This window comes from Kribbella jiaozuonensis (assembly GCF_005233875.1).
Classification (GTDB): domain Bacteria; phylum Actinomycetota; class Actinomycetes; order Propionibacteriales; family Kribbellaceae; genus Kribbella; species Kribbella jiaozuonensis.
This window is the reverse complement of the sequence record NZ_SZPZ01000005.1, coordinates 446,037-501,522: the sequence shown is the minus strand read 5'-3', so window position 1 is coordinate 501,522 and position 55,486 is coordinate 446,037. Positions and strand designations below refer to the sequence as shown.

Annotated in this window: 57 protein-coding genes and 1 pseudogene (2 of these 58 only partly in view); 33 read left to right on the top strand and 25 right to left on the bottom strand. The window is 67.9% G+C overall.

Annotated elements, in window-relative coordinates; translation table 11 throughout:
• The 3 genes in view from FDA38_RS34495 to FDA38_RS34485 are tightly spaced (at most 34 nt apart) and all read right to left on the bottom strand, a layout consistent with a single transcriptional unit that may run on beyond the window.
• On the bottom strand, positions 1–555 hold the 5' portion of the coding sequence (locus FDA38_RS34495; RefSeq protein WP_170989979.1) for an aminoglycoside phosphotransferase family protein. It extends 333 nt beyond the left edge of the window; only the first 555 of its 888 coding nucleotides appear in the window; it begins with the start codon at positions 553–555; its stop codon lies beyond the left edge, outside the window.
• Positions 556–588: 33 nt separating this feature from the next.
• Positions 589–1,266: a hypothetical protein gene (locus tag FDA38_RS34490; RefSeq protein ID WP_137258358.1), complete on the bottom strand. Its 678-nt coding sequence runs from the start codon at positions 1,264–1,266 to the stop codon at positions 589–591.
• 34 nt (positions 1,267–1,300) lie between these two features.
• Entirely contained in the window at positions 1,301–1,951 is a 651-nt protein-coding gene (locus FDA38_RS34485; protein ID WP_202877974.1) for a LysE family translocator, read from the bottom strand.
• 159 nt (positions 1,952–2,110) lie between these two features.
• On the opposite strand from FDA38_RS34485, the gene FDA38_RS42455 reads away from it, so the two are divergent.
• The 8 genes from FDA38_RS42455 to FDA38_RS34450 all read left to right on the top strand — a co-directional run bounded on the left by FDA38_RS42455 (position 2,111) and on the right by FDA38_RS34450 (position 8,612).
• Complete coding sequence (locus FDA38_RS42455) at positions 2,111–2,287, top strand: DUF5302 domain-containing protein (RefSeq protein WP_165546335.1); 177 nt, start codon at positions 2,111–2,113, stop codon at positions 2,285–2,287.
• 115 nt (positions 2,288–2,402) lie between these two features.
• The gene (locus tag FDA38_RS34480; protein ID WP_137258357.1) at positions 2,403–3,104 is read left to right on the top strand and encodes a GntR family transcriptional regulator; all 702 of its coding nucleotides are present in this window, start codon (positions 2,403–2,405) and stop codon (positions 3,102–3,104) included.
• Between the two features lie 96 nt (positions 3,105–3,200).
• Entirely contained in the window at positions 3,201–4,286 is a 1,086-nt protein-coding gene (locus FDA38_RS34475) for a TIGR03364 family FAD-dependent oxidoreductase (protein ID WP_137258356.1), read from the top strand.
• Positions 4,283–4,960, top strand: coding sequence for a phosphonatase-like hydrolase (locus FDA38_RS34470; protein ID WP_137258355.1), 678 nt, complete (start codon positions 4,283–4,285; stop codon positions 4,958–4,960). Before FDA38_RS34475 ends, FDA38_RS34470 begins: the two co-directional genes overlap by 4 nt.
• Positions 4,957–5,982, top strand: a complete 1,026-nt coding sequence (locus FDA38_RS34465) for a 2-aminoethylphosphonate ABC transporter substrate-binding protein (RefSeq protein ID WP_137258354.1) — start codon at positions 4,957–4,959, stop codon at positions 5,980–5,982. Before FDA38_RS34470 ends, FDA38_RS34465 begins: the two co-directional genes overlap by 4 nt.
• Positions 5,979–7,022 (top strand): ABC transporter ATP-binding protein, encoded by a 1,044-nt coding sequence (locus FDA38_RS34460; RefSeq protein ID WP_137258353.1) that lies wholly within the window; start codon positions 5,979–5,981, stop codon positions 7,020–7,022. Before FDA38_RS34465 ends, FDA38_RS34460 begins: the two co-directional genes overlap by 4 nt.
• Positions 7,022–7,837 carry a 2-aminoethylphosphonate ABC transporter permease subunit gene (locus tag FDA38_RS34455; RefSeq protein ID WP_137258352.1) on the top strand — a complete coding sequence of 272 codons (816 nt, stop codon included), beginning with the start codon at positions 7,022–7,024 and terminating at the stop codon, positions 7,835–7,837. The genes FDA38_RS34460 and FDA38_RS34455 overlap by 1 nt, the downstream gene beginning before the upstream one ends.
• On the top strand, positions 7,821–8,612 hold the full coding sequence (locus FDA38_RS34450; protein WP_137258351.1) for an ABC transporter permease: 792 nt from the start codon (positions 7,821–7,823) through the stop codon (positions 8,610–8,612). The genes FDA38_RS34455 and FDA38_RS34450 overlap by 17 nt, the downstream gene beginning before the upstream one ends.
• On the opposite strand, the gene FDA38_RS34445 is transcribed toward FDA38_RS34450, so the two are convergent.
• The 3 genes from FDA38_RS34445 to FDA38_RS34435 are packed head-to-tail and all read right to left on the bottom strand — an operon-like array spanning position 8,572 to position 10,426.
• Positions 8,572–9,021 carry an SRPBCC family protein gene (locus FDA38_RS34445; protein ID WP_137258350.1) on the bottom strand — a complete coding sequence of 150 codons (450 nt, stop codon included), beginning with the start codon at positions 9,019–9,021 and terminating at the stop codon, positions 8,572–8,574. The genes FDA38_RS34450 and FDA38_RS34445 overlap by 41 nt on opposite strands.
• Positions 9,011–9,328, bottom strand: a complete 318-nt coding sequence (locus FDA38_RS34440) for an ArsR/SmtB family transcription factor (protein ID WP_137258349.1) — start codon at positions 9,326–9,328, stop codon at positions 9,011–9,013. Before FDA38_RS34440 ends, FDA38_RS34445 begins: the two co-directional genes overlap by 11 nt.
• A 33-nt stretch (positions 9,329–9,361) precedes the next feature.
• On the bottom strand, positions 9,362–10,426 hold the full coding sequence (locus tag FDA38_RS34435) for a class I SAM-dependent methyltransferase (protein ID WP_137258348.1): 1,065 nt from the start codon (positions 10,424–10,426) through the stop codon (positions 9,362–9,364).
• Between the two features lie 94 nt (positions 10,427–10,520).
• Here FDA38_RS34435 and FDA38_RS34430 point away from each other — a divergent pair, with 94 nt between their 5' ends.
• From FDA38_RS34430 to FDA38_RS43510, 4 genes are all read left to right on the top strand, one after another.
• Complete coding sequence (locus FDA38_RS34430; RefSeq protein WP_137258347.1) at positions 10,521–13,205, top strand: helix-turn-helix transcriptional regulator; 2,685 nt, start codon at positions 10,521–10,523, stop codon at positions 13,203–13,205.
• Positions 13,206–13,215: 10 nt separating this feature from the next.
• Positions 13,216–14,394, top strand: a complete 1,179-nt coding sequence (locus FDA38_RS34425; protein WP_137258346.1) for a cytochrome P450 family protein — start codon at positions 13,216–13,218, stop codon at positions 14,392–14,394.
• A gap of 89 nt (positions 14,395–14,483) precedes the next feature.
• The gene (locus FDA38_RS34420; protein ID WP_137258345.1) at positions 14,484–15,113 is read left to right on the top strand and encodes a DedA family protein; all 630 of its coding nucleotides are present in this window, start codon (positions 14,484–14,486) and stop codon (positions 15,111–15,113) included.
• A gap of 90 nt (positions 15,114–15,203) precedes the next feature.
• Positions 15,204–16,367, top strand: a complete 1,164-nt coding sequence (locus tag FDA38_RS43510) for a polysaccharide deacetylase family protein (protein ID WP_137258344.1) — start codon at positions 15,204–15,206, stop codon at positions 16,365–16,367.
• Here the strand turns inward: FDA38_RS43510 and FDA38_RS34410 are convergent.
• The gene (locus FDA38_RS34410) at positions 16,362–17,186 is read right to left on the bottom strand and encodes an acyltransferase domain-containing protein (RefSeq protein WP_137258343.1); all 825 of its coding nucleotides are present in this window, start codon (positions 17,184–17,186) and stop codon (positions 16,362–16,364) included. The genes FDA38_RS43510 and FDA38_RS34410 overlap by 6 nt on opposite strands.
• A 49-nt stretch (positions 17,187–17,235) precedes the next feature.
• Here FDA38_RS34410 and FDA38_RS34405 point away from each other — a divergent pair, with 49 nt between their 5' ends.
• Complete coding sequence (locus tag FDA38_RS34405; RefSeq protein WP_137258342.1) at positions 17,236–18,054, top strand: helix-turn-helix domain-containing protein; 819 nt, start codon at positions 17,236–17,238, stop codon at positions 18,052–18,054.
• A gap of 25 nt (positions 18,055–18,079) precedes the next feature.
• Entirely contained in the window at positions 18,080–18,445 is a 366-nt protein-coding gene (locus FDA38_RS34400) for a VOC family protein (protein ID WP_137258341.1), read from the top strand.
• Here FDA38_RS34400 and FDA38_RS34395 read toward each other — a convergent pair.
• The 10 genes from FDA38_RS34395 to FDA38_RS34350 form a co-directional block, all read right to left on the bottom strand.
• Positions 18,418–19,467 carry a VPS10 domain-containing protein gene (locus FDA38_RS34395; protein ID WP_137258340.1) on the bottom strand — a complete coding sequence of 350 codons (1,050 nt, stop codon included), beginning with the start codon at positions 19,465–19,467 and terminating at the stop codon, positions 18,418–18,420. The two genes, FDA38_RS34400 and FDA38_RS34395, sit on opposite strands and share 28 nt — an antisense overlap.
• Before the next feature lie 76 nt (positions 19,468–19,543).
• On the bottom strand, positions 19,544–19,831 hold the full coding sequence (locus FDA38_RS34390; RefSeq protein WP_130440185.1) for a 4a-hydroxytetrahydrobiopterin dehydratase: 288 nt from the start codon (positions 19,829–19,831) through the stop codon (positions 19,544–19,546).
• Between the two features lie 36 nt (positions 19,832–19,867).
• Positions 19,868–21,208, bottom strand: coding sequence for a helix-turn-helix domain-containing protein (locus FDA38_RS34385; protein ID WP_137258339.1), 1,341 nt, complete (start codon positions 21,206–21,208; stop codon positions 19,868–19,870).
• A gap of 30 nt (positions 21,209–21,238) precedes the next feature.
• The gene (locus FDA38_RS34380; protein WP_137258338.1) at positions 21,239–22,624 is read right to left on the bottom strand and encodes an MFS transporter; all 1,386 of its coding nucleotides are present in this window, start codon (positions 22,622–22,624) and stop codon (positions 21,239–21,241) included.
• A 29-nt stretch (positions 22,625–22,653) separates the two neighbouring features.
• On the bottom strand, positions 22,654–24,627 hold the full coding sequence (locus FDA38_RS34375) for an ABC1 kinase family protein (protein ID WP_137258337.1): 1,974 nt from the start codon (positions 24,625–24,627) through the stop codon (positions 22,654–22,656).
• A 105-nt stretch (positions 24,628–24,732) separates the two neighbouring features.
• Positions 24,733–25,485 (bottom strand): succinate dehydrogenase/fumarate reductase iron-sulfur subunit, encoded by a 753-nt coding sequence (locus FDA38_RS34370; RefSeq protein WP_137258336.1) that lies wholly within the window; start codon positions 25,483–25,485, stop codon positions 24,733–24,735.
• On the bottom strand, positions 25,475–27,355 hold the full coding sequence (locus tag FDA38_RS34365; protein WP_137258335.1) for a fumarate reductase/succinate dehydrogenase flavoprotein subunit: 1,881 nt from the start codon (positions 27,353–27,355) through the stop codon (positions 25,475–25,477). Before FDA38_RS34365 ends, FDA38_RS34370 begins: the two co-directional genes overlap by 11 nt.
• Before the next feature lie 22 nt (positions 27,356–27,377).
• Complete coding sequence (locus FDA38_RS34360; protein WP_137258334.1) at positions 27,378–28,178, bottom strand: hypothetical protein; 801 nt, start codon at positions 28,176–28,178, stop codon at positions 27,378–27,380.
• Positions 28,178–28,471, bottom strand: a complete 294-nt coding sequence (locus FDA38_RS34355) for a hypothetical protein (RefSeq protein ID WP_137258333.1) — start codon at positions 28,469–28,471, stop codon at positions 28,178–28,180. The genes FDA38_RS34360 and FDA38_RS34355 overlap by 1 nt, the downstream gene beginning before the upstream one ends.
• A gap of 102 nt (positions 28,472–28,573) precedes the next feature.
• Positions 28,574–29,200, bottom strand: coding sequence for a hypothetical protein (locus FDA38_RS34350; RefSeq protein ID WP_137258332.1), 627 nt, complete (start codon positions 29,198–29,200; stop codon positions 28,574–28,576).
• A gap of 49 nt (positions 29,201–29,249) precedes the next feature.
• Between FDA38_RS34350 and FDA38_RS34345 the strand changes: the two genes are divergently transcribed.
• The 5 genes from FDA38_RS34345 to FDA38_RS34325 all read left to right on the top strand — a co-directional run bounded on the left by FDA38_RS34345 (position 29,250) and on the right by FDA38_RS34325 (position 33,495).
• Entirely contained in the window at positions 29,250–29,612 is a 363-nt protein-coding gene (locus FDA38_RS34345) for a (deoxy)nucleoside triphosphate pyrophosphohydrolase (RefSeq protein WP_137258331.1), read from the top strand.
• 140 nt (positions 29,613–29,752) lie between these two features.
• Positions 29,753–30,049, top strand: a complete 297-nt coding sequence (locus FDA38_RS34340) for a LuxR C-terminal-related transcriptional regulator (protein ID WP_137258330.1) — start codon at positions 29,753–29,755, stop codon at positions 30,047–30,049.
• 46 nt (positions 30,050–30,095) lie between these two features.
• A complete protein-coding gene (gene mshB / locus FDA38_RS34335) occupies positions 30,096–31,007 on the top strand; it encodes an N-acetyl-1-D-myo-inositol-2-amino-2-deoxy-alpha-D-glucopyranoside deacetylase (RefSeq protein WP_137258329.1) in 912 nt (303 codons plus the stop codon).
• Positions 31,008–31,092: 85 nt separating this feature from the next.
• Positions 31,093–31,611: a flavin reductase family protein gene (locus FDA38_RS34330; RefSeq protein ID WP_233715102.1), complete on the top strand. Its 519-nt coding sequence runs from the start codon at positions 31,093–31,095 to the stop codon at positions 31,609–31,611.
• A 111-nt stretch (positions 31,612–31,722) separates the two neighbouring features.
• Complete coding sequence (locus tag FDA38_RS34325; protein ID WP_137258328.1) at positions 31,723–33,495, top strand: VanW family protein; 1,773 nt, start codon at positions 31,723–31,725, stop codon at positions 33,493–33,495.
• Positions 33,496–33,514: 19 nt separating this feature from the next.
• Here the strand turns inward: FDA38_RS34325 and FDA38_RS34320 are convergent, their stop codons facing one another.
• Positions 33,515–33,952 carry a type II toxin-antitoxin system PemK/MazF family toxin gene (locus FDA38_RS34320; protein ID WP_137258327.1) on the bottom strand — a complete coding sequence of 146 codons (438 nt, stop codon included), beginning with the start codon at positions 33,950–33,952 and terminating at the stop codon, positions 33,515–33,517.
• 55 nt (positions 33,953–34,007) lie between these two features.
• On the opposite strand from FDA38_RS34320, the gene FDA38_RS34315 reads away from it, so the two are divergent.
• A complete protein-coding gene (locus tag FDA38_RS34315; RefSeq protein ID WP_233715101.1) occupies positions 34,008–35,378 on the top strand; it encodes an MFS transporter in 1,371 nt (456 codons plus the stop codon).
• On the opposite strand, the gene FDA38_RS34310 is transcribed toward FDA38_RS34315, so the two are convergent.
• The gene (locus FDA38_RS34310; RefSeq protein WP_137258325.1) at positions 35,360–36,286 is read right to left on the bottom strand and encodes a GNAT family N-acetyltransferase; all 927 of its coding nucleotides are present in this window, start codon (positions 36,284–36,286) and stop codon (positions 35,360–35,362) included. The two genes, FDA38_RS34315 and FDA38_RS34310, sit on opposite strands and share 19 nt — an antisense overlap.
• Positions 36,287–36,403: 117 nt before the next feature.
• On the opposite strand from FDA38_RS34310, the gene fdxA reads away from it, so the two are divergent.
• Positions 36,404–36,730, top strand: coding sequence for a ferredoxin (gene fdxA / locus FDA38_RS34305; protein ID WP_012923087.1), 327 nt, complete (start codon positions 36,404–36,406; stop codon positions 36,728–36,730).
• A gap of 45 nt (positions 36,731–36,775) precedes the next feature.
• Here the strand turns inward: fdxA and FDA38_RS34300 are convergent, their stop codons facing one another.
• Complete coding sequence (locus tag FDA38_RS34300; RefSeq protein ID WP_233715100.1) at positions 36,776–37,723, bottom strand: hypothetical protein; 948 nt, start codon at positions 37,721–37,723, stop codon at positions 36,776–36,778.
• Positions 37,724–37,860: 137 nt separating this feature from the next.
• Positions 37,861–38,799, bottom strand: coding sequence for a 2,3,4,5-tetrahydropyridine-2,6-dicarboxylate N-succinyltransferase (gene dapD, locus FDA38_RS34295; RefSeq protein ID WP_137258323.1), 939 nt, complete (start codon positions 38,797–38,799; stop codon positions 37,861–37,863).
• 77 nt (positions 38,800–38,876) lie between these two features.
• Here dapD and FDA38_RS34290 point away from each other — a divergent pair, with 77 nt between their 5' ends.
• The 8 genes and pseudogenes from FDA38_RS34290 to FDA38_RS34255 all read left to right on the top strand — a co-directional run bounded on the left by FDA38_RS34290 (position 38,877) and on the right by FDA38_RS34255 (position 46,647).
• Complete coding sequence (locus FDA38_RS34290; protein ID WP_233715099.1) at positions 38,877–39,701, top strand: phosphotransferase family protein; 825 nt, start codon at positions 38,877–38,879, stop codon at positions 39,699–39,701.
• Positions 39,698–40,591, top strand: coding sequence for a Rossmann-fold NAD(P)-binding domain-containing protein (locus FDA38_RS34285; RefSeq protein ID WP_137258321.1), 894 nt, complete (start codon positions 39,698–39,700; stop codon positions 40,589–40,591). Before FDA38_RS34290 ends, FDA38_RS34285 begins: the two co-directional genes overlap by 4 nt.
• A 91-nt stretch (positions 40,592–40,682) precedes the next feature.
• Positions 40,683–41,420, top strand: coding sequence for a DUF3800 domain-containing protein (locus tag FDA38_RS34280; RefSeq protein WP_137258320.1), 738 nt, complete (start codon positions 40,683–40,685; stop codon positions 41,418–41,420).
• A gap of 365 nt (positions 41,421–41,785) precedes the next feature.
• A pseudogene (locus tag FDA38_RS43725) lies at positions 41,786–44,666 on the top strand (GH92 family glycosyl hydrolase).
• Positions 44,667–44,926: 260 nt separating this feature from the next.
• A complete protein-coding gene (locus FDA38_RS43505; RefSeq protein ID WP_267901775.1) occupies positions 44,927–45,130 on the top strand; it encodes a CGNR zinc finger domain-containing protein in 204 nt (67 codons plus the stop codon).
• A gap of 78 nt (positions 45,131–45,208) precedes the next feature.
• The gene (locus tag FDA38_RS34265; RefSeq protein WP_137258319.1) at positions 45,209–45,508 is read left to right on the top strand and encodes a hypothetical protein; all 300 of its coding nucleotides are present in this window, start codon (positions 45,209–45,211) and stop codon (positions 45,506–45,508) included.
• Between the two features lie 37 nt (positions 45,509–45,545).
• Complete coding sequence (locus FDA38_RS34260) at positions 45,546–46,070, top strand: barstar family protein (RefSeq protein ID WP_325053129.1); 525 nt, start codon at positions 45,546–45,548, stop codon at positions 46,068–46,070.
• A gap of 85 nt (positions 46,071–46,155) precedes the next feature.
• Entirely contained in the window at positions 46,156–46,647 is a 492-nt protein-coding gene (locus tag FDA38_RS34255; RefSeq protein WP_137258317.1) for a DUF4265 domain-containing protein, read from the top strand.
• A 520-nt stretch (positions 46,648–47,167) separates the two neighbouring features.
• On the opposite strand, the gene FDA38_RS34250 is transcribed toward FDA38_RS34255, so the two are convergent.
• The 3 genes from FDA38_RS34250 to FDA38_RS34240 form a co-directional block, all read right to left on the bottom strand.
• Positions 47,168–48,166 carry a LacI family DNA-binding transcriptional regulator gene (locus FDA38_RS34250; RefSeq protein WP_137258316.1) on the bottom strand — a complete coding sequence of 333 codons (999 nt, stop codon included), beginning with the start codon at positions 48,164–48,166 and terminating at the stop codon, positions 47,168–47,170.
• Between the two features lie 69 nt (positions 48,167–48,235).
• Positions 48,236–49,165 (bottom strand): ribokinase, encoded by a 930-nt coding sequence (locus FDA38_RS34245; protein WP_137258315.1) that lies wholly within the window; start codon positions 49,163–49,165, stop codon positions 48,236–48,238.
• Complete coding sequence (locus FDA38_RS34240; RefSeq protein ID WP_233715097.1) at positions 49,162–49,824, bottom strand: KpsF/GutQ family sugar-phosphate isomerase; 663 nt, start codon at positions 49,822–49,824, stop codon at positions 49,162–49,164. Before FDA38_RS34240 ends, FDA38_RS34245 begins: the two co-directional genes overlap by 4 nt.
• A 249-nt stretch (positions 49,825–50,073) precedes the next feature.
• Between FDA38_RS34240 and FDA38_RS34235 the strand changes: the two genes are divergently transcribed.
• The 4 genes from FDA38_RS34235 (at position 50,074) to FDA38_RS34215 (ending at position 55,215) form a co-directional block, all read left to right on the top strand.
• Complete coding sequence (locus FDA38_RS34235) at positions 50,074–51,435, top strand: ABC transporter substrate-binding protein (RefSeq protein ID WP_137258314.1); 1,362 nt, start codon at positions 50,074–50,076, stop codon at positions 51,433–51,435.
• Between the two features lie 65 nt (positions 51,436–51,500).
• The gene (locus FDA38_RS34230; protein WP_137258313.1) at positions 51,501–52,388 is read left to right on the top strand and encodes a carbohydrate ABC transporter permease; all 888 of its coding nucleotides are present in this window, start codon (positions 51,501–51,503) and stop codon (positions 52,386–52,388) included.
• Complete coding sequence (locus tag FDA38_RS34225) at positions 52,378–53,175, top strand: carbohydrate ABC transporter permease (protein ID WP_137258312.1); 798 nt, start codon at positions 52,378–52,380, stop codon at positions 53,173–53,175. Before FDA38_RS34230 ends, FDA38_RS34225 begins: the two co-directional genes overlap by 11 nt.
• A gap of 630 nt (positions 53,176–53,805) precedes the next feature.
• Positions 53,806–55,215 (top strand): hypothetical protein, encoded by a 1,410-nt coding sequence (locus FDA38_RS34215; RefSeq protein WP_170989967.1) that lies wholly within the window; start codon positions 53,806–53,808, stop codon positions 55,213–55,215.
• Between the two features lies 1 nt (position 55,216).
• Here the strand turns inward: FDA38_RS34215 and FDA38_RS34210 are convergent, their stop codons facing one another.
• Positions 55,217–55,486, bottom strand: the final stretch of a protein-coding gene (locus tag FDA38_RS34210) for a maleylpyruvate isomerase family mycothiol-dependent enzyme (RefSeq protein WP_202877971.1). The gene runs 396 nt beyond the window's last position; 270 of the gene's 666 nt are visible here — the last part of the coding sequence; the start codon falls outside the window, past its right edge — the gene reads right to left on this strand; its stop codon occupies positions 55,217–55,219.

Here is a 55,486-nt window from a genome sequence, read left to right as displayed (position 1 = left end):
CGTACGGAGGTCGGCCCACAGCCGGGCGAGTCCGTCGACGTCGATCATGCCGCGGCTGCGCTCCAGCCCGTCCGCGACGGACTCGTCCTGCGAGGTGAGTACGCCGCCGCGCCAGGTGCCGGTGAACACTCGCCCTTCGGTCGGCTCAGCGCGCAACGCCAGCACGAATCGCGCCAGGTCCTCGGCGAATGCGGTCGATCCGGCGACGTCCGCGTCGTACGCGATCGTGCCGTCGATCCAGCTGTAAACGCTCCAGGGCTGTGGATAGTCGAGGCCGGGCGCACCGATCGCGATCGGCTCCGGTGTCGGGTACGGCGAGATGCGCCGCAACCGTCGGGCTGCATCGGCCTCGTCCTCGAGCTCAGCCCGCACCGCTGCGGCATCACCGGGCAGGATCGGGAATCGCGCCACGAGCTCGTCGCCGATCCGGAACAGCGCGTTGACCGTTCCGTGCGACGGCACCGGGCGGACCGCGAGCCCGCCCCACTCCGGGAACTGCGAGCGGATCAGTCCCTCGACCAGCTCGACCGTCACGTCCAGTTGACCCGCATGCATCACCACGGGCAGCAGTATCCGGGAGCCATCCGGCTACTGCACATCAATTAACAAAGCCGGGGCGACGCGCGCCGACCCGATGCCGCGGTTGGGTTTGCCCAGCCGGAACCGAACCTTGCCCTTCAACACGGTCCCGGACTCGGCCTGCCCGTCGACCAGTTCCTCGCCGGGGAACAGCGTGAACGTCCAGCGCTCGTTGTGCTCACAGTCCGGCGGCGTCGCCCCGCACTGCAACACACGAGCACCCCACACCTGTCGAGTCATCCACTGCCGCGTGTCCTGTCCGAGTACGACGAAGTCGTCGGACGCGGTCACCTCGTTGTAGCTGCCGAGCGAAGGACCGTAGGAACCGATGACACTCACGACCAGCTGCCACGGCCGGGTCGCTGGCAGCGCGACCCCGGCGGGCAGACGCTCATCGACGACATCACCGCCCCGCAGTTCGGTGGGGAGCGCCCGGCGGGTGTCGAGGAAGTGCGGGTCGGGCACGAGCAGTACGCCGTACTCGACCTCGTCGGCGAAGCGGGCGCCGGCGAAGTGCTTTGCGAGCGCATGTGTCGCGTCCTCGGCCCGCTCCCAGGTCTCCGGCGAGAACTCCGCCAGCAGATACTCGCGAGTGATCGCGGGCAGACCACGTGAGCGGACGAGCGCGGCGATCGGCTCGCACGTACTCCAGCCGGACGTGGTCAGACGATCGATCTGCGTGGTCATCCCGGCAGACGCTAGATGCCCCTACCGACAGTTCTCAGTGGGAGGCGAGCGGACGGGCGCGGTCGGTGGCCAGGCGGACGGCGAAGACTGCGAGCGCGGTGCCCATGACGTACCGGTGGATGCGCATCCAGGTCGGGCGACGGGAGAGGAACACCGCGACCGAGCCGGCCGTGATCACGAAGACAGCGTTCATGACGACACCGACCGTTAGCTGCGTGAGGCCGAGGATCAGGCTCTGCAGACCGAGATGGCCGCGGGACGGGTCGAGGAACTGAGGGAGCAGCGAGATGTAGAGGATCGCGATCTTCGGGTTGAGCAGGCAGGTGAGCAGGCCCATGCCGAACAGTTTGCGTGGGCGGTCGGGCGCGAGCTCCTGCGTGGCGAAGACCGACGTACCGCCGGGGCGGAGTGCGTTCCAGGCGAGCCAGAGCAGGTACGCCGCGCCGGCGAGCTTCAGCGTCAGGTAGATCTCGGGGACGAGCGCGAACAGGGTCGCGAGGCCGGCGCTGGCCGCGAGCAGGTACACGAGGAAGCCGATACCGACGCCGGCCAGCGAGATCAGCCCGGCGCGACGGCCCTGGGCGATCGAGCGGGACACCAGGTAGATCATGTTCGGCCCCGGCACGATCACCAGACCGAGCTCGACCAGCGCGATCCCGAGCAGTGCCTCGTTGCTCACCAGCATTGTGTCTCCCTCCGACGGCGTACCAGGGAACTTAACAGCGCGGCCCGGATCGCAGCCGGGGTTCTCCACAGGTGAGATTGGTGGTATTCCAGTCGCGGTTCTCGTTCACCCTCGGTTAGCGTGGGGTGCGTACGCCTGACGGTTTGTGAAGGAGACGGTATGAGCGACAAGTCCAGCGAGCCGGCGGACGATCTGCAGAAGAAGTTCCGGGAAGCGCTCGAGAAGAAGAACGCCGGGAAGCACACGCATCCGGGATCCGGGGTGCGCGGGCAGGGCGTCGGCGACGCGCACAACGACAAGCAGAAGCGCCAGTTCAGGCGCAAGTCCGGCAGCTGAAGACCGCCACTGTCCATCCATCCGCATGAGCCCCGGGTTACCGCCCGGGGCTCGACCTTTCTCGGGCCTTTCGCGTCAGGGGGAGTGGAGCCTGGGCTCGACTAGAGTCGGTTGGGTGAGCGTTCCGCTGCATTTCGTGGTGAAGACCCGGCTGGTCGAGGTGGTCGAGGGTCTGGGCGAGGGTGCGGCGTTGCCGCCGGAGCGGGTGCTTGCGAAGGAGTTCGGGGTCTCCCGCTGGACGATGCGGCAGGCGATCCGCGAGCTGATCGCGGACGGGCGGCTGCGGGCGCGCCAGGGACAGGGCACGTTCGTCGCGACGCCGAAGCTGGTGCAGCCGCTCGCGCTGGTGAGCTACACCGAGGCGCTCCGCGCGCAGGGGCATACGCCGGGGCGTGAGGTTGTCGCTTTCGACGAGCTGGCCGCGGATGCAGAACTAGCTGAGAAGCTCGACATCGCCGAGGGTGAGCCGGTGCATCGGCTGGAGCGGGTGCTGTTCGCGGACGGGCAGCCGATCGGGCTCGAGACGACGTACCTCGCGGTTGCGCGTTTCCCGACGCTCAAAGAGGTACTAGACCCGACCGGCTCGCTGTACCGGTGCCTGACCGATCAGCTCGGGGTGCAGTTCGGCGAAGGCGAGGAGCTGGTCGAGACCGTCATCGCGACCCCTCGCGAAGCTGAGCTGCTGAAGGCCACTCAGTCGCTCCCGATGCTCCTCCTGCACCGCACCAGCCGAGACACCACTGGCCGCCCCATCGAAGCCGTCCGTTCCCTCTACCGAGGCGACCGGGTCGGATTCCGCGCCACCCTCCGCCCCTGATCCAGCTGTTCGCCGCGGGTTCATCCTGCGGTCGATCCGTTCGCACGTCCTCTTCATTGGTCCGGACCAATCTCTGATGGGACGAGAGGAGCGGGTGTGCGGGTGGTTGTGGTGGGTGGAGGTGTCCTGGGCACGTTCCACGCCTGGGAGGCGGTACGGCGGGGCCACGAGGTGGTCCAGGTCGAGCGGGAGCTGGAGGCCCGTGGAGCCAGCGTCCGGAATTTCGGTCTGGTGTGGGTCAGCGGGCGTGCTGACGGCGCTGAGGTCGAGCTGGCGCAGCGGGCGCGGGACCTGTGGGCGGAGCTGCCGGGGATCGGCGTACGGACGGTCGGTTCGCTGACGGTTTGCCGGAGCGACGCCGAGTTGGCGGTTGCCAAGGAGGCGGCGGCGCGGCCGGACGCGGCGGCGCGTGGGTTTCAGGTGCTCGACGCTGAGCAGACCCGGGACCGCAACCCGGCGTTGAAGGGCGACCTGCAAGGTGCGCTGTGGTGCGCGCGGGATGCGATCGTCGAGCCGCGTGAGGTGTTGCCGGCGCTGCGTACCGAGCTGACGAAATCGAACCGCTACCAGTTCCTCGGCGGACGGGAAGTGCGCAACGTGCAGGACGGCCGGATCGTCGACGACCACGGCGACACCCACTCGGGCGACCTCGTATTCCTCTGCACAGGCGCCTGGCACAGCGGGCTGATCCGCGAGCTCACCGACGACCTTCCGGTACGCCGGGTGCGCCTGCAGATGATGCAGACCGCGCCACTCGACGACACGCTCACCACCGCCGTCGCGGACGGGGACAGCTTCCGGTACTACCCGGCGTACAGGGCCGATGACCTGCCGGCGCGGACTCCCATCGCCGAGGAGCACAAGATGCAGCTGCTGATGGTGCAACGCAACCACGGCGGTCTGACGATTGGCGACACCCACGAGTACGACGAGCCGTTCTCGTTCGACGTACGGAGTGAGCCGTACGACTACCTGCGGGACACGGTCGAGAGCATTCTCGGACGCGAGCTGCCCGCGATCACCCAGCGATGGGCCGGCGTGTATTCGCAGGCGACCAGCGACGAGGTCGTCGTACGGCGGGAAGTTGCCGAGGGCGTGCATCTGGTGACCGGACCGGGTGGTCGCGGGATGACCATGTCGCCGGCGATCGCCGAGGCAACGTTTGAGGGGATCGGCGCATGATCCAGCTCGCAGTGCTCGACATGGCCGGTACGACGGTTGCCGACGACGGGCTCGTGGAGCAGGCGTTCACCGCGGCGATCGGTGCCCAGGGCATCGAGCCGGGCACACCGCAGTACGAGCGGATGATCGCGCATGTCCGCGCGACCATGGGCGAATCGAAGATCACCGTCTTCCGCGCGCTGCTCGAGCGCGAGGAAGCGGCGCAGGAGGCGAACCAGGCGTTCGAGGAGGCCTACAACCGCCTCATCGACGGGCTGAAGCCGATCGACGGCGCCGAGGACGCGATCCGGCAACTCAAGGACGCCGGCATCAAGGTCTGCCTGACCACCGGCTTCTCCGAGACCACCCAACACCGAATCCTGACCGCACTCGGCTGGCAGACGCTGGCCGATCTCACTCTCTGTCCGGCCCAGGCGGGCCGGGGCAGACCGTACCCGGACATGGTGCTCAAGGCGCTGCTCGAGCTGAAGGCCGACAGCGTGGCGAACGTGGCCGTGGCCGGCGATACCGCCTACGACATGGCGACGGGGATCCGGGCCGGTGCCGGGATCGTGGCCGGCGTCCTGACAGGTGCCCACGGCAAACAACAGCTGGATGCCGCGGGTGCGACGCATGTACTCGAGTCGGTCCGGGAACTGCCCGGCCTGCTCCTCGATCGAAGGCTGGAGAAGTGAAGGCACTCAAGACCCTGCTCGCCGCCACCCTGTTGCTCACGGCAACCGCTGCTTGCGGCGGGACCGGAGCCGCGTCCACCGGCGACGGCGCCAAGAAGACTGTCACCGTGTACACCGCCGACGGCCTGGCCGACTGGTACAAGACCCGGTTCGACGCGTTCACCCAGAAGACCGGGATCAAGGTCCAGACGGTCGAGGCCGGCTCCGGCGAGGTGGTGTCGCGGATGCAGAAGGAGAAGTCGAACCCGCAGGCCGATGTCGTCGTGACGCTGCCGCCGTTCATCCAGAAGGCATCCGCGGACGGTCTGCTGCAGAAGTACGACGTTCCGGGCGAGGATCACGTGAAGGGTGTCAAGGGCGACGACTACGTCACCGTCGTCGACAACTACCTGTGCTTCATCGCCAACCAGCAGGCCGGTACGCCGAAGACGTTCGACGACCTGCTCGACCCGAAGTTCAAGGGCAAGCTGCAGTATTCGACGCCGGGTCAGGCGGGTGACGGTACCGCCGTACTGCTCCTGCTCCATCACCTGCTCGGCAAGCCGGGTGCGCTCGACTACCTGAAGAAGCTCGAGGCGAACAACGTCGGCCCGTCGGCGTCGACCGGCAAGCTGCAGCCGAAGGTCAGCAAGGGCGAGCTGCTGGTCGCGAACGGCGACGTTCAGATGAATGCGGCGTCGATCGCCAACGACAAGTCGGCGTTCAGCATCTTCTTCCCGGCGGGTGCGGATGGGAAGAAGAGCACGTTGGCGCTGCCGTATGTGATGGGACTCGGGGCTGGGGCGCCGAACGCGGATGGTGGGAAGCAATTGATGGAGTACCTGCTGTCGACCGATGCGCAGGAGACCGTGTCGAAGGATGCGTTCGGGGTGCCGGCGCGGGATGACGTGAAGCCGACCGACGCGAACTTCCAGACGGTCGAGAAGGTGACTTCCGGGGTCGAGGTCTGGCAGCCCGACTGGTCTGCCGTGCTGAGCGACCTGGACGCTGATGTGGCGGCGTACACGAAGGCTGTGGGATGACGGTTCAGCTCGAGGACGTCACGGTGCACTTCGGCCGGACGTGCGCGCTGGAGGGATTCGACCTGAGCGTCGCGGCCGGTGAGACGGTCGCGTTGCTCGGGCCGTCCGGGTCGGGGAAGTCGACCGCGTTGAAGGCAGTGGCCGGGTTTGTGCGGCCGACGCGGGGGCGGATCCGGCTGGGTGGGAACGATGTGACCGATCTCCCGCCGGCGCGGCGGGGGATCGGGGTGGTGGTGCAGCAGTACGCGCTGTTCCCGCATCTGCGGGTGGCGGACAACGTGGCGTTCGGGTTGCGGGCGGCGCGTAAGCCGAGGGCGGAGGTGGCGCGGCGGGTCGGCGAGATGCTCGAGATGGTAGGGATGACGGCGTACGGGCGGCGCTTTCCGCGGGAGTTGTCCGGTGGGCAGCAGCAGCGGGTCGCGATTGCGCGGGCGTTGGCGATCCAGCCGTCGGTGCTGCTGCTGGACGAGCCGCTTGCGGCGCTTGACGCGCAGTTGCGTGCGGACATGCTCGGGGAACTGCAGAAGTTGCGGCGTGAGGTGCCGGACATTGCGATCGTTTACGTCACCCACGATCAGTCGGAGGCGCTGGCGCTGGCGGACCGGATCGCGGTGATGCGCGATGCTCGACTTGTCGACATCGCGCCGGCGGCTGAGTTGTACGCCGCACCGCCGTCGGCCTTCACCGCGTCGTTCCTGGGCGGGGCGAACCTACTGCCGGTGTCGGTGGACGACGGTGAGGTGAAGGTCGCAGGCACCGTCATCCCCGGACTGAAACCAGCAGAAGGCAAGAACCTCCTGTGCATCCGCCCCCACGCAATCCGCCTGGAGGCACCCGGCGCGGCGGGGTTGGCGGGGCGGGTGGTGGGGGCTCAGTGGCGGGGAGCCGTCAATCAGGTGACGTGTGTTGTTGATGGGTTGGCGGATGTGGTGGTGCGGGTGGATGTGCCGGCGGATCGGCGGGTGCCGGAGTTGGGGGCTGGTGTGGTGATGGTTTTGCCGGGTGGGGCTTGCAGTTTGGTGCCGGTGGGGGTGGGGTGATGGCTGTTGAGGCGTTGGGGGCGACGGTTGTTGTTGGGCGGCAGAGGCGGCGGGATGGCAAGTGGTTGTGGGTTTTGCCGCCGTTGGTGTTGATTGCGGTGCTTGTTGTCTATCCGTTGGTGCTGGTGGCGATCGAGTCGATTCCAGCCTGGGGTGACGTGGTTGGCTCGGCGGAGTTCCGGGACGCGTTGGTGCGGACCGTCCAGATCGCCGTGAGTTCGACGATCGGCTGTCTGATCGTCGGAACGTTCCTCGCGGTCGTCATCAGCTTCGTGCCGTTCCCGGGCGCGCGGGTGGTCGCTGGCCTCGTGGACACGATGCTTGCGTTGCCGTCGTTCCTGGTCGCGTTGTCGTTCACGTTCATCTACGGCACGACCGGCATCCTCCGCGCCGGCGGCTTCCTCACCTCGCCCTGGGCCGTCGTACTGGCCGAAGTCACCTTCTACACCCCGTTCGTCATGCGTCCGTTGCTAGCAGCAATGAGTCGGCTGCCGCGGGCGCAGCTCGACGTCGCAGCCAGCCTCGGCGCAGGCCCCTGGCGGGTACTGCGACAGGTCGTCCTGCCCGAAGTACGCCCGGCACTCGTCGCGGGCGGCAGCCTCACGCTCCTGCTGACGCTGAACGAGTTCGGCATCGTCCTGTTCCTCGGCGCGAAGGGCACGACCACGCTCCCGATGCTCGTCCACACCAAGGGCATCGTCTTGTTCGACTACCCAGGCGCCTGCGTGATCGCAGTCGTCCAGATCGCGCTGTCACTCGGCCTGTACGCCGTACTGCGGATGGCACTCGGAGGTCGTCGTGCTCGTCTGGACTAGAACCGGGAAGGCGATCGTCTGGACCGCCTTCGCCGTGGTGTTCGGGCTGCTTGTGATGCTGCCGTTCCTGGTGGTGATCGCGGCCGCGTTCGCCGGCTCGTGGAACGGCGTACTGCCGTCAGACCCGACCGGCGATCATCTGCGACAGGCGTTGTCGGGTGACGAGCTGGCCTCGTTGTCGGTGAGCTTGCAGACCGCGTTCCTGGGCGGATTGCTGGCCGTCATCTTCGGGACCTGGGGAGCGATGGCGGCCCACGACACCAGGTTTGCGAGAGTCGCGGACGCCATGCACCACCTGCCGATCGCCGTGCCGTCGGTGGTGGTCGGCCTCGGACTGCTGGTCGCGTTCTCCCGCCAACCGGTGCTGCTCAACGGCACCAAGTGGATCGTGGTGATCGCACACCTAGTCCTGATGGTTGCCTTCAGCTACGGAACGGTTGCCGCGGCGCTGCAACGAGTCGATCCGTCGTACGCCGAGGTCGCCGCCTCGCTCGGTGCCTCGCCCGCCCGGGTGCTGTGGCGGGTGCGGCTGCCCATGCTGCTCCCCGCGATCTCCTCGGCGGCCGGCTTGTCCGTCGCGTTGTCGATGGGTGAGGTCGGCGCCACGATCATGGTGTACCCGGCGTCGTGGCGGACGCTCCCGGTGAGCATCTTCGCGCTGACCGACCGCGGTCAGGCGTTCGTCGCCGCGGCCGAGGCCGTCGTGTTGCTTGCGACAACCGTCGTACTCGTCGTCATCCTCGATCGACTGCGGGGTCGGGCTGTGGAGCGGTAACCGACTCGAGCAGGTCGGCCAGCCGGGTCAGCTCGGGATCCCAACCCAGTTGGTGGTTGGCGGCGTCCTCGGCGTTGGCGAAGCCGGTGTGGCTGAGCACCATCCGGGTGCCGTCGGCAACTTCCGTCAGCTCGACCTCGACCCGGGTCGGCTCGTCCTCGGTACCTTCCCATTTCCAGCTGAACACCAGCCGGCTCGGCGGCTGCACCTCGAGGTAGCTGCCCCGCACGACGTGCGGCCCCATCTCGACGACGTACTCGCCGCCGACCCGGACGTCGGCCTGCACCTTCAGGTCGAGCTTCGGGTTCGGGCAGTACCACCGGGCCAGCAGCTCGGCCCGCGTCCAGGCGTCGTACACCCGTCCGATCGTTGCCGGAAGCACCCTTTCGATCCGGATCTCAGCGTCCATCGTCGTCCCCTCGCAAGAGTTCTTCCAGCCGGTCCACGGTGCTGTTCCAGTACGTCGTGAGGTCGCCGAGCCACTGCTCCACCTCGGAGAGCGCCTCCGGCCGGAGCGTGCACACCACCGTCCGCCCGACCCGCCGCCGACGCACCAGACCCGCGTCCACCAGCACGCCGACGTGCTTGGTGATCGCGGGTGGGGTGATCCGGTGCGGCTCGGCGAGCTCGCCCATCGTCGCGTCGCCCCGACTCAGCCGGCTCACGATCGCCAGCCGGGTCGGGTCCGCGAGCGCTCCGAACGTCCTCGTCAGCACCTGCAACACTTCACCAGGTGGTGAAGTAATCTGTCAAGGGCGCACCTCGTACACCAGGTTGAACGGCGTCTGCGCGACCGTCCGGAACCGGCCGAACCCGGCCGCCTTCGTCACGTCCTGGATCCGGGCCGGTCCGGCCTGCGTACCGAGCGCGAGTCCGACCGGCTGGGACAGCGACGCCGGCGTGCAGAGCAGCGTGGAGAAGCCGTAGTACGCCCGCCCGACCGGGTTGAGGTTGTCCTCGACGTGGTCGCCGGCCATCGGCTCGACCAGCATCCAGGTGCCGTCGGGCGCGAGCGCCTCGCGTACGTGCCGGGCCGCGCCGACCGGATCGCCCATGTCGTGCAGCGCGTCGAACGTCGTCACCAGGTCGAACCCGGATCCGCTGAAGCTGTCGGCCGGCGAGACCTCGAACGACACCCGATCGCCGACTCCCGCCTCCGCCGCACGCAGCCGGGCCGTCTCGATCGACGCCTGGTGGTAGTCCGAGCCGATGAACGTCGACCGCGGGAACGCCTCCGCCATCAGGATGGTCGACGAGCCGTGCCCGCAGCCGATGTCGGCGACTGTGGCGCCGCGCTGCAGCTTCTCCACCACGCCGTCGAGCGCAGGGAGCCAGTTCGGCAGCAGGTTCGCGTTGTACGACGGCCGGAAGAACCGCTCGCACCCGACATGCACGTCCGACGTGTGCTCGTGCCAGCCGACTCCGGCACCACTGCGCGCCGCCTCGATGGTCTCCGTCGTGTGCTGCAGCGTGCCGAGCGCGATCTGGAAGAAGCCGGGCAGGTACGCCGGGCTGCTCGGATCGGTCATCGCCACGGCGTGCTCTGGTGGCAACGTGTAGCGACCGGTGCTCGCGTCGTACTCGACGATCCCGCCTGCGGCTTGGGCGTTCAGCCACTCGCGCGTGTAGTGCTCGTCGGTGCTGGTCCGCTCGGCAAGCTCGGACGGTGTGGCCGGCCCCTGATCGGCGAGTGCCTGGTAGTAGCCGAGCCGATCGCCCATCACGACCAGCCCCGCGTTCAGCGTCGCCCCCACCTCGTCCACAGCCTTGAACACGAAGCCCATCAGCTTGTCGGCGTCGATTGCAACAGTCATTTGCTTTGCCCCCTAATGGTTTGCGTACGCCGAAACCTAGGCAGCGTGGACGGACCATCGCATCAGGTGGGCCCCCTGGTGCACACTGCGAGACATGCTCATCGGGCGGGACGCGGAGCGCCGGGTGGTCGAGCAGCTGGTCGCGGGGGCGCGGGTCGGAGCGGCTGGGGTGCTGCTCGTCACCGGTGAGCCGGGCATCGGCAAGACCAGCCTGCTCGACGAAGCTGCCGTACTGGCCGGTGGACTGCGGATCCTGCGAGCCCGTGGCGCCGAAGCCGAACGCGAGGTCCCGTTCGCGGCACTCCTCCAGCTTCTAAGACCAGCCTTGTCCAGCCTCGACCGCATCCCCGGCCCACAGCAGTCCGCGCTCGCATCGGCCCTGGCCCTGAGACCCGCGACCCCAGCGGACCGCTTCGCAGTCGGCGCCGCCACCCTCAGCCTGATCTGCAGGTACGCCGAAGAAGCCCCACTCGCACTCATCATCGACGACGCCCACCTGCTCGACCGTCCGTCCGCAGAAGCGCTGTTGTTCGCCGCACGACGCCTGGTGGCCGATCCGATCGTCATGCTGATCGCAGCCCGCGCCCACGAGCCGCATCCACTAGAGGCTGACCTCCCACGGCTGCAGCTGGATGGCATCACGCTCGAGGCCGCACAGCAGCTCGTGCAACACCTACCAGGCGATCTGGTCGAGCAGCTCTACCAAACCGTGGCAGGCAACCCGCTGGCCCTGCTCGAGCTCGCAGACGACCCGGACCGATTGCACCGTACGCCGCCCGGCGTTCCGCTCCCGGTGCCGACGATGCTCGCAGAAGCCTTTGTCAGCAGGGCAAACCGACTCACTCCGGCCGCGCGCACCGCACTGCTGGTGTCGGCGATCGACGACTGTGAACTCGGAGCCGTGGCACGCGCCTGCGCAGAGCTGGGCGTTGACGTTGCAGTGCTCGAAGAAGCAGAGGCTGCCGGGCTGGTCGCGATCCGCGACGGTGAGGTCGTCTGGAGGCACCCACTGGTTCGCTCCGCGATCTATACGAGTGCAGACCCGGCAGAACGACGTACTGCGCATCGCGCGGTGGCTCGCACTACGCCCGACGAGGATCGGCGGGCCTGGCACCTGTCCGAGGCTGTCCTCGGCGCTGATGACGAGGTCGCGGCCGGACTGGTCGTCGCGGCCGAGCACGCCGCTGCTCGCGGGGCGCATGCGGTCGCGGCGACGGCGTACGAGCGTGCTGGGCGACTGAGTCAGGGGCAGCAGGACCGCGCGCTGAGGTTGGTGGACGCTGGGGAGGCGGCGTGGTCGGCTGGACTCGCAGAGCGCGCGGAGGCGTTGCTTGCCGACGCGCTGATGCTCCAGCCGCCGCTGTCGGTGAAGCTCCGGGCGCAGGAGATTCGTGGGGACATCGAGGTGAAGTGTGGCTCGCCACGCCGGGCTCTCGACATCTTCGTCGCAGCGGCCGCGGAGTGCACCGACCCGGAAGTCGCCACCGGACTGCTCGCTGACGCCGTCGGAGCGTGCTTCCGGCTGTGTGATGCCGCGGCCGGCCTGGAGGTCGCACACGAGCTGGATCGCCTCCGTCCAGCGCTCGAGCGGCCTGGTCCACGGATCATGGGCATGCTGGCGAGCGGTGTGGCGAAGGTACTCGCCGGGGACGGTGGGATGGATCAGATCCGTGCGGCGATCAGCCTGGAGCCGTCGGACGAGTTGGACCGGGACCGTCGCCGCCAGGTCTGGATGGTGCTGGCTGCGCTGTTCCTGCGGGAGACCGGCACCGGGCGGGAGATGCTGCAGCAGGCGATGCTCGAACGGCGGGAGCAGGTCGCTCTCGGGACATTGCCTGGCCTCCTGTTCGTGCTGGCCCGCGACGATGCGACGACCGATCGCTGGGCCGACGCGGAGACGTCGTACGACGAGGGGATCCGGCTATCGCGTGAAACCGGTCAGACGACCGAGCTGGCGATGAACCTGGCCGGCATGGCGTGGCTGTGGTCGCACGAGGGCAGAGCGGAGTGTCAGGAGCTCGCTGCGGAGTGCCTGCGGATCTGTGCCGAGCAGGAGATCCATCTCGGGACGCTGTGGTCCTTGTTCGCGCTGGGCGACCTGGAGCTGGGGCGTGGCGATCCGGCGGCGGCTCTGCCGCAGTACGAGCGGCTGGTCGACGTACTGGCCGAGTATGGGTTGAAGGATCCGGACCTGTCGCCGGCGCCGGAGCTGGTCGAGGTCTACCTGCGGTTGGGGCGTGTCGACGATGCGAAGCGGGTCGCTGACGAACACTCCGCTCTGGCTGAGGCGAAGGGGCAGCCGTGGTCGTTGGCGCGGGCGGCACGGGCGCGTGGTGTGGCTGGTGACAGCGAGGAGGACTTCCTGCTGGCGCTCAGTCGCCACGAGGTGACGCTGGACGCGTTCGAGCTGGCCAGGACGCGTCTGGCGTACGGCGCGTGGCTGCGGCGGGTACGGCGGCGTGTCGACGCGCGCACGCAGCTCCGACTCGCTGTGGAGGGTTTTGACGCGCTCGGCGCACTCGGCTGGGCAGACCAGGCCGCAGCGGAGCTCAAGGCGACAGGTGAGACCGCACGGCGTCGAGTGCCGAGCACAGCGGACGAATTGACTCCACAGGAGCGGCAGATCGCCGTACTGCTCGCAGACGGTCACAGCATCCGCGAGGCCGCCGCCCGGCTCTTCCTGAGCCCGAAGACCGTCGAGTACCACCTGCGCAAGGTCTACACGAAGCTGGGCATCCACTCCCGTACGGAGCTCGCTGAGCACCTGGGTCGAACGTAGGCTGGCTCCCATGAGGCAGCCGTTCACGGAGACCAGCGGAATCGCCCGGCACTGGGGCTTCGAGGATCTAGCGGCCAAGGGACCCGTGCAGCGGCTCACGCTGTTCACCGGCGTCCCGGTCTGCCTGATCACCGGGTACGCCGAGACGCGCGAACTGCTCGCTCATCCGGACGTGGTCCGCTCGCCGCTCGACGGGCCGCACCGCGACACGATGATGGACGACCTGATCAACCGCACCGAGCGTCACATGCTCGGCGCGAACCCACCCGACCACACCCGGCTGCGCAAACTCGTCACGGCCGCGTTCACCCGCCGCCGGATCGACGCGCTCGAGCCGCGGATCCGCGAGATCGCGACCGGCCTGCTCGACCAGATGGCTGCGGGGGACCGCGTCGATCTGGTCAACGCGTACAGCTATCCGCTGCCGATCACGGTGATCTGCGAGCTGATCGGCATCCCGCCGGTCCGCCGTGAGGACTTCCGGCAGTGGTCGTCGGTGTTCGTGAACGCGACCATGCACACCGCCGAGGAGTACATCGAGGCGACCACGCTGATGCTGGACTTCGTCCACGAACTGATCGTGCAGAAGCAGCAGGCGCCGACCGACGACCTGCTGTCGGGCCTGATCGCTGCTCGCGACGGCGGCGACCGGCTCAGCGAGGACGAACTGACCTCGATGATCTTCCTGCTGCTCGCGGCCGGCCACGAGACCACGGTCAGCCTGATCACGAACGGCGTACACGCCCTGCTCCGGCATCCTGACCAGCTGGAACTGCTGAAGGCCGAGCCGGACCGGCTGCCCGCGGCGGTCGAGGAACTGCTCAGGTACGACGGCCCGCTGCAGGCCGCGATCCCGTACATCGCGCAGGCGCCGATCGACATCGCCGGGAGCCGGATCGAGGCCGGCGAGGTGATCGTGTTCGCGCTGCTGCCGGCGAACCGCGACCCGCGGAAGGTCGAGCGGCCGGACGAGCTGGACATCACCCGACCGGACTCCGCGCACCTCGCCTTCGGGCACGGGATCCATCACTGCCTCGGCGCGCCGCTGGCCCGGCTCGAGGGCCGGATCGCGCTCGGAATGCTGTTCGAGCGCTTCCCCGACCTCCGCCTGGCCGAGCCGGAGCGGGACCCGGTCCGCACGCCCGGCCTGCTGATGAACGCGATCCGCGAACTGCCCGTACAACTCTGAGCACAGCCCGGCGTCATGCCCTGAACATCGGGTGAAATCACAACCGTGGGATTGCGGCGATGTTGGCGCGAGGTGGCATCCTTGCCCAGGTGACAGAGTTGATGGAGGTCGCGCGCCACCTGCTCGGCATTGCGATGGCCTCGCATTGGCTGCTGCTCATCTTGTTCATCGCCGCGACGGTGGACGCGGTGTTCCCGGTCGTGCCGAGCGAGGGCATGGTCATCACCGCCGGCATGGCCGCGGCCGCCGGCCACCAGAACCTGCTGCTGGTCATCGCGGTCGCGATGGTCGGCTCGGTCATCGGCGAGTCCATGTGCTACTTCATGGGCCGTGGTTCCGGACCGGCGCTGCACCGCTGGATGAAGCGTCAGGAGCGCCGTCAGCAGCTCTACGACAAGGTGTCCGGCGCGCTGCATTCCCGCGGCGGGCTGATCCTGATGACGGTCCGCTACATCCCCGGCGCCAGGATGGTCGCCACGCTGACGGCGGGCGCGACGCGGTACTCGTTCAAGAAGTTCATCGTGTTCACGTTCTTCGGCGTGACGATCGCGTACACGTACGTCGCGCTGCTCGGCTACCTGGGCGGCGACGCGTTCGCGCACGACCAGTTGAAGGGGCTCGCGTTCAGCCTCGGCCTGGCCGGCATGATCGGTCTGGTCATCGAGACGTCCCGCCGGATCGCGGTCAAGCGCCGCGCGGCGAAGATCACGAGCGCCTAACGATCGACCCCTGGGTTTCCGCCCAGGCGCGTGTCCCGGACCAACCTTCGGCGGCTCGCATGCGTCAGTAGAGGCGTGGTGAGGCCTGGGGTGAACCTCGTGGGCGCCGCGCTCGTTGTCGCGGCAGTCCTGGCCGGCTGCGCCGACGTACCCCTCGAAGGAGCGCCGTCTCCCGGTACGACGCCCTCGCACAAGCCGAAGCCCACCGCAAAGCCGACCGCGAAACCCACGCCGAAACCCACGCCGACCCCGAAGCCGAGCAGCACGCCTACCTCGAAGCTCCCCGCGGCGGCCCCCGTCCTGCGGTCGTTCCCGGGACGCCTGCCGACCGGCAAGCCGCCACTCTTCGTGGTCGTCTCCTTCGACGGCGCCGGCGACCTCGCGCTCTGGGCCCGCTGGCGCGCCGTAGCCAAGCAGGTCAACGCGCGAATGACGTTCTTCCTCTCCGGCCCGTACCTGTACCCGGGAGACCACCGCACCGACTACAAGCCGCCGTACCACCAGCCCGGCGCCTCCGACATCGGCTGGGGCGACGCCGCCACTGTGCTCGGCCGCACGAAGGTACTGCGGGAGGCGATCGCCGAGGGCCACGAGATCGGCACCCACGCGAACGGTCACTTCTGCGGCAAGACCGGCATCGGCCGGTGGACCACCGCGCAGTGGACCGCCGAGCTGAGCGCGTTCGACCGGATGGTGCGGACCGGGCCGACGCTGGCCGCGGGTAAGACCGTCGAGCCGCCGTTCGACCCGTCGACGGTGAAGGGCATGCGGACACCGTGCCTGGAGGGCAACCGGCCCGCGTACCGGCAGGCGATGGTCCAGCGCGGCATGCTGTACGACGCGTCCGCGCCCGGGTACATCAGCTGGCCGAAGAAGCAGAACGGGCTGTGGGACTTCCCGCTCGAGTCGGTGACCCTGGCCGGTACCAGCAAGAAGACGCTGACGATGGACTACAACCTGTGGTTCGCCCAGACGCAGGCGCGCAAGGCTCCGCTCGCCCAGGCGCCCGCGCTGAAAGCGCAGGTGCTTGCGACGTACCAGCAGGCGCTGGCCAAGTCCCGGGCGAGCGGCAACCCGCCGCTGTTCCTCGGCAACCACTTCAACCGCTGGAACAACAGCGTGTACTCCGATGCGCTGACCGACTTCGTCAAGCAGACGTGTACGCAACCCGACGTCCGCTGCGTGTCCAACATGGAGCTGGCGAGCTGGCTGGCGAAGTACGGCGTACCTAGCGGTCAGAACCGCCCGTCATAGCCTCAGGTAGCCGAACGCGCTCTGCCAGGTGCCGCCGTCCTTGATGCGGCTGACCACGAGCCGCTGCAGCCGGGTGTCCTGCGGGAGCTCGTCCAGGTGGTCGGCGCCGTGGGTGCGGAAGGTGAAGAAGATCGCGCTGTCCTGGCTGTCGGTCGGCGTCCCGTACGGCGTGAAGCGGCGGCCGAACTTCACCATGTTCGAGTCCTGCGGCAGGTTGTCGAGCAGGTACGGGTCGATCAACCAGGACCACAGGGTCAGGGTGTTCACCGGGTGGTCCGGGAAGTGGCGCGGGAAGAAGTCGCGGGCCTGCGTGAGGCTGTCGTCGACCAACTCCGGCGTCAGCGGACCGGTCTCCGGGATGTGTGCGCCGATGACCCACTCGCCCGGCTCGACGCCGGGGACGGGCTCGTCGGGCGTGAGTTGGTAGAGCATGTACTGCAGCCGGCCGAGCGCATAGATCTGGCCGTTCCAGAAGTGCCGCAGCCACCAGTGCGTCTCGAGGCCGTAGTCGCCGTGGGTACGGCGGTTCACCTTGAGCTGCTGTCCGAGGTCGGCGAGCGAGGCCCAGCTGATGTCGTCGGGGATGCCGCGCTCGGCGTGGAACCGGCGGATGTCCGGCACGGTCTCGAGGAAGGCCTGGACCGAGTTGCGCGGGTCCTCCGGCATCCGGAAGGCCGGCTCGCTGCCGAGCTTCCCGACTCCGGCGCGGATCTGGTCAGCGAGGTCTTTGACCGCTGCCTGGTCCGGGGAGAATGCCTCGGCGGCGTCCCGGTCGATGTCGGCAAAACCCAGCAGGCGGTACTCGTCGGCAGTCGTCACTTCTCAACGGTAACCGATGTAAACGGGCCAGAGACTTACGATTCGCGTCGTGGGCTACCAGCGCTTCCCGGCACCCGACGTTCTGACCGACGTGATCCACCACGTGTGGCTGGTCGACTCCGCACCGCTGCCGTCGCTACGGCAGGAGATCCTGATCCCGAACGGCCGCCCCGGCCTCGCGATCGCGCTCGCCGACCCCGGCACCCGGCACGATCCGGTGACCGGGGCCGAGTGGCCGAACGCGGCGTCGGTCTTCGGCATCATGACCCGGCCGCAGGTGATCGGCCAGGTCGGCACGTCGAGTTACGCCGGCGTCGAGTTCACGCCGTGGGGGCTCGCAGCGCTCGGTCTCCCCGCGCTGGTCGACGAGGTGCGGCAGTTGGCGGACTGGCTCGGTCCGGACACGACAGCCGGGTTGGTGGCGGAGTTGCGGTCGGAGCCGTTCGGTCCGGCGCGGGCCGAGCGGCTGGCAGGCTTCCTCGCGGCTCGGGCGACGGCCACAGCTGTCCCGCCGATCGTCGCCGAGGCGGTACGAGCCATCGACGAGTTGCGCGGCCAGGTCGCGGTGGCCGACGTCGTACGGCGGTGCGGGACGTCGTACAGCACGTTGTACCGGGTGTTCCGGAAGTACGTCGGGATCGGGCCGAAGCAGTACGCCGAGATCATCCGCTACTACCACTTCGTCGGCGGGCTCCTCGGCGGGCCGGCGGATGCGGCCGCGAGGTTGTCGGCGCTGCACGGGTACTACGACCAGGCGCACGCGGCGCGCGACTTCAAGCGGTACACCGGCGTCAGCGCGACGTCGTTCCTCGCCGTACAGAACGGGATCGCGGCGCTGATGCACGGAAGATCCGTCCAAGACGGATGAGCGATCCACCGGCAGGATCGAGGCCATGGGACGCATCATTCATGTCGAGATCGTTGCCGAGGACCACAACCGGGCGGCGGAGTTCTACAGCAAGGTGTTCGGCTGGCAGGTGACGCCGGCACCGGTGCCGGACGGCTACCTGCTCGCGGAGACCGGGCCGGGGGAAGGCATCGACGGCGCGATCATGAGCAGTCTGTACCAGTCGCAGCCGACCATCGCCTGGATCGAGGTCGACGACCTCGAGGCGACGCTGGAGGCCGCCCGAGGTGCAGGCGGCACTCCGACCGGCGACATCCAGGAGCTACCGGGCGTCGGCCGCCTCGCCTACCTCCGCGACACCGAAGGAGTGCTGATCGGCCTCCGTCAGCGCTCCTCGGCGAGGCCCAAGTAAAGGATCTTGGGGTTGGAGGGGTTGAAGGCCAGGGACGGGATGCCGTCGTTGCGGTTGTGCTGCTTCGACAGGTCGCCGGTGGACGGGCGGAAGCGGTAGAGGTCGGCGCCGAAGTTGGCGAACGACGTGCCGTAGCTGAAGTAGATGAGGTCGGGGTCGACGGGGCTGGCCCACATCTTGTTGCCGTTGATCAGGTCGGCTCGGCTCTGGTCCAGGACCTCGCGGAACTTCTGGCCGCCGTCGGTCGACTCCCAGATGAAGCGGGTCGCCCGGTCCCGGTCGTACCCCTCCATCCACACCTTCGACGGGTCGGTCGGCGAGATGGTCAGGCTGAAGGCGTTCACCCGCTCGACCGCGCGTGACCGGATCCAGCTGCGGCCGCCGTCGTACGTGACATAGACCCCGTCCGACATCACGCCGAGTACGACGTGGTCCGGGTTCCGCGGGTCCACAACGGCGTCGTACACGAAGAGGTCGCGAGCAGGCAGTACGCCGGTGCGCTGCCACGTCACGCCGTCGTCCGAGGAGTCGTACAGCTGCCCGTCACCAGCAACGACACGCAGCCGACCGGCTCGCGCGTCCAGTGCAGCCAGACCGCCTCCCTCGACCGGTCCGAGCACACTGGTCACCTGTGAGCCGTGCACGCGATGGATGGGCTGGTCGTTGACGCTGTAGATGTACGCCGAGTCGCCCGGCCCGGGCTGCACGTCGTACGTGCTGAGGTCATCGGGAGCCTTGTCGAGCAACTGCCAGCTGCAGCCGGCGTCGCTGGAGCGCTGGATGGACTGCTTGCCGATGGTGATCAGCGTGTTGGGCTCTTCGAGGGCGGCGACCTTCGCGTACGTAACGGCGCGCAGCTTGCCGGTCGTCGGCACCAGCGTCTCGCCGTCGGACTCGGTGATCGTCACCGAGCCGTCGCCGTACACGGTGTCGCAGTGCGGAGCGTTCCAGAACCAGCCGGGGTCCGCCTGGGACGGGACGAGTGCAAGCAGGACGGTGAGAGCACTACCTAGGGCGGTCATGCCTTAGATTCAAGGCGTTTCGGGGCATGCCGGACCAGCGCTTGTCCTGGCGGACAAGCGTCATGACGGGAACAAGTCAGCCGGCGGCGGTGTCGATGTGTCGCGCCAGCACCAGGTCGTCGTCGGTGATTCCACCGGCGTCGTGGGTGGTGACCCGGAACGTGATCGTGGTGTAGCGGATGTCGATGTCCGGGTGGTGGTTCATCGACTCGGCCAGCTGAGCCACGGTCGCCACCAGCCGGATGCCGTCCAGGAAGGCAGGCGCCTTGACCTCGCGGACCAGTTCCTTGTCCACGACCTTCCACTGCGGCAGGTGGTCGCGGATCGCCAGATCGATCTGGTCGTCGGTCAAGAGCTCAGCCATGCGCTCACTCTAGCCCTGCCCGAGTACCGCCAACGCTCAACTGCCGGAGTTCTTGAGCCGCTCGTCCAGGAGTTGGTAGACCATCGGCGGCCGACCGACCTTGCGCGCCGCTCGGGTTGCAGGCATCGGCCACGCCAGCCCGCTGTCGACCAGGCCGCGCAATGTACGGCGGGCGGTCCGCAGCGTGACGCCGAGGATGCCCGCCACCTGCTCCGCATCCACCAGCCGCGCCTCGTCGCCTGTCTCGTCGAGGCTCTGGACCAGCATCCGCAACGTCTCCAGGTCACGTGTCTCGTCCGCCACCGGCGCCGCCGTCGCTTCGGCATCGGACTCCGCCGGCAGCTTGAGCACCAGGTCGTCCGACCCGACCAGGTACGCCAGGTCGCCGGTGTCCGCGGCTGCCATCGCCACCGCGCGGTACGCGTTGTTCTCGGCCTCCAGCGTGGACCGGCCGAGGCCGATGCCCACCTGCAGGTCCAGGTTGAGCGTCTCGCGGACCCGGGCCAGGAACGGCGCGGTCTCGAGGTCGCCGGTGATCGTCCGCAGTGAGCCGAGCGTGGTGATCACCAGGAAGCTGGTCTGGTCGTGGGGCAACACGATCGCGTCCATGCGGCGGGCGTCGTGCAGCAGCTCGTGGTGCAGCGACAGCTTCAGCTCCTGGTACCAGTACTGCGCCGGGCTGGTCCGCGTCGGCAACGCCGAGTCCGGCACCTGGGCAATCACGATGGCGATCCGCGACCTGGATAGCCGAGCGCCGCTGCCGGTGAGGATCGCCGCCCGCAGCGTCTCCCGGAGCGTCTGCGTCGACGGCCGCATCAGCACGGTCGGTACGCCGTCCGCCTCGAGCGACTCCGCCACGCCGGCGATCGTCGTCACCGCGCCGACGGTCCGGCCGGCCTTGAAGAGCTTGCTGTGGAACGCCAGGTAGTCCGCCGGCTCGAGCTCCTCCAGGTAGGGCTGTACGCGGACGGCCTGCACCGGCAGGGACACCTCGGCGTAGCAGTCCTCGACGTCCTGCTCCGTCACGGAGTCCACGCTGATCCGGGTCGGATCAAAGGCCGACCGCGCCCGAACCAAGGCCGCGTGCAGTGCGGCACTGCCGGGCGGTACGAACACCGCCGGGACGGACAGGTCGCCCTTGGCCATCGCGAGGTCGTACGGGAGCGGTCCGGCGAACAGCAGTACGTCGACGCGCTCCATCACCTGCCGTGCCAGCTGCGGCGCCTCGTTCTCGTGCCGGTACACCGCAGGCTCGACGCGCAGTCCCGGAGTACTGCTCTGGCGCGCGACCGAGACCATCCGGCGGACGAAAGACTCTCCGCCGATCAGACCGACCGCGACCTCCTCGTAGCGACTGCCGGTGCCCTGAACCGCCATGACCGCACTGTAACCGCTGGACTCAGGAGCTCAGGCCCGGCGGCACCGCGGCGCTGCCAGGAAGCCCAGCAGCGCCAGTACGCCGCCTGCCGTGACGATCGAGCCGAAGACCCACGGGCGCGGGTTGTCGGAGTTGAAGGCCAAGAGCGTCCCGCTGATCGCCAGTCCGGTCGCGATGCTCATCGTCGCGGCCATCTGGCCGGCGCTGCTGTTGCGGCCGGAGTTGCTGTGGTCGGACAGGTCCAGAGTGAGGACGGACAGGCTGGACGAGCTCAGCCCCATGCCGATGCCTGCGAACCCCCAGCCGATCAGACCGATCCAGGTAGTCCCGTTCGTCCATGCCAGCAACGAGGTGACGAGCAGTCCGATCGCCATGAAGGCCAGCCCGGTTCGCAGTACGGTGACTCGCTCGATCCCGTGCTCCCGGCCCTGCAGCCAGGAACCGAACGCCCAGCACACTCCGGTGATCGACAACGTCACACCGGCCTTGGACGGGCTGAAGTGGTGCTCAAGCGTCAGCAACAACGGGAGGTACGCGCCGGACACGGCGAAGGCAGCACCGCCCAGTGCGCGTACTGCGACCACCGCCGGGAAGCCACGTCGGGCAACGAACATGCCCGCGGGCATCACGCGTACGGCGGCCCGCGCGAGTACCGCGAGCGCCACGACGACCGCCGTACCGCTGATGATCGGGTGGGCCTCCAGGTGGTCGCCGGCCAGCGTCATCGAGAACAGCGCGACGGATGCGGCGAGGGCCCAGGGGAGTGCGGCTCGCCACGCCTCGAGCTCGGCAACGTCGTCTGCGGTCCGTTCTGGCGCGGTCGCGGTCGCCGACTGACGCATCGCCGGGCCGAGCAGCAGCCAGCTGGGGATGAGTAGGACGATCGCGCCGAGGAAGACCCAGCGCCAGCCGAACTGCTCGGTCACCACGCCGGTCAGCACCGGTCCGAGTACGGACGGCAGGATCCACATCGCGGCGAACAACGAGAACATCCGAGGCCGCAGTACGGCGGGAAGCGCGCGGGCCACGAGCACCACCAACGACACGTCGAGCAGTCCCTCGGCCAGGCCGCTGAGCAGGCGGCCGGCGACGACCATCGGCATCGCGGTCGCGGTCCCGACCAGCAACTGAGCGAGGGCGAACGAGATCGCGCCCGCGCGCAGGGTCGGGATCGGGCCGCGGCGGTCGGACCAGAGGCCGGCGATCGCGAGCGAGATCAGGTAGCTCGCGTTCGGTGCCGCGTTGGCGAGACCGAAGCTGCCGAGCGCGTCGAACTCGCGGACCATCGTCGGCAGCGCCGTGCCGACCGCGCGGTTCTCGAAGGCGCCGAGGGTGACCAGCCCGATCACCCCGAGCACCAGGGGCAGATGCTGGCCGGTGAACAGCCTGGGGCGGGACTCAGTGGTGGTGGACATGAAGGATATGGTCGAAGTTCAAGTTAGGTTTAAGTCAAGTGGCGTGGCAGGCGGAAGATCAGCACCAGGACGCGGAGCACGAGCACCGCGCAGATCACCAGCAGGTTGTAGCCGATCAGTTGGTAGAGCGTCATCGAGGTCGTGACCTGCGGGCCGCCCGGCGTACCGAGCAGCAGCACGGCCATCAGACCGGCGGTCGCGCCGAGGATCGCCAGCAGGGCTTGGTGGAGCAGGCCGGTGACGTGCCGGCGATCGCGTTCGTCGGCGAGCAGCCTGACGTTGACGCCGAGCCGCCCGCTCTCCGCGGCGGCCGCGATCCGGTCGATCCGTCGCGGCAGCCGTCGCAACATCGGCAGCAACGAAGCCAGTTCCTCGGTCGCCGTACGGCGTAACGCGTCCGGCGCAAGGCGATCCGTGACATGGGCCGCGGCGAACTGGCGCGACGCGGCAACCAAGTCGAACCCGGGGGAGATCCGCGAGATCGTGCCCTCGATCGTCGCCAGCGCACGGAACACGGCGGCGACCTCCGGCGGTACGCCGAGATCGTGCGACGTGATGATCTTGAACAGGTCGTTGAACATGGCCGGCCCGAGCGTGACCCCGGCCGCGAGGTGCCGGGTCATGAACTGTCCGACGGCACGCTCCAGCGCACGCTCGTCGATCACGTCGGGGCGGTAGACGATCTCCAGGAGTGCATCGGTCGCAGAGACCGGATCGCCGTGATCGATCGCCAGCAGGAAGCGCTGCAACGCGTCACGGGTAGCGGGATCGAGGCGGCCGACCGAGCCGAGGTCGAGCATGCCGATCCGGCCGTCGGCGAGCAGCAGGAAGTTGCCCGGGTGCGGGTCGGCGTGGAAGACGCCGTCGATCGCGACCTGGCCGAGCAGGCACTCGAACAGCGAACGGCCGAGGCGGACCGGATCGAGGCCGCGGTCCGCGATCGCCTGCCGGGCGTTGCCGAGGCCGATCCCGTCCAGGCGCTCCATCGTCAGGACGCGGCGGGTCGACTGGTCCGGATACAGCTGCGGTACGACGAGATCGTTGCTGGAAGCAATGGAACGGCCGGCCGCGACCGTGGTCATGTTGCCGGCCTCGACGGTGAAGTCGAGCTCCTCACGCATCGCGTCGGCGAATCCGTCGGCGAGGGCGCGAACACCCATCGAGCGGCCCCAGTCGGTGTTCCGCTCGAGCAGCCGGGCGAGACGGCGGACGATGTCGAGATCCCGGTCGACGATGCCCGCGATACCGGGGCGCTGGACCTTGACGACGACACGAGGGCCGTCGGGCAGGCGCGCGGCGTACACCTGAGCGACCGAGGCGGCGGCTAACGGTTGGGCGTCGAAGTCGGCGTACAGCTGATGGGGTGGGCCGCCGAGCTCCTCGGCCAGGACCTGCTCGATCTCCGGCCAGGGCGCGGGGGAGACCTGGTCCTGGAGCCGACTGAGCTCGGTGGCGACCGTGCCCGGGATGATGTCGCTGCGAGTCGACAGGACCTGGCCGAGCTTCACGAATGTGACCCCGGCCTCGTCGAGCGCGAGCCGCAGCGAACGGGCCAGGTCGGCCTGCCCGGCGGCATTCTCCCGGCCGGGGCGCCGGCGGCCGCGGAGGTACGGTCCGAGGCCGTGCCTGATCGCGATCCGGAGGATCTGCAGGTACCGCCGGGTACGGGCGATCCGGCCGCTCACGTCCCGGCGCAGATCGCGGGCCCGAGGCAACGATCCGGTCGGCACCAGCGCCTCGGCCAGGACCAGGAACACCAGCCCGGCGAGCATCGAGAACAGCGTCGTCAGCACCAGGAACGCGATCGCCGCGCCGTTCGACCCGGTGTACGGCGGCTTGCCGACCAGCGCGTTGGCGATCGGGCTGAACAGGCTCAGCGTGATCGCGGCGGCCAGCACCATCCGCACCACGCCGAACCGGACGCCCAGCAACCGCTGCGCGACCGGCACGAAGATCACCAGGAACACACCTAGGCTGAACAACCCCGCGACCACAACGTCCATGCCCGGAACGATAGGGCCGGACCAGGGCGCTGGGCTCCCCCACACGGGGGAAAACAGCAGGACCCTGGAACCAGGGTCGGTTCCAGGGTCCTCGGGCTGACTACCTCAGGCCGGGCGGCGGCGGATCTTGTTGCCGAGCCAGACGATCGGGTCGTACTTGCGGTCGGCGACGCGCTCCTTCATCGGGATCAGCGCGTTGTCGGTGATCTTGATGTGTTCGGGGCAGACCTCGGTGCAGCACTTGGTGATGTTGCAGAAGCCCAGCCCGTGCTGGTCCTGGGCCGCGTGCTGCCGGTCGGCGGCATCGAGCGGGTGCATGTCCAGCTCGGCGACGCGCATCAGGAACCGGGGACCGGAGAACGACTCCTTGTTCTCCTCGTGGTCCCGGATCACGTGGCAGGTGTCCTGACACAGGAAGCACTCGATGCACTTGCGGAACTCCTGCGAGCGCTCCACGTCGACCTGCTGCATCCGGTACTCGCCCGGCTTCAGGTCCGCCGGCGGCTTGAAGGCCGGCACCTCGCGGGCCTTCTGGTAGTTGAACGAGACGTCGGTGACCAGGTCCCGGATCACCGGGAACGTGCGCATCGGCGTGACCGTGACGACCTCGTCCTCGGCGAACGTGTTCATCCGGCACATGCACATCAGCTTCGGCATGCCGTTGATCTCGGCGCTGCAGGAGCCGCACTTGCCGGCCTTGCAGTTCCACCGGACCGCCATGTCCGGCGTCTGGGTCGCCTGCAGCCGGTGGATGACGTCGAGGACGACCTCGCCCTCGTTCACCTCGACCTCGTAGTCCTTGAGCTCACCGCCTTCAGAGTCACCCCGCCAGACGCGGAATTTTCCCTTATAGCTCACTCAGCAACTCCTCTTCGGTCAGGTACTTCTTCAGCTCGTCGACCTCGAACAGGCCCAGCAGGTCCTCGCGCATCGGGATCTGCTGCTCCTCGGTCACGTTCACACGGCCCTCGGCGTCGAGCTTGCAGACCAGCAGCTTCTTGCGCCACTCCGGCGACATCTCCGGGAAGTCGTCGCGGGTGTGACCGCCGCGCGACTCCTGCCGCAGCAGCGCCGCACCGGCCACGCACTCGGACACGGTCAGCATGTTCCGCAGGTCCAGCGCCAGGTGCCAGCCCGGGTTGAACTGGCGGTGACCCTCCACCGTCATCTTCGCGATCCGGCCGCGGAACTCGGCCAGCCGGCCGAGCGCGCGCTCCATCTCCTCTTCCTTGCGGATGATGCCGACCAGGTCGTTCATCGACTGCTGCAGGTCCTGGTGGATCGAGTACGGGTTCTCGCCGCCCTCGAGCTCGAACGGCGCCAGCGCCTCGGTCGCGGCCGAGTCCACATCGGCCTCGTCGATCTTCGGCCGCTCCTGCAGACCGTCGACGTACGTCGCGGCACCCATGCCGGCCCGCCGCCCGAAGACGAGCAGGTCGGACAGCGAGTTGCCGCCGAGCCGGTTCGAGCCGTGCATGCCGCCGGCAACCTCACCGGCCGCGAACAGGCCCGGCACCGTCGACGACGCGGTGTCCGGGTCGACCTCGACGCCGCCCATCACGTAGTGACAGGTCGGACCGACCTCCATCGGCTCCTTGGTGATGTCGACGTCCGCCAGCTCCTTGAACTGGTGGTGCATCGACGGCAGCCGCCGGGTGATCTCCTCGGCCGGCAGCCGGGTCGACACGTCCAGGAACACGCCGCCGTGCGGCGTACCCCGGCCGGCCTTCACCTCGGAGTTGATCGCCCGCGCGACCTCGTCCCGCGGCAGCAGCTCCGGTGGGCGCCGGTTGTTGTCGGCGTCCTTGTACCAGCGGTCGGCCTCTTCCTCGTTGTCCGCGTACTGCGCCCGGAACACGTCCGGCACGTAGTCGAACATGAACCGCTTGCCCTCGGAGTTCTTCAGTACGCCGCCGTCGCCGCGGACCGACTCCGTGACCAGGATCCCCTTCACCGACGGCGGCCAGACCATGCCGGTCGGGTGGAACTGGATGAACTCCATGTTGATCAGCGTCGCGCCGGCCCGCATCGCCAGCGCGTGCCCGTCACCGGTGTACTCCCAGGAGTTCGAGGTGACCTTGAAGGACTTGCCGACACCACCGGTCGCCAGGACCACGGCAGGTGCGTCGAACAGGATGAACCGTCCGGACTCACGCCAGTACCCGAAGGCACCGGAGATCGCGTCGCCGTCCTTCATCAGCTCGGTGATCGTGCACTCGGCGTACACCTTGAGGTTGGCCTCGTAGTCGCCGGTGGCCTCGAAGTCCTCCTGCTGCAGCGAGACGATCTTCTGCTGCAGGGTGCGGATCAGCTCCAGGCCGGTGCGGTCGCCGACGTGCGCGAGCCGCGGGTAGGTGTGGCCGCCGAAGTTGCGCTGGCTGATCCGGCCGTCGGGCGTGCGGTCGAACAGCGCGCCGTACGTCTCCAGCTCCCAGACCCGGTCGGGAGCCTCCTGCGCGTGCAGCTCGGCCATCCGCCAGTTGTTCAGGAACTTCCCGCCGCGCATCGTGTCGCGGTAGTGGACCTGCCAGTTGTCGTTGGAGTTCGCGTTGCCCATCGCGGCCGCGCAACCGCCCTCGGCCATCACCGTGTGTGCCTTGCCGAACAGCGACTTGCAGATGATCGCGGTCTTCTTGCCCTGCTCACGGGCCTCGATCGCCGCGCGCAGGCCGGCGCCGCCGGCCCCGATCACGACGACGTCGTAGGAGTGTCGTTCCAGCTCAGTCATAAGTCTTCTTCAGATCCCGGGGTCAGTTGATGATGCGCAGGTCGGAGAACCATCCGGCCGAGAGGGCCATGATGTAGAAGTCGGTCAGGATCACGGTGAACAGCGACGTCATCGCGAAGGTGCCGTGCTTCGGGTTCAGCTTGGACACGAAGGTCCAGTACCGGTAGCGCATCGGGTGCTTGGAGAAGTTCTTCAGCCGGCCGCCGACGATGTGCCGGCAGGCGTGGCAGGACAGCGTGTACAGCCACAGCGCCACCAGGTTGATCCAGATGATCACCGTGCCGAGGCCGATGCCGAAGCCGCCGTCCTTGCCGTGGAAGGCCTGGAGACCGTCGTAGACGTTCAGCAGACCGAAGATCAGCGCGCCGTAGAAGAAGTAGCGGTGCAGGTTCAGCGCGACCAGCGGGAACTTCCGCTCACCGGTGTAGTTCTTGTGCGGCTCGGGCACCGCGCACGCGGCCGGCGCGAAGAACAGCGACCGGTAGCCCGCCTTGCGGTAGTAGTAGCAGGTGCCGCGGAAGCCGGCCAGGATCACGAACGTGATCAGGCTGAACGGCAGGAACCGCGGGAAGTTGCCGAACCAGGTGCCGAGGTGGCTGGAGCCTTCGACACAGCTGCTGGTGACACAGGGCGAGTACAGCGGTGTCAGGTAGTGGAACTCACCGACCCAGTACCACTTGTTCATGAAGATCCGGATCGTCGCGTAGACGATGAAGAACAGCAGGATCACGCCGATCCGCAACGGCGCGAGCCACCATCGATCCGATCTCGCGGTCTTGAGGCCGATCTGTGCGCGGCCGGGGCTGCTTACTCCGGTGGCCATCAGGGAGCGTGCCTGTCAGGCGCGCCGAAGCCTTCATGCTCCGCGTCTGTCCACATGGACGCGTCATACTCCACGTCGGGAATCTCCTCGAGTTCCTCCGGAACGGGTCCGGGCCTGTGCCTGGGGTCGGGCGGGCCGAGCTCTGCGAGATCGTCGCTCAGCCGGGCCACGTCGGACACCAGGCGGCGAATGCCGAGGGTGTCACCGTACTCCTGGCTGAGTTTGCCGACGGCAGCGTGTAGCCCTTCGAGTGCGCGAGCGACCGCAGCAACGCCGCTGTTGCCTTCAGCCATGCCGACTCCAGTGATGGTTATGTAGCTGTCAGTATGGGCACACTTTGCCCCCGCCGAGCGCCCATTGGAAGACCCCTCGGCACGGCGTGTTTCCGGTTAGGGTTACCTCAGTTGCGACCGTGCCGACGGGTGGAGTAATGGAGCGAATCCGGCCTTCAGCACAAGAAGATTCGCTGCTGGGGTCAGCGTCTCGACCTGATGCAGACCGGGCGGCCGCAGCGCTTCGCCGTACCCCTCCCAGGACCACGGCAGCACCTGTTGCTCGAGCACCAACGCCGGTCTCCCGTCGAACCGCACCATCGCGCCGTCCGGCAGGTCGGCGAGGTCCTGGACGGTCGTCCGTTGTCGTCGGGTCCGCGACTCGACCCGCTGACTGTGCAGTACTGCGTCCATCTCGGCGGCTCGCGGACGCTCGGCCTGACCTTGGGCCCACGCCCCGGCGTACAGCAGGAAGTCCCTGCGTCGGCAGTAATGACACGGGCGATGCCCGGCCGCCAGCGCGACGGCCTCGTCGAAGAAGAACAGCGCCGTCCAGCGTCCGGGCGGCATCGGATCGCGCCGGATCCCCTTCCAGTCAAGGACGCAGCAGATCCACGCCTTCGACCGCCAGCGGGTCGTGCCCAGGCGGCGGTCGGGCGAGTGCAGGCTGCCGCGGTTGCCCATCAGCAGACCGCGGCCGGGGTCGGCGACGATCTCCTGGGTGGGCAGAACCCTGTTCTGCAACGGCATACCGGCATCATGTCGGACGCGGCGGACAGTTTCTGGCAGAGTCGCGACAATGCAGACAGTTGTTGGAGTCGCCGTCGTACGCGACGGCCTGGTGCTGGCGGCGTACCGGCCCGATGGCGGCTGGGAGTTCCCGGGCGGCAAGGTCGAGCCGGGGGAGACCGACGAGCAGGCCGCGGTCCGGGAGATCCGCGAGGAGCTCGACCTGGAGATCAAGGTCGGCGACTCGCTCGGGCCGGGCGTGGACATCTCCGCGGACTATCGCCTGCACGTCTATCTGGCCACGGCCGTCGCCGGAGATCCGGTACTGCGGGAGCACTCCGAACTGCGCTGGTTCGCGCCGTCCGAGCTCGACGAGAACGACTGGCTGGAGCCCGATCGCCCGTTCGTACGGGCCTTGCGCAAGCAGTTGTGAGTGGCGGAACTCACACTGCACCCCGCCAGCAGAACGTGACGCACCGGAACTGTATGGGTGGTTTGTATGGGTTGTACCTGGTGAGTGGTCTGACCCGGAGACGAGAATCCTGCCCTGAGACTTCTGGGGAGGAGTGAGGTATGTCGGTGTTTCCGGCAGTTCCCGTGGTGCGAAGAGAGGACTTCGCGCCGGAGATCGTCTGCGAGGTGTACGAGCTCGGGTCGCACCGGCGGAGCCCTGCGGCGGTCAAGGAGCTGACCAGCCGGCAGGTCACGATCGGCCGGATGATGTCCACCGGCGCGAAGGATGCCGCGATCGCGCGGGAACTGGGTCTGTCGTTGCGGACAGTGCGCGCGGAGATCGGCGCGTTGATCGCGGGACTCGGCGCCAAGTCGCGGTTCCAGGCCGGCTGCCTGCTGGTCCGCCGCTTCGGCTGAGCGGAACTGAACGGAAACTGTCCGGCGGCCGACGTAGGCTTTCGGCATGGTTGAGCTTGCTGAGCGCCGGCTGATGCTGGTGCACGCCCACCCGGACGACGAAACCATCAACAACGGTGCCACGATGGCGCGCTACGTGGCTGAAGGCGCCCACGTCACGCTGATCACCTGCACCCTCGGTGAGGAGGGTGAGGTCCTCGTCCCCGAGCTCGCCCACCTGGCCTCCGACCAGGACGACGCGCTCGGCGAGCACCGGATCGGTGAGCTCGCCAACGCGATGGCCGAGCTCGGTGTCACCGACCACCGCTTCCTCGGCGGCGCTGGCAAATACCGCGACACCGGGATGATCTACAACGACGAGGGCAACGCCGACGTCCCGCACGAGACCCGCAAGGACAGCTTCTGGCAGGCCGACCTGGTCACCGCTGCGAACGATCTGGTCCCGATCATCCGCGAGCTCCGGCCGCAGGTCCTGGTCACCTACGACCAGTGGGGCAACTACGGCCACCCCGATCACATCAAGGCCCACCGCGTCGCGACCTACGCCGCCGACCTCGCCGCCGCCCGGTCGTACCGCGAGGACCTCGGCCCGGCCTGGGACATCCCGAAGATCTACTGGACGGCGATGGCCGAGTCCCGGATGCGCTCGCAGCTCCGGATGCTGCGCGACGCCGGCGACGAGACCACGTTCGAGGGCCTGGACCCGGACGGCCCGATGCCGCCGATGATCACCCCCGACCGCCTGATCGACTGTGTGATCGACGGCGAGCAGTTCGTCGACCGCAAGATGAGCGCGATGAAGGCGCACGCCACCCAGATCACCGTCGACGGCCCGTTCTTCGCCCTGTCGAACAACCTCGGCAACCAGATCTGGGGCTCCGAGCCGTACCGGCTGGTCAAGGGCACCCCGGCACCCGGCCCCGACGGCGTCGAGCACGACCTGTTCGCCGGCCTGTAGACGATTCACCGGGCCGACCTGTGAGGTGACCGTTCCCACACGCTCGGTTGAGGCATCAACCTTCCGGCAGGCATAACCTGCAGTGGTGTCCTCATCCGAGCCCAGTGGGAGCGTCCCGCCTGCGGAGTTCCGTACTGCGCTCGGGCGGTTCGCGTCGGGGATCACGATCATGAGCACGCTGCAGGACGGCGTCGCACATGCCATGACCGCGAACGCGTTCACCTCGGTGTCGCTCGATCCGCCGTTGGTGCTCGTCTGCGTGGACAAGGGTGTGCGGATGCATGCCGCCGTACTCGATTGCGGGTACTGGGCGGCGTCGGTGCTGTCCGGTGCGCAGCGGGAGATCGCGGAGCGGTTCGCGCGGTCCGGCCGGGATCTGTACAGCCAGTTCGACGGCATCGCGACGACGGCCGGCCCGAAGACGGGCTGCCCGGTCGTCGACGGCTCGCTGTCGTGGCTCGAGTGCCGCACCTGGGCGACGTACGACGGGGGCGACCACACGATCGTGGTGGGTGAGGTGCTGAGCCTCGGCACCGGCGAACCGGCCGACCCGAGCGCGCTGATCTACCACTCCAGTCACTACCGGAATCTCCCGGGAAACTGAGCGTCACTGCAGGGCAACCAGGGGCTGCCCCGGCGGTCGGAGGACCCTCTCGCGTCCCGTAAGATGTGCGCTTGTGCCTTGACCACGGCTCGAGCAGGAGGACTCTGTCCGGTGGGGAGAAAGCAGCTCGCGGGGATCATTGCCGCCGCGGGGCTCGGTGTGCTCGTCGTGGGGTACGGGGCGGCGTTCGCGTTCGCCGGAGACAAGATTCCCGGTGACACGACCGTGCTCGGGATCCCGATCGGCGGTCTCTCCAAGGACGCCGCGAAGACCAAGCTCGAGACCGGTCTGAAGGACCGGATCGCGGCTCCGATCGCGCTGAAGGCCGGCGAGACGAAGTTCACCGTGGCACCGGCCGACGCCGGGCTGACGGTCGACGTGGACGCCACCGTCGACGCCGCGGGAGCGGGCCGCAGCCTGTCCCCGGCCCGGATCTGGCACGCGCTCACCGGCGGGGACGCGGTCGCGCCGGTCGTCGAGAAGGACGACGCGAGGCTCAAGGCCGCCATCGACAAGCTCGCCGCGCAGGTGAACCGGCCGGCCACCGAGGGCACGATCACGTTCAAGGGCACCGAGCCGGTCACGCACCAGCCGGCCCCGGGCCTGCAACTGGACGCCGCGAAGGCGCCGGCGGCCGTGGTCGCGGCGTACCCCTCGGACGGCGATCCGAAGGACCTGCCGGTCGGCGTGACCCAGCCGAAGGCCGGGACCGACGCGATCAAGAAGGCGCTCACGGACTTCGCCGAGCCGGCCATGTCCGGCCCGGTCCGGCTGACCGTCGGCTCCAAGTCGGTCGAGCTGCAGCCGGCCGAGATCGCGCCGGCGCTGACGCTGACCGCGCAAGAAGGCCAGGTCATCCCGTCCCTGCGGACGAAGCTGCTGGAGCCGTTGTTCCAGCAACGCTTCAAGACGCTGGAGACGCTACCGAAGGACGCGACGGTGCAGATCGTCGGCGCCGGGCCGAAGGTGGTCCCGGCGATCGACGGCATGGTCGTTGACCGGACCAAGGTCGGGGCGGCGATCCTGGCGATCCTGCCGAAGCCGACCGGCGAGCGGCGGGCCGCCGTACCGCTGACGCCGACCAAGGCGACGTTCACCACCGAGCAGGCGACGGCACTCGGGATCACCCAGAAGATGGGCGAGTTCCAGACCCAGTTCCCGCACGCGCCGTACCGCAACACCAACATCGGCACGGCCGCGCGGAAGATCAACGGGACGCTGCTGAAGCCGAACGAGACCTTCAGCCTGAACAAGATCGTCGGCGAGCGGACCAAGGAGAACGGGTTCACCGAGGGCTACATCATCAGCGGCGGGAAGTTCGAGAAGGACCTCGGCGGCGGCGTCTCGCAGTCGGCGACCACGACCTTCAACGCGGCCTTCTTCGCCGGGCTGAAGGTTCTCGAGCACAAGGCGCACAGCGTCTACATCTCGCGCTACCCGGTCGGGCGGGAGGCGACGGTCGCGTGGCCGAACGTCGATCTGAAGTTCCTGAACGACTCGGGCCACGGGGTCCTGGTGCAGACGATCTTCAAGCCGTCGACCCCGGGGAACTCGGGCAGCATCCGGGTGATCATCTGGGGCACGAAGGTCTGGGACATCACCGCCGGGCAGTCGGCGAAGTCGAACTTCCGGCAGCCGGTCGTCCAGTACAACCCCGCGGCCGGGTGCGAGGCGCAGGCGCCGACCGCCGGCTTCGACATCACGATCTTCCGGTACTTCGCGAAGAACGGCGCTCGGGTCAAGACCGAGCAGTTCACCACGAAGTACAACGCCGCAAACGACATCCGCTGCGGCCCGAAGCCGGGCACCATCCCGACCCCGCCTCCCGGCGGCACCACCACGCCACCGGGCCGCGTCAAGCCACCGACGAAGCCGGCCAGCTAGCTCCTGAGGAGCAGGCCGGCTAGCTCCGGTGGAGCTGGTGGAGCTGAGCGGCCACCTGGTTGAACAGCTCCTCGTCGATCACGGCACCTTCGCGGCGGACCTGCTGCGGGTCGATGCGTAGCACCCGGTCGAGGCGGATCTCGCTCGGCCGGTGCTCCTTGTCCCAGGCCCCGCTGCCGATGTCCATCCACACCCGGCCCCAGCGCGCCTCGTCGGCGGCGTCGCGGTCGTGGTCCTTGCTGGTCAGGATGAGCGCCAGCAGGTAGACGCCGTCCGAGCCGACCACCAGCACCGGCCGGTCCTTGCCCCTGTGGTGGTCCTCCTCGAACGGCACCCAGGTCCAGACGATCTCGCCCGGATCGGCCACCCCGTCGTCCGGGTGCGGCTTGTACTCGACATGCACGGTCCCCTCGAAGTCCCCGGGGTACTCCGGACGCTCCACCACGTGATCCGCCATGGCACCCGAGCCTAATGCCCCTCACATCACGGCGGTCTCACACCGTTCCATCGACGTGCACATCACTCAGACACGAAATCGGGGCGCGATCCTCGCTGTCCTGCTCACCGGCCAGTTCATGGCCAATATCGACACCGCGGTCGCGAACGTCGCCGGCCCGTCGATCGGCGCCGATCTGCACGCCTCGGAGGGTGCGGTCGGCCTGGTCGTCTCCGGGTACGTCGTCGCGTTCGCCGTACTGCTGATCACCGGGGCGAGGCTCGGCTCGTCGCTCGGGTACCGGCGGACGTTCCTGCTCGGCCTGACCGTCTTCACCGCGGCATCTGCCTTGTGCGGCCTCGCTCCCGGAATCACGTTGCTCGTCGTCGCTCGCTTCGTCCAGGGCGCCGGTGCGGCGCTGATGGTGCCGCAGGTGCTCAGCGGCATCCAGTTGCACTTCGAGGGCCGTGACCGACTCAAGGCGCTCGGGTACTTCTCGATCGCGCTGTCCGGGGGCGCAGTAGCCGGTCAGCTGCTGGGTGGTGTGTTGATCGCTGCAGACCTCTTCGGCACCGGCTGGCGACCGATCTTCCTGGTCAACGTGCCCATCGGTATCGCACTGGCTGTGGCGGGTCGTCGCCTGCTGCCTGTCGATTCTGTCGGGCACCGCGACCGCCTGGACCTGACCGGCGTACTCGCCTTGTCCACAACGGTTCTACTGGTCATCGTGCCGCTCCTGCTCGGCTCCGAACGCGGCTGGCCCACCTGGTCCTGGCTCTGTCTCCTGCTCAGCCTGCCTGCCCTAGCGCTCTTCGAGTACGGCGAACGTCGTACGGCGGCGCGTGGTGGCCGCCCGCTCGTGGCGCGCCAGGTCCTGGCCGACCGCTCCGTCCGCGCCGGTCTGCTCGCCCACGGGTGCACCAGCGGCACGTACTTCGCTCTGCTCTTCGTACTCGCCCTCTACCTCCAGGGCGGGCTGCATAAGGGACCGGCGTACTCAGGGTTCGCCATGGTGGTCTGGGTGGCCGCGTTCGGTCTGGCCGGCCCGATCCTGCCCAAGCTGCGTAGGGGAGTGCGGTGGATGCCGGTTATCGGATGTCTGGTCCTGACTGCCGGCTACGTGGCCGTGCTGGCCTATCTGGTCCTGGGCGGCCGTACCGGCGCGTTGCTGTTCGCTCTGCTGGGCATTGGCGGGCTGGGGCTCGGTATCAGCGCCAACACCCTCATCGGTGCGGTCACGTCGCGCATGTCCTCGGAGTACGCCGCTGACCTCTCCGGAGTGGTCGCCACGAACGCACAGCTATCTGGAGCGCTCGGCGTCGCGTTGGCCGGCTCGACCTACGCCGCGCTCGCTGCAGACCCCAGCCGCGCGCTGGAGGTGGTGGTGGCGGGTTTCGTCGTACTGACGCTCATCGGGGCCGCTGCGGCTCACCGACTGGTCAGATAGCGGTACCGGTAAGCCTCCCGGTACCCGAGCCGCGTGTACGTCGCCATGGCGGCGGCGTTCTCGAGCAGCACCTCGAGATAGGTACGCCGCCCGCCGTGCGGCCCCGCCCACCGCGCCAGCCCCTGCACGATCGCCGTACCGAGCCCTCGTCGCCGATAGCCGGAGCAGACCCGGATCGCGTCCACACCGAGCCAGTGGCCGGTCATGGACCCCCGCCCGACCGCTACGACCTGCCCGTCCAGGCTGACCGACGCGAACACCGCCTTGGCGGCGCCCTCGAGCACCTGCGGGGCTACAACCGGCACCGGGCTGTCGAAGGCAGCTGCGTACCAGGCGTCGTTCGGCCGGTCGGCCACCTGCACGTCGTAGGCAGGCGTGGCGTTCACGTGGTCCAGCGTCGTGTGCATGACGAGGACATCGGACTGCTCCGGGCGCGCGTCGACCCACCCGCAGGCACGGATCTGCTCGTCCTGGGGACTGCCGAGGCGGATCTGGGCCTGTGCGGGCAGATTGCGCTCGGTATAGAAGCCGATGGCCTGCTGGAGGGCGTCCGGGACCGGCATACCGGGGTCGCCGGCGGGGAGGAGCGAGTTGCCGCGGCCGGTCCAGCCCGCGGATGCCCGCAGCAACCAGTGGCCGACGTACGCCGTCTCCGCTGCCGGGCGACCCAGCGCCGCGGTCAGGAACAGCTGGTCGACGTCCACCGGGCGCAGTGGCATCTCGGGGATCGTTTTGGCCGCCGTCACGTCCGCCGTCGGGATCTCGTGCACCGTGCCGTCCGCGTGCCGGACAGCCAGGATCTGGGGGTCTCCGGCCTGCAATACGCCGATCAGGTCGGTCAGACCGCCCGGTATCCGGTGCCGGACGACGACACGGTGGCCGATATCACGGGCGCCGAGGCCTGACACGATCCGGACTCCTGGCAAAGTGGGCGAAGTACTACCGTGATACTAGAGACACGAGCATCACCGCATCGCAGCACCCCGAAACCCACGCTGCGCTTGCCTGCCATAGGAGGAGTAGCAGTGACCTACGTCATCGCGCAGCCGTGTGTTGACCTGAAGGACCTCGCCTGTGTCGAGGAGTGCCCCGTCGACTGCATCTACGAGGGCAACCGGATGCTGTACATCCACCCCGACGAGTGCGTCGACTGCGGAGCTTGCGAGCCGGTCTGCCCGGTAGAAGCGATCTACTACGAGGACGACACCCCGGAGCAGTGGAAGGACTACTACACCGCGAACGTCGACTTCTTCAACGACCTCGGTTCGCCCGGCGGTGCGTCCAAGCTGGGCAAGATCGACAAGGACCACCCGTTCATCGCCGCGCTGCCGCCGCAGGAGCACGACGAGTAAGCAGCTGATCACAGAAATGGGACGCCCCGAGCGGGCGTCCCATTTCTATTGGTCCAGCACGTCCACGTGGACGTGGTCCAGGTGGCGGAGGATCTTGGGGTCTCCGGAGCGCTCCGGCGGCGTGTAGTCCCGCCAGCCGCTGTCCGACCGCCCGCCGGCCGTCCAGATCTTGTCGCTGAAGATGACCGTCTTGATCTTCAGCAGGTCGGCGCGGGCCACCAGGTACTGCGCGATCGCCCACCCCTTCGTCGTGTGCGCGGTCGAGATCGGCCGGACGAACACGTCCACTGCCCGCCCGTCATAGTGCGCCGACCCCTCCATATGCCCGGTCGACACCCCACCAGCGGCGTATCCACCGGTCGACAGCGTCCCGAACGTCCGGATCAGGTCCTTCCGTACGGCGTCCGCCCGCGGTGTCAGCCCATTGGGCCCGATCTTCTCCACCGGCACCGAGTCGGTGTTCACGGTGCAGCTGAACACGCTCTTCGACTGCCCGGTCAGAGCCGACGCCAGGACCCGGGCGTCCGCCTCGTGATCGGCGTACGCCGTCGGGAACGCGCTGCGCTGCACCTTGTCCGCGGCGACCGTGATCGCCAGCGTCTGGTAGTTCTTGATCTTCACCAGCGCGTCGTAGAACTTCCCGGTCGCGTAGTACGGGTCCTGCACCTGCTTCGCCGTACCCCAGCCCTGGGACGGCCGCTGCTGGAACAGCCCGAGCGAGTCCCGGTCCCCGTGCGCCAGGTTGCGGAGGTCGGACTCCTGGTACGCCGTCGCGAGCGCGATCGTCGCCGCGCGGGCCGGCAGCCCACGCCGTACGGCGGTGCCCGCGATGATCGCCGCCGCCTCGGCCTGCTCGAAGTCGAGCACGACCATCTGCCCGTTCACCGTCGCTGTGCACTGCTCGCGCGGCGGCAGGAGGTTGCCGACCTGCTTGCCGCCGAGCCAGGCGATACCGACGCCGACCGCGAGGCTGAGCACGCCAATGGCACCCACGGCCACGAGGGCACCACGCTTCACCGGCATACCGCTCCCAACGTCCGAGGGCGGGGGACAGGTTCCAGTTCGCCGATCACGAACTGGTTGACGTGTGCAGGTCTGTGTTGGTTGGCAAAGTCATACTTTCGTACAGGTCAGGCGTTGGCGTGCAGTGCCTCGTTGAGCGTGATGCCCTCGCCCTTGCGCGGCCGGGCCTCGACCGCGCCGGTGACCGAGTTGCGGATGAACAGCAGGCCGGGCTGCCCGGACAGCTCGCGGGCCTTCACCGTCGTGCCGTCCGGGAGGGTGACCTTGGTACCGGCGGTCACGTACAGGCCCGCCTCGACCACGCAGTCGTCGCCGAGTGAGATGCCGGTCCCGCCATTCGCGCCGAGCAGGCAGCGCTTGCCGATCGAGATGACCTGCTTGCCGCCGCCGGACAGGGTGCCCATGATCGACGCGCCCGCGCCGATGTCGCTGCCGTCGTCGACCACGACACCGGCCACGATCCGGCCCTCGACCATCGACGTACCGAGCGTGCCGGCGTTGAAGTTCACGAAGCCCTCGTGCATGACCGTCGTGCCCTCCGCGAGATGCGCACCCAGCCGGACCCGGTCCGCATCACCGATCCGGACACCGGACGGTACGACGTAGTCCGTCATCCGCGGGAACTTGTCGACGCTGGTGACGCCGAGGTGCTGCCCCGCGGCGCGGGCCCGCAGCCGGACGTTCTCGATCTCGTCGACCGGGACCGGGCCGAGGGACGTCCACGCGTTGTTGGGGAGGGCGGCGAAGATGCCGTCCAGGTTCACGCCGTGCGGGCGGACCAGGCGGTGGCTGAGCAGATGCAGGCGGAGGTACGCGTCCGCAGTACCGGTCGGGGCGTCGTCCAGCACGATCTGGGTCGCCACCACCTCACGCCGCACCTGCCGGAGGTCGTCGTGTCCCTCGGCGGCGATCAGCTCGGCCGGCGCCTTGGTGTCCTCTGGCCGCGCCCCGAGCGCAGGCGCCGGGTACCAGACGTCCAGGACGTCTCCAGCATTCGTCACGGTCGCAAGGCCGAAGCCCCAGGCATGCACGGCAGTCTCGGTCATGGCTACACCCTAATTCGGCGGCGATCCGGCGCGTGGCGTGGTCTACTCTTCGGATGCTTCCCGCCTGGCTTGAGGTTGTGTCGGATCCGGTTCTCGAAGCGACGAAGGCGCCTGGGGTCGGTGCGTTGAGCGGGGAGCTGCTGCGGCAGTGGGGGTCCTCGGAGGTGTGGCGGTTGTCGTACGGGCTTCGCAGCGTGATCGTGAAGCGGGGGACTGACGGGCAGGCGGACGAGGCGGCGGCGTACGAGCGTTTCGTCGTACCGCTCGAGCTGCCGGCGCCTGCGTTGCTGCATCGGTATCGGTCGCCGGAAGCGGGCGTGCTGGTGCTGGCGGACGTCGGGCGGGTGACGTTGGAGCAGGAGCCGAGTGCGGACGGGTTTCTGGCCGCTGCTGAGTTGGCGGCGACGATGCGGTCGAGGGAGGTGCCTGGACGCAGCGAGTTCCCGCCGGAGCGGGTGAAGGAACTGGCGGACCGGATCGGTCGGATCGACTTCGACCTCAGCCCGCTGACCGAGGCGCTGGCCGCTTTGCATCGGGACGCTCCCGTCAGGGTCGTGCATGGTGACTTCGTGCCGAAGAACCTGGTCACCGACGGCGTACGTTGGACCGCGATCGACTGGCCATGCGCCTACCTGGCACCGCATCTCAGCGACCTCTACACGCTCGTCCGCGACGCCGAGTCCCTCGGCCACGACCGCGCTACGATAGTTGCCCGCTACATCGATGCCGCAGGCACCAATCCTTCGTTGGTAGAGCGCCAGATGTTGGTCGGTGGCGGTTGCTTCTACCTGATCGCGTTGAACTTCATCGTCGAGGAAGGCCTGCGAACGATCCCGGAGTCGTCGGGCTGGATCGACGGTCTGCTCCGCGAACTCGCGGACGTCGTCGGAACCTTGTCGTGAAACTCCTGGTCCTCGGCGGTACGAAGAACCTCGGCCGCCACGTCGTCGAGGCAGCGCTTGCCTCCGGCCACGATGTCACGCTCTTCAACCGTGGTCAGACGAATCCATCATTGTTTCCTTGGGCTCGCCGTCTCGTCGGCGAGCGCGCGGCACCCGAGGCGTTGGCATCGGGCGAGTGGGACGGCGTGATCGACATGTCCGGCTTCCTCGTCCGGGACGTCTCGCTGAGCGCTTCGGTCCTGCGCGACCGATGCGGCTTCTACACCTACATGTCGTCGATCGCGGTCTACGCCAGCAAGGTGACCCCCGGCATGACGGAGTACGCACCGCTGCTGCCGTGGCCGGACGGTGCCCCCGAGGACCACTTCACGATGGACCTCTACGGCCCGTCCAAGGTCCGCAACGAATCGTTGCTCACAGCCACCTTCGGCGCCCGCACCGCCGCCGTACGCTCCGGCTTCGTAGTCGGCCCCCACAACCCCGACTTCGGCAACTGGGGCTGGGCCCTGGCCCACAACGAACCCCTCGAGTGCGCCGCCCGCCCCGACCAGCCCATCCAGTACATCGACGCCCGAGACCTAGCCGCCTTCCTCCTCCACCTCACCGTCCAGCGTTCCCCCGGCCCCTACAACGCCGTCGGCCCCACCCACACCATGACGGACCTGGCCAACGCCTGGCGCTCCGCCGTACCCACCCCTCCACCCGTCGACTGGCACCCCACCGAAGACCGCTTCCACCTCCCCCACAACGGCACCAACGACGGCACCTTCCAACTCGACAACACCCGAGCCCTGACCGCCGGCTTGCACCTGCGCCCACCCGAAGAGTCCGCCCGCGACTACGTCACCTGGATCCGCAAGGGGAACACCCCACCCGATCCGCCCCATTGATCGGGGCATCCTGGGGTATCCCGGGGCAGATATCCACAGACGCAGGTCGAAGCCCTCTGCGACGGTTCGTTGGCACCTAAGGTGTCGCTCCATGTACTTCGAACGGCCGCTGGTGCGTGCCTACGTGGACGAGACCGGCGACCGTGGTCTGTCGTCCAGATCGTCGCGGTACTTCGGCATGGTGGCCGTGGTCGTCGCCGACGAGGACGACCCGGGTCTGAGGCGCGCAATCGCTGAGTGCCGTCGGCGGCTGTCAGTTCCCGCAGGCAAGCCTTTGCACTGGACCGAGCACGTGAAGCGCTACCCACGCAGACAGTTCGTCGCAGCGCAGCTCGCCGCGGTGCCGGGCGTTGTCTTGAGCATCGTGCTGGTCGAGAAGGCCGCCGTCGCCGACGGCATCTCGGACCAAGTTGCCTTCTACAACTTCGTCGCCGGGCGAGTCCTCGAACAGGTCCTGGACACTGCCGACGACTGGCCCGGAGGTCGGCGGGACGTCGTGATCACCTTCGGTCACGTGCGTGGCTTCAAGCACGACGAGACCCTGGCCTGGTTCGAGAAACTGCGAGCGAGCGACTCGGCCGAGTCTCCTTGGGACCTGCTGCGAGGCAGGCCAACGTTCCTGGGACCGGGCCAGCTCGACGGTCTGCAGGCGGCGGATCAGTACTGCGGCATGCTGCGCGCCGCCCTGGAGGCGGACGAGTTCGGCGGTTTCGAAGCGCACCACCTGCTGGCGGTCCGGCCGCAGATCCGCTACCCCGGCGGGTTCGAAGGGATCGTGCTGCCGGGCACGATGAAGGCGTACCCGTGGTGGCCGGAGGACGGGTTCTGAAAAGTGGAACGAGGCCTTCGATGGTCCGGAGCGCCGCACCTGACAGGCGGGTCTGACAGCAGACCTGGCGTTCTCTCCGCGGCCATCGAAGGCCTCGTGATGGTCAGTTTAGCAGTCCGTCCACGATGGAAACGTTCCTCCCGCGGCGGCGCACTGATACGTAACATTGCGCCGTGATCATTGAGACCGGTGGTGGACCAGGTGGACCGACCAGCCCGCGGGCTGGGTTCAGCAGCGTGGAGGGGACCCGGTACTCGGGGACTTCTGGTGGGCGGCAGGAGGTTGGGCTGCCGGGGGCCGGGGGAGTGGTCGCGGCGGGGGATCGGTTGCGGTACAAGATCTATCCGGTGCTTGATGCGGGGCTGATGTACGCCGCGACGTACGCTGCCGTGGAGCTGGTTTTCGCGGACGGGACTCGGTTTTTCGGTGTGGACCAGTACGGGAAGCCGGCTGATGCGGCTGGCCAGGGTGCGGCGAAGATCCTGTACGCCGACCAGTGGAACGACGTGCAAGTTGATCTGACTGCTTTTGCGGGGAAGACGGTCGCCGACGTCCTGCTCGTGGTGGATGCACCCGGGGCGGGGGAGTTCGAGGGGTGGATCGACGACGTCGAGATCGGGCCGGCTGGTGTGGAGCCGGACGGGTCGGATCTCGCGGCGTACGTCGACACCCGTCGCGGGACCAACGCCAGTCACGACTTCTCCCGCGGCAACACCCTTCCGATCACCGCCTGGCCGAACGGGTTCAACTTCCTCACCCCGGTGACCAACGCGTCGACGTACCGCTGGCCGTACGAGTACCACCGTGCCAACAACGCGGACAACCGTCCCGAGCTGCAGGGCCTCACGTTCTCGCACCAGCCGAGTCCGTGGATGGGCGATCGCGACCAGCTCACGATCATGCCGGTCGCGGCCGCCGAGCCGCTGGGTGATCCGGCCGAGCGCGCGGTCGCGTTCAGCCATGACGACGAGGTCGCGCGGCCCGATCTCTACGCGGTCGCGCTGGCGAACGGCGTACGCGCGGAGATCGCCCCGACCGACCACGGCGCGATCTTCCGTTTCACGTTCCCGGCCGACGCGGCGGGGCGGCACCTGGTCTTCGACACGATCGACGAGAACGGCGCTTTCTCGTACGACGGGACCGCGGTGACTGGCTGGGTCGAGAACGGCGCGGAGACCGGGCGGACGCGGATGTTCTGCTACGGCACGTTCTCAGTCGCACCGATCGGTTTCGGCGAGGCGTCCGGCGGGCGGGAGAACGCGCGGGCGGCGAGCTTCGACGTACCTGAGGTGACGTTGCGGATGGCAACGTCCTTCATCGGGGTCGAGCAGGCGCGGCACAATCTCTCGCTCGAGCTCGGCGGGAGCTTCGAGGAGATCCAGGCGGCGGCCAACGCTGCTTGGAATGAACGGCTTGCGGTAATGCGGCCCGAGGGCGCGACGCCGCCGCAGCTGCGGACTGTTTACGGCAATCTCTACCGGCTCAACCTCTACCCGAACTCGCACTTCGAGAACGCGGGAACGGTTGACGAGCCGTCGTACGTGTATGCGAGCCCGGTGCTGCCCGTCGAGGGTTTGGCGACCGATGTCTCGACCAACGCGGTCGTGAAGCCCGGCAAGATGTATGTGAACAGTGGGTTCTGGGACACCTACCGGACGGCGTGGCCGGCGTACGCGTTCTTCTACCCGGCGTTGACCGCGGAGCTGATCGACGGGTTCGTGCAGCAGTACCGCGACGGCGGGTGGATCGCGCGGTGGTCGTCGCCGGGGTACGCCGACTGTATGACCGGGACGAGCTCGGACGTGTCGTTCGCCGACGCCTACCTCAAGGGTGTCGAGTTGGTCGACCCGTTGGCGACGTACGACGCCGGGCTCCGCAACGCGACCGTCGCGCCGGAGGCGACCCGAGGTCGGGCGGAAGGGCGTGGAGACCGGGTTCTTCGCCGGGTATGTGAGCACGGACACCGAGGAGAGCGTGTCGTGGTCGCTCGAGGCGTATCTGAACGACTTCGGGCTGGCGTCGATGGCGTTGCAGTTGTCTGAGGTGTTTCCTGATCGGCGTTCGCAGTTGCTGGAGGAAGCGGAGTACCTGCGCCGGCGGTCGTTGAACTATGTCCTGCTCTTCGACCCCGCGGTCAACTTCTTCCAAGGCCGCCTGGCCGACGGGACCTTCGCCAAGTCACCCGGCGACTTCGACCCCGAGGAGTGGGGCGGCGACTTCACCGAGACCGACGGCTGGAACTTCGCCTTCCACGTCGCCCACGACCCACGCGGTCTCGCCAATCTGTACGGCGGCCGTCGCGGTCTCGAGGCCAAGCTCGACGGGTTCTTCTCCACCCCCGAACTGGCCACGAAGAAGGGCACGTACTCGATCGTCATCCACGAGATGGTCGAGGCGCAGGCCGTCCGGATGGGCCAGTTCGGCTTCAGCAATCAGCCGGCCCACCACATCGCCTGGCTGTACAACTACGCGGGCGCCCCACACAAGACGCAGGCCATCGTCCGCGAGGTCCTGGACCGGTTGTACGTCGGCGAGCAGATCGGCCAGGGCTACCCCGGCGACGAGGACAACGGCGAGATGTCCGCGTGGTACCTCTTCGCCGCCCTCGGCCTCTACCCTCTCCGCGTAGGCGCCCCCGACTACGCCATCGGCTCTCCACTCTTCCCGCGTGTCGTGGTCAACCCGCTCGGCGGCCGACCCTTGACCGTCACCGCCTCCGGGGCCGAAAACCCTTACGTCCAAGACGTCCTGGTCGACGGCAAACCGTTGCCCACCGCATCCATCACCGCCGCCGAACTGGCCGCAGCCGAACACCTGGACTTCACCCTCGGCGCCACCCCGTCAGACTGGGCCACCCTGGACTCCCCACCGGCCCTAACCCTCGACGACGCCGTCCCGACCCCGCTCACCGACCTGATCCCCCGCGACCCCAACAACCCCCTCTTCGACGACACCTCCACCACCTCCGCCGAGGTCGAGACCGTCACCTGGTCCCTCCCAGCCCCGGCGACCCCCACCATGTACACCCTCACCTCACCCTCCACAGGCCCAGCCCCAACCTCCTGGCACCTGGAAGGCTCCCCCGACGGCACCACCTGGACCGTCCTAGACACCCGCACCAACCAATCCTTCCCCTGGCCCCGCCAAACCCGCCCCTTCACCATCCCCACCCCCACCACGTTCCAGCACTACCGCCTAACCTTCCCCACCCCCACACCCCTCACCCAAATAGAACTCCTCAACTAACCGCACACCGTCCAAAGGACACCGCTTCGCGGCGACTGTCTTGTTGGCCGGCTCCGCCGGCGCGCGGACTGCGTCGACACGTCCACGTGGTCCGCGCGCTCAACTGTTGCGGGCTGCATGTCGTGTCCGCTCTGGCCGGCGGACTCCGACCGTAGGAAAGGACACCGCTTCGCGGCGGCTGTCTGGTTGGCCGGCTCCGCCGGCGCGCGGACTGCGTCGACACGTCCACGTGGTCCGCGCGCTCAACTGTTGCGGGCTGCATGTCGTGCCCGCCGTGGCCGGCGGACTCCGACCGGAGGAGAGGACGCCTGGCCCTCTGCGCCTCACCAACCTGCCAAGCCGCCTTCTTCGACACCAGCCAAAGCCGCACCCGCAAATGGTGCGATATGAACACCTGTGGTAACCGCCAGAAAAAGCCCGCTTCAACGCCACCCACCCCAAGGCCCCGCACACCAGCGAACTGATCACCACTGCGGCATCTAGGCGGCCCGCAGGCAACTGCACATATGTCGCAGGCCAATCGACCATGATGACGGAGGACCGTGAGCGATCAGATCCGCATTCCGATCTCGACAATGAAGCGGAGTGCGCGGGTGCTCTTGGACCATGTCGAGCAGCTCGAGGGGGAGTCCGTTGCCATCGACAAGGACTTCTTCTGGGCGATTCCACCGGATCAGCTCTATGACGTCTCCCATGAGCCGTCCGACTTCACGGTAGGTCAGCTCAGCGAGTGTTTGGAGAGAGCTGAAGCGATCGTTGCCCAGCCAAGTGACGCGACCTCGTACGGTCTGGTGTGGCTCGCGGAGTTGATCCGGGCGGTCGGGTACAGCGTCGTGACATAGATTCGGGTCGACGTCACGGGAACTGCGGTTACAACAGGTGCTGGCGGCAGTGCCTCCGGCATCACTAACCACAGTTCATAAGGTAGGAGCTGTGACCGCATGGGAGGACGTATCGAGCGCAGCTGGACCGTGGGTTCACCACGCGGCGGCAGAGAGTCTGCCTTCGATCCTTGAGAGTGCGGCGACTGCGGATGTGCTGCTCGTCCAGCTTGACGGTGCTCGAATGCGCTCGCTCGAGGGCGTTTATCGGGAGTATCTGCGCGAGTTCTCGTTCCCCGAGTACTTCGGCTGGAACTGGGCGGCGTTCGATGAATGCATGAAGGAACTAGAGGGTCAGCCCGCGCACGCCTATCTGACGATCATCACGCGTGGTGGCGAGGTCCTATCGGACGAGCCTGAGGAGCTGAGCACGTTCCTTCGCCGGCTCGAGGAGATCGGACGCCGTTGGAGCGGTGCTTTCGCCGTTGGCCCCGCGTGGGGTGGCGGCGAGGTTCCATTCCACACCGTGGTCATCGACGGCAGTGACACGCTCGACGTCCCCACGACGCGCGAGGACGCGTGACAGGAGGGCCCTCTCTGGCGTTGTTTGCCAGTGATCGTCGTAGGTCTTCGAACGCTTGAACAGCTGAGATGTAAGGTCTTTCGAGGTGGATCCGATCAAGTTCATCGTGCACGACGAGCCTGCGCTTCGGGCTGAGAGTAATTACATTGCGAGGGTCGATCTTGCTCCCTTCGAGTTCGAAGGTCAGGTGGAGCAGGTTTGGCTTCGACGTGTGGCCGACGACGGTCAGGCTGTTCTGTGTTGCATCCCGTTCCGGGCCTATGGCCTCGCCTTGCGAGACACGGTGCGATTGTCTGCTGAAAGTACCGTGATCGAACTCGTCAAACCTTCGGGAAGTCGAGCCTTGAGAGCGTTGATCGCGGAACTCGATGTAGAGCAGATCCGGACGGTCAAGGCGGAAGTCGATGCACGGATTTCGCAGGCGGGACTGCTCTTCGAGTGGAGTGGTGATCGGCACGTGGCAGTCGATGTGTTGCCCGGTGCCGACGCAGAAGCCATCATGGACTACTTCGACGTTGAAGAGGCAGCGGATCGCCTGTACTGGGAGTGGAGCGACGTCGTTCGCTTTCGCATCTGAGTCTCGCGGATCGCTGCTCAATAGCAGCTCAGCGGAGGATGCGCGGGTGATCGACGCCTGCTTCAAGCGGGAAGTATCTGCTTGCCCGCCGCTGGCGTGACTAAGACCGGCCAGCCCGGTCCGCTCGCCGCCGGAGGCGGCCCCGAACCGCAGTCGCTGTGGAGCGGTGTCCGACCTGGGGAGTCACATGAGCACAGTTGCTGGCGGCGGGGCGTTCGCTCGTGGTGCGGTTCCGCGCGCGCCGAAGGCGCCAAATGGTCAGCCGCCGCGAAGCGGTGTCGGATCTACGTTTCCCCAGATGTCCCAGTAGCTGGCGGGAGTGCGGTCGTCGTCGTCACGGTTCCGCGCGCCGCCGTAGGCGGCTAAAAGTCAGTCGCCGCGGAGCGGTGTCCGATGTGCGGTTGCTGGGTGTCCCGGTTGTCCGGCGGGAGGACGTTGGCGCATGGGTCCGGTCCGTGCGCCGCCGGAGGCGGCCATAAGAACAGTCGCCGCGGAGCGGTGTCCTTTGGCGGGTGTTCCGCTACTTCTTCGGGGCGGACGTGGCTCGGATGTGGAGTTCGGTGCGGAGGGTGACGGTGGAGGGTGGGCGGCCGGGGGAGGTGGTGCGGTCTTTCAGGAGCATGCCGGCGGTTCGGCCCAGTTCGTAGGTGGGTTGGGCGACGGTGGTGAGGCTGGGGACGACTAGGTCGGCCCAGGGGATGTCATCGAAGCCGACTACGGCGATGTCGTCGGGGGAGCGGAGGCCTTTGCGGGCCAGGCATTCGAGGGCGCCGACGGTCATCAGGTTGTTGGTGGCGAACAGGGCCTCAGGCGGGTCGGCCAGTTCGAGCAGGCTTTCCATTGCGGCGTACCCGCCGGCCTCGCGGAAGTCGGCATGCCGCACGAGATCCTTGTCATAGCGGATCCCACCAGCACGCAACGCCGACCGATATCCACCGAGACGATCCATCGCCGTCGACACCTTGCGCGGGCCGGTGATGCAAGCGATCCGCCGATACCCGCCGTCGATCAAGTGTTTGACGCCCTCAAACGCTCCATGCTCGTTGTCCACGAGCACCGTGTCCGCCTCGACGCCCTCGACGCGCCGGTCGATCATCACGAGCGGGATCTTCGCGTCCGCGAGCAGCTGCACACCCTCCGCGGTCGACGTCGGCGAGATCACCACGCCCGCCATCTGATCGGTCAGTACGGCGGACGCGTACGCCGCCTCCTTGGCCGGATCCTCGTCGGAGTTGCACAGTACGACGTGGTAGCCCTCCGTCTGCGCCACGTCCTCGAGCCCGCGGACCAAAGAGGTGAAGAACGGGTTCTCGATGTCGGAGATGACGACGGCCCACAGGTTCGTTGAGGACTTACGGAGGTTACGAGCGACGCCGTTCGGGCGGTAGCCGAGTTCCGCGACGGCGGCGCGGACCTTCTCGGACAGCTCCGGGTCCACGTTGCGCCGGCCGCTCAGGACCCGCGACACCGTCGCCGGAGACACCCCCGACCTACGCGCTACGTCGTAGATCGTCGTCATACCCGCTCCCCGCTGGAGATCCGATGGTCGTCTGGATCGCACTCTAACCCCGATCCCGAGCAAAGGATCTCATGACGCGATGGAGTCCAGCAGGGCAAGGGCGGCCGCGCGAGCGGGGGCAGAATCGGCCGCGCCGTTGACGGTCGTCGAGAGCGCACCGGCGGCGTTCGCCAGGCGTACGGCGTCCACCAGCCCGGCCCCGTCCGCCAGGGAAGCGGCCAGCGAACCGCAGAACGCGTCGCCCGCGCCGACCGTGTCGACGGTCGCGACCTCGAAAGGATCGACACGTTCCTCGAAGCCGGCGGACCGGTCCAGAACGAAAGCACCCCGCGAACCCAGCGTGACCACACACGCACGCAGGTCCCAGTCCTCGGCGAGTTTGCGCGCGACCATCGGCACGCCCGAGTCGTCGCAGTCCAGCCCCGTGAGGGCCGCCGCCTCCACCTCGTTCGGCACCAGGATGTCGACGTACGCCGCCAGCGATTGATCGACCGGGCCGACCGGCGCGGGGGTCAGGATCGTGGTGACGCCCGCGGTCGAGGCGAGCCGGAGGGCGGCGTGACTCGCCTCGACCGGGAGCTCGAGCTGGACGCTGAGCACCTTGCTGGAGACGAGCACATCGGAAGCGGCCTCGACATCCGCAGCGGTGATCGCCGCGTTCGCGCGGGACACGATGATGATCGAGTTCCCGCCGTCCGGCAGCACCAGCGGCAGGCCGACGCCGGTGCCCAGCGACGGATGCCGCACGACCCACGAGGTGTCGACGCCGTTCGACGACAACAGCTCGAGGAACTCCTCGCCGTACCGATCCTCGCCGATCGTGCCGACGATCGCCGTACGCGCACCCATCCGCGCCGCCGCGATCGCCTGGTTCACCCCCTTGCCGCCGAGGAACTCCGCGAACCCGGTCCCGTGCAACGTCTCACCCGGCAACGGCCGCCGCTCCGCCGACGCGACCAGGTCCTTCATGAAAGACCCCAGCACACAGACATCGTTCATGCCTGTTCCTCGGCCAGACGCTTGCCCAAGGCACCAGACGGATGGAACTGCGCGAAGTCGTGATGACTGAACGACCGCAGTACGACGAGCGCGCACGCCAACGCATCGCCCATCGCCAACGAGGCCGTCGTCGAGGCCGTTGGTGCCAGGTTCAACGGATCCGCCTCGCGCAGCACCATCGTGTCGAGCGTGTACGTCGCCAGCCGTGCCAGCGTGGACTGTTCCTGCCCTGTCATCGCGATCACCGGGATCTCCCGCTCCCGCAGCATCCGGGCGAACGCGCACACCTCGGCCGTCTCGCCGGACGCGGACAACGCGAGCACGAGATCGCGCCGAGTCACGGCACCGGAGTCGCCGTGCAACGCATCGCCGGAGTGGATGAATGTGGCCGGCGTACCTGTGCTCGCCAGCGTCGCGGCAATCTTCCGACCGACCAGACCGGACTTCCCCAGACCGGTCACTACCAGGTGACCTTCGCACTGGGCGACCGCGAGCAGCACCTCCAGGAAGACTCCGTCCAGGCGGTCCGCGAGTGCCGACACAGCGGCGGCCTCGGTCTCGATGGCGTCGCGCGCCGCCTGTAATCCCCGGGCGACCAGGTCCCTGGACAGCTCGTCGGCCGTGCGGTGGGCGGACGCACGGTTCGGCACAACTGGCATCCCAGCGCCTCTCATCTCAGAAATCGATTTCCGTAGATTAGGCAGCGAGCTTGGCTGGTGTCAACGGCTGCACCGAGGTCGAAACCCTTGCCCACACGCAGGAATCGACGGAGGTTGACCACATCGTCACCCCGTCGGCTCTTGACCGCTCACACCGCCGATCGTAGATTGCGAGAAATCGATTGCCCCTGGGCCGCCCCAACCAGTCGCCCTAGCCCCCGCCCGAAACACACCACCCTGGAGCACCTGATGGCCGCAACACCCTTCCCTGCCAGGCAGCTCAGTCGCCGGTCCGTCCTGCGCGGCGGTCTGGGCGCGTTCGCCGCGACGGCTGCCGGCGTACCGCTGCTGTCCGCCTGCGGCAGTAACGACTCCGGCGGCAACGCCAAGGAGATATCGTTCTGGAACTTCTACGGTCCGTCGGACGACCAAGGACCGCAGAGCAAGTGGTTCGTCGACACCGTCGCCGAGTGGAACAAGAACAACGACGTCAAGGTCAAGCTGCGCTACATCCCCGGCAAGGACTACCTGAACGGGACCACGCTGCAGACCGCGTTCCAGTCGGGGCAAGGCCCGGACATCTTCCTGATCAGCCCCGGCGACTTCCTTCGCTACTACAACGGCGGCGTACTGCAGGATCTCGGGTCCGCGTTGCCGGACGAGTCCAAGAGGGACTACCTGCCCGGCCTGCTCGAGGCACGCAGCGTTGACGGCAAGGTCTACGGCCTGCCGATGGAGATCGAGCCGCTCGCGATGTACTACAGCGAAGCCGCGTTCGAGTCGGCCGGCCTGTCCGAGGCCGATCTGCCGAAGACCTGGGACCAGACCATCGCGGTCGCGCAGAAGCTGACCAACAGCAAGCGGTACGGCGTGATGTTCGAGACGCTGCCGGGCTACTACCAGAACTTCACCTGGTACCCGTTCATGTGGCAGGGCGACGGCAACGCGATCAAGGACGGCAAGTCCGCGTTCGACTCGCCGGCCGCCGTACAGGCACTGAAGTTCTGGGGCGACACGATCAAGAACAAGGTTGCCCCGCGCAAGGCTCTCGGCGACGGCGGCGGCGACGTGGTCTCGAACCTCGGCTCCGGCGCGGCCGCGATGCAGCAGAGCGGGATCTGGGCCGTCGCGGATATGCGGACCAAGGCGAAGACCTTCAAGTACGGGATCATTCCGCTGCCGACTCCGGACGGCGGCTCGGCGGCCACCGACCTCGGCGGGTGGGCATTCGTCGCGAACTCGAAGGGCAAGAACCCGGAGGCCGCGGCCAAGTTCATCGCCTGGGCGCTCGGCTCGACCGACGCCGCCGGTGTCGAGCGGCAGCGGCAGTGGAACACCGTGGTCAAGACCAACCTGCCGCCGCGCAAGTCGGTGCAGCAGGCCGCGGACGCCAAGGGTGCGTTCGCCGATGGTGCGTTGAAGAAGTTCGTCAGCGAGATCGCGCCGACCGGCAAGCCCGAGCCGCGGTTCCCACCGGAGGTGTACCAGCCGATCGCCGACGCGATCCAGGCCTGCCAGCTGAATGCGGCCGATCCGGCCAAGGCGGCGGCCGACGCGGCGGAGAAGATCGACACGTTCCTGAAGACCTACCAGGGCGCGCCGATCAGCTGATGGTGACGACAACAGCCCCTCCCTCCAAGCCGCTGGTGAAAGCTTCGGGGAAACCCAAGACGGGTATGACGCGGAAACGGCGCGAGGCGTTGGCGGCGTACGCCTTCCTCGCGCCGGACACGATCGGTCTGCTGATCTTCGTCGCGATCCCGATGGTGCTCGCCTTCGGCGTCGCGTTCTTCAAGGTCGATGGCTTCGGCAACTATCAGTACGTTGGCCTGGCCAACTACAAGCTGATGGCCGGGGACGATCAGCTCTGGGCCTCGCTGAAGGTCACCGCGATCTATGTGGTCACGTTCGTGCCGATCGCGTTCGTGGTGAGCTTCGCGCTGGCAATGCTGGTCCGCAACCACTTCAGGGGCATCGGCTGGGTCCGCTCGGCGTTCTTCCTGCCGAACGTCGTCAGCCTGGTCGTGGTCGGCCTGATCTGGCAGTTCCTGCTGGTCGACAAGCGCGGCGCGCTCTCCAAGCTCCTCGCGCCGCTCGGCCTCGGCGACGTGTCCTTCCTCGGTACGCCGTCCCTTGCGCTGGGCACCTATGTGGTGATCAGCGTCTGGTTCCTGATGGGATACCAGATGCTGGTGTTCCTGGCCGGGCTGAAGGACGTGCCGAAGGAGCTCGAGGACGCCGCGCAGATCGACGGTGCGGGCTCCTGGCAACGATTCCGGTACGTGATCTGGCCGCTGCTCCGGCCGACCAGCTTCTTCGTCGTGGTGAACTCGACGATCGGCGCAGTCACCGGTCTGCAGGCGTTCGACCTGGTCTTCGTACTGACCAAGGGCGGCCCGGCCCGCGCGACCAGCACGGTCGTGCTCTACATCTACGAGCAGGCCTTCACCTTCAACAACATGGGGTACGCCGCGGCGCTGACCACCGTGGTCGTGGCGATCCTTGTCGTCTGCACCGGCCTGATGTTCGGCGTCACCCGAGGAGGTCGCTTCGATGAGGATTAGATTCTTCCCGATCCTGGCCCATGTGTTGGCGATCATCGCGGTCGCCCCGTTGTTGTGGATCCTGATCAGTGCGTTGAAGCCGGCCGAGGACGTGTTCAACTTCGGCTGGCCGTCGACGTGGACGCTGGACAACCTGCAGTACGTGCTGCTGAAGATCCCGATGCCGCGGTTCATGCTGAACTCCGCGATCGTCTCGGTCACGGTCACCGTGGTCGCACTGTTCTTCCACAGCATGGCGGCGTACGCACTGGCCCGGCTGCGGTTCCCGGGGCGGGGGATCATCTTCTCCGGGATCATGTCGACGCTGCTCGTGTCGTTGCCGGTGATACTAGTTCCATTGTTTCTAGTGGCAAAGCAACTAGGTCTGCTCGACAGTTACGCCGGGCTGATCGTGCCGAGCATCTTCCATGCGTTCGGCATCTTCCTGCTCCGGCAGTACTACCTGAACATCCCGCGTGAGCTCGAGGAAGCGGCCGACCTCGACGGCTGCGGCTACTGGCGGCGGTACTGGAGTGTCATCCTGCCGCTCAGCCGGCCGGTACTCGCGTCGCTGTCGGTGCTGTTCTTCCTGGCCAACTGGAACGCGTTCCTCTGGCCGCTCACCATCACCCGGAACCCGGACCTGCGGGTGATCCAGCTCGGCGTCTCCGGCATGCAGGGGCAGTACGCCTCGGCCTGGAACCTCATTCTCGCGGCCGCGGTGATCGCGGCCATTCCCACGGTCGTGGTGTTCGTCGCGGGCCAGCGCCGCCTGGTCGATGCGATGAAGACGACCGGCCTCAAGTGAAAGGCACCTCATGAAGCGTGGGGCTCTGCTCGCTGTGCTGCCACTGGTCTTCGGCACCGCGTCGCTCTTGAGTCAGGACTCCAAACCGGTCCCTGTTGCGTCGACGACGGTCGGCACGGCGCAGGTGGAGTCGAAGGGCATGCCCAGCAACAGCGACGGCGACCTGTGGCCGTCCTGCTGGGCCGGCAACGACAAGCTGTACGCCGCCAACGGTGACGGCGAGGGATTCAGTACCGACGGGGACTTCGCCGATATCGCGGTCAGCGAGATCAACGGCACGCCGGGAAACTTGTCCGGGGCAACGATCTCGAAGGGCGACCAGGTCGGGTCGGTGTGGAGCGGCGCCGGGTACAACCGGAAGCCGACCGGGATGGTCTGTGTCGGGGACACGCTGTACCTCGCGGTCCAGGACCTCGCGCTCGACTTCAACGACGTGCCGGCTGCGACGATCCTGAAGTCGACGGACCACGGGAAGACGTGGACCTGGGACAAGCAGAAGCCGATGTTCTCCGACCATGTCTTCACGACGATCTGGTTCGCGGACTTCGGTAAGGGTGGTGCGCTCGCACCCGACGGTTACGTCTATGCCTATGGCCTCGACGGCAACTGGCGGGACTCGTTCGACGACAAGTGGCGGATCCGCAGAGCGTGTTCCTGGCGCGGGTGCCGAAGAACAAGGTGCAGGACCGCGGCGCCTGGAAGTTCTACACCGGCGCCGGCTGGTCGGCGAAGATCGCCGACCGCAAGCCGGTGCTGACCGACACGAGGCGGCTCTACGCGCAGACGTACGGGACGAATGCGTCGAACCTGAGCGTGATCAGCCAGGGCGGAGTCACCTACCTCGCCAAGCAGAAGAGGTACGTCTACACGTCCTGGACGGAGTACACGTTCGAGTTCTACGAGGCGCCGACGCCGTGGGGACCGTGGAAACACTTCATGAGCAAGGACTTCGGCGGCTACCCGTGGTCGACGTCGAAGTACGGCGGGTACGGCGTGACGATCCCGTCGAAGTTCGTCCAGCCGGACGGCAACACCATGTACATCCAGGCGAACGTGTGCCCGTGCGGCGGCGGTGGAATCGGTACGTCGGTCTACAACTTCAACCTGCGCAAACTCGTCCTCACGCCGTCGACGACCGCGCCCGCCGACAACCTGCCAGGAGCTGACAATCTCGCTGTACCGACGATGGGTGCAGTAGCCATCTCCAAGTCGACACAGTCCGGAAGCCTCGCGCTGATGAACGACGGCGCGAAGACCGGCAGCGAGTCCGACTTCGACGACGAGGTGAAGGGCGCGTCGTGGTGGGGGTACGAGTGGCCGTCGCGGCACAAGGTCAACAACGTCGAGTTCACGTCGGGCGCGGTGTCGGCGGAGGGTGGGTACTTCACCGGCCGGCCGCGGGTGCAGGTGAAGCGGGACGGCGAGTGGGTCGAGGTCGGGTCGCAGACGGTGTCCCCGGCGTACCCGGGCGACGCGTCGGCCGGGGCGAACACGACGTACACGATCACGTTCCCGGTGCAGGAGACCGATGGCGTGCGGGTGATCGGGCTGCCGGGCGGGACGCGTTCGTACACGACGGTGTCCGAGCTGGCGGTCCGATACGTATCGCAACTCGCGGACGGCGGCTTCGAAGGCACCGGCGGCGGCAAGCCCGCGTGGCTGTTCGAGGGTACGGCGGCCAACGGCGTCGACCGCGGCCTCGGCTTCGCACACTCAGGCGCCAACAACGGCTGGATCCGCTGCACCTGCACGGGTTTCAGCGACCTGTACCAAACGGTCCCGGTCACACCCGGCGCGACCTACACCTTCGGCGCCTGGATCAACGCATCCGCCAACCTCCCCCCCGACCAGGGCCGCTTCGGCGTCCGCGCCGGCACCACAGACCTGGCCAGTACGACGTTCGGCGCCGGCACCGGCTACGTCCACCACGAGGTCACGGTGAAGGTCCCAGCCAACACCCACGAACTAACCGTCTACGCCGGCTTCAACGGCCCCAACCTCGACACCTGGATCCAGGTCGACGACTTCACCGTCAGCTGATTCACGGCCAGGGGAGGAGATCCGGACCGGGGCCGGTGATCGGGCCGGGGGTGGGGCGGCCGGCGTACCAGGCGGTTAGGTCTGTCAGGGCGCCGGTCAGCTTGACCTCTTCGCCGGTGCCGTTCTCCCAGGTGGTGGTTTTGGACTCGAGGATGAGGTGGGTGTTGTCGGGGGTGCGGGGGCGGAGGAAGTCCAGGAGGTGGAGGCAGAAGTCCTCGGACCAGGTGGCGGGAGTGACGCCCAGGTTGAGGTCCGAGGTGTGGATGGTGAG

Excerpts from the sequence above, each read along its gene's own strand:
- FDA38_RS34490 (WP_137258358.1), bottom strand. The coding sequence starts at position 1,266 with ATGACCACGCAGATCGATCGTCTGACCACGTCCGGCTGGAGTACGTGC.
- FDA38_RS34400 (WP_137258341.1), top strand. The coding sequence starts at position 18,080 with ATGGGACGCATCATTCATGTCGAGATCGTTGCCGAGGACCACAACCGG.
- FDA38_RS34230 (WP_137258313.1), top strand. The coding sequence starts at position 51,501 with ATGACGCGGAAACGGCGCGAGGCGTTGGCGGCGTACGCCTTCCTCGCG.
- FDA38_RS34455 (WP_137258352.1), top strand. The coding sequence starts at position 7,022 with ATGGCTGTTGAGGCGTTGGGGGCGACGGTTGTTGTTGGGCGGCAGAGG.
- FDA38_RS34350 (WP_137258332.1), bottom strand. The coding sequence starts at position 29,200 with ATGCCGTTGCAGAACAGGGTTCTGCCCACCCAGGAGATCGTCGCCGAC.
- FDA38_RS34360 (WP_137258334.1), bottom strand. The coding sequence starts at position 28,178 with ATGGCCACCGGAGTAAGCAGCCCCGGCCGCGCACAGATCGGCCTCAAG.
- FDA38_RS34395 (WP_137258340.1), bottom strand. The coding sequence starts at position 19,467 with ATGACCGCCCTAGGTAGTGCTCTCACCGTCCTGCTTGCACTCGTCCCG.
- FDA38_RS34445 (WP_137258350.1), bottom strand. The coding sequence starts at position 9,021 with ATGGACGCTGAGATCCGGATCGAAAGGGTGCTTCCGGCAACGATCGGA.
- FDA38_RS34430 (WP_137258347.1), top strand. The coding sequence starts at position 10,521 with ATGCTCATCGGGCGGGACGCGGAGCGCCGGGTGGTCGAGCAGCTGGTC.
- FDA38_RS34355 (WP_137258333.1), bottom strand. The coding sequence starts at position 28,471 with ATGGCTGAAGGCAACAGCGGCGTTGCTGCGGTCGCTCGCGCACTCGAA.
- FDA38_RS34235 (WP_137258314.1), top strand. The coding sequence starts at position 50,074 with ATGGCCGCAACACCCTTCCCTGCCAGGCAGCTCAGTCGCCGGTCCGTC.
- FDA38_RS34435 (WP_137258348.1), bottom strand. The coding sequence starts at position 10,426 with ATGACTGTTGCAATCGACGCCGACAAGCTGATGGGCTTCGTGTTCAAG.
- FDA38_RS34485 (WP_202877974.1), bottom strand. The coding sequence starts at position 1,951 with ATGCTGGTGAGCAACGAGGCACTGCTCGGGATCGCGCTGGTCGAGCTC.
- FDA38_RS34380 (WP_137258338.1), bottom strand. The coding sequence starts at position 22,624 with ATGTCCACCACCACTGAGTCCCGCCCCAGGCTGTTCACCGGCCAGCAT.
- FDA38_RS34345 (WP_137258331.1), top strand. The coding sequence starts at position 29,250 with ATGCAGACAGTTGTTGGAGTCGCCGTCGTACGCGACGGCCTGGTGCTG.
- FDA38_RS34225 (WP_137258312.1), top strand. The coding sequence starts at position 52,378 with ATGAGGATTAGATTCTTCCCGATCCTGGCCCATGTGTTGGCGATCATC.
- dapD (WP_137258323.1), bottom strand. The coding sequence starts at position 38,799 with ATGACCGAGACTGCCGTGCATGCCTGGGGCTTCGGCCTTGCGACCGTG.
- FDA38_RS34470 (WP_137258355.1), top strand. The coding sequence starts at position 4,283 with ATGATCCAGCTCGCAGTGCTCGACATGGCCGGTACGACGGTTGCCGAC.
- FDA38_RS34385 (WP_137258339.1), bottom strand. The coding sequence starts at position 21,208 with ATGGCGGTTCAGGGCACCGGCAGTCGCTACGAGGAGGTCGCGGTCGGT.
- FDA38_RS34375 (WP_137258337.1), bottom strand. The coding sequence starts at position 24,627 with ATGGACGTTGTGGTCGCGGGGTTGTTCAGCCTAGGTGTGTTCCTGGTG.
- FDA38_RS43505 (WP_267901775.1), top strand. The coding sequence starts at position 44,927 with ATGTCGTGCCCGCCGTGGCCGGCGGACTCCGACCGGAGGAGAGGACGC.
- FDA38_RS34390 (WP_130440185.1), bottom strand. The coding sequence starts at position 19,831 with ATGGCTGAGCTCTTGACCGACGACCAGATCGATCTGGCGATCCGCGAC.
- FDA38_RS34425 (WP_137258346.1), top strand. The coding sequence starts at position 13,216 with ATGAGGCAGCCGTTCACGGAGACCAGCGGAATCGCCCGGCACTGGGGC.
- mshB (WP_137258329.1), top strand. The coding sequence starts at position 30,096 with ATGGTTGAGCTTGCTGAGCGCCGGCTGATGCTGGTGCACGCCCACCCG.
- FDA38_RS34245 (WP_137258315.1), bottom strand. The coding sequence starts at position 49,165 with ATGAACGATGTCTGTGTGCTGGGGTCTTTCATGAAGGACCTGGTCGCG.
- FDA38_RS42455 (WP_165546335.1), top strand. The coding sequence starts at position 2,111 with ATGAGCGACAAGTCCAGCGAGCCGGCGGACGATCTGCAGAAGAAGTTC.
- FDA38_RS34460 (WP_137258353.1), top strand. The coding sequence starts at position 5,979 with ATGACGGTTCAGCTCGAGGACGTCACGGTGCACTTCGGCCGGACGTGC.
- FDA38_RS34365 (WP_137258335.1), bottom strand. The coding sequence starts at position 27,355 with ATGACTGAGCTGGAACGACACTCCTACGACGTCGTCGTGATCGGGGCC.
- FDA38_RS34240 (WP_233715097.1), bottom strand. The coding sequence starts at position 49,824 with ATGCCAGTTGTGCCGAACCGTGCGTCCGCCCACCGCACGGCCGACGAG.
- FDA38_RS34280 (WP_137258320.1), top strand. The coding sequence starts at position 40,683 with ATGTACTTCGAACGGCCGCTGGTGCGTGCCTACGTGGACGAGACCGGC.
- FDA38_RS34340 (WP_137258330.1), top strand. The coding sequence starts at position 29,753 with ATGTCGGTGTTTCCGGCAGTTCCCGTGGTGCGAAGAGAGGACTTCGCG.
- FDA38_RS34320 (WP_137258327.1), bottom strand. The coding sequence starts at position 33,952 with ATGGCGGATCACGTGGTGGAGCGTCCGGAGTACCCCGGGGACTTCGAG.
- FDA38_RS34250 (WP_137258316.1), bottom strand. The coding sequence starts at position 48,166 with ATGACGACGATCTACGACGTAGCGCGTAGGTCGGGGGTGTCTCCGGCG.